Annotated in this window: 49 protein-coding genes and 1 pseudogene (1 of these 50 cut by a window edge); 27 read left to right on the top strand and 23 right to left on the bottom strand. The window is 71.3% G+C overall.

The window, feature by feature from the left end; all coding sequences use genetic code 11:
• Together G495_RS19925 and G495_RS0116435 are read left to right on the top strand one after the other, a co-directional pair.
• Positions 1-650 (top strand): annotated as a pseudogene (locus G495_RS19925) (YifB family Mg chelatase-like AAA ATPase) (its annotated part extends 250 nt beyond the left edge of the window); the annotation flags it as partial.
• Positions 651-741: 91 nt separating this feature from the next.
• Complete coding sequence (locus tag G495_RS0116435) at positions 742-1,227, top strand: chemotaxis protein CheW (RefSeq protein ID WP_028588652.1); 486 nt, start codon at positions 742-744, stop codon at positions 1,225-1,227.
• 251 nt (positions 1,228-1,478) lie between these two features.
• On the opposite strand, the gene G495_RS0116430 is transcribed toward G495_RS0116435, so the two are convergent.
• Entirely contained in the window at positions 1,479-1,649 is a 171-nt protein-coding gene (locus tag G495_RS0116430) for a helix-turn-helix domain-containing protein (protein WP_028588651.1), read from the bottom strand.
• 155 nt (positions 1,650-1,804) lie between these two features.
• On the opposite strand from G495_RS0116430, the gene G495_RS0116425 reads away from it, so the two are divergent.
• Positions 1,805-2,644 (top strand): mechanosensitive ion channel family protein, encoded by an 840-nt coding sequence (locus G495_RS0116425; protein ID WP_028588650.1) that lies wholly within the window; start codon positions 1,805-1,807, stop codon positions 2,642-2,644.
• An 89-nt stretch (positions 2,645-2,733) separates the two neighbouring features.
• Here the strand turns inward: G495_RS0116425 and G495_RS0116420 are convergent, their stop codons facing one another.
• The 6 genes from G495_RS0116420 to thrB form a co-directional block, all read right to left on the bottom strand.
• Complete coding sequence (locus tag G495_RS0116420) at positions 2,734-4,191, bottom strand: response regulator (protein WP_028588649.1); 1,458 nt, start codon at positions 4,189-4,191, stop codon at positions 2,734-2,736.
• Positions 4,188-5,552: a sensor histidine kinase gene (locus G495_RS0116415; RefSeq protein WP_028588648.1), complete on the bottom strand. Its 1,365-nt coding sequence runs from the start codon at positions 5,550-5,552 to the stop codon at positions 4,188-4,190. The genes G495_RS0116420 and G495_RS0116415 overlap by 4 nt, the downstream gene beginning before the upstream one ends.
• Before the next feature lie 77 nt (positions 5,553-5,629).
• A complete protein-coding gene (locus G495_RS20715; RefSeq protein ID WP_051445500.1) occupies positions 5,630-6,265 on the bottom strand; it encodes a Crp/Fnr family transcriptional regulator in 636 nt (211 codons plus the stop codon).
• Between the two features lie 159 nt (positions 6,266-6,424).
• Positions 6,425-6,949 (bottom strand): hypothetical protein, encoded by a 525-nt coding sequence (locus G495_RS19915; protein WP_051445499.1) that lies wholly within the window; start codon positions 6,947-6,949, stop codon positions 6,425-6,427.
• A 14-nt stretch (positions 6,950-6,963) separates the two neighbouring features.
• Positions 6,964-7,545 (bottom strand): hypothetical protein, encoded by a 582-nt coding sequence (locus tag G495_RS0116400; protein WP_028588647.1) that lies wholly within the window; start codon positions 7,543-7,545, stop codon positions 6,964-6,966.
• Position 7,546: 1 nt separating this feature from the next.
• Positions 7,547-8,083, bottom strand: a complete 537-nt coding sequence (gene thrB / locus G495_RS0116395) for a homoserine kinase (protein WP_035252794.1) — start codon at positions 8,081-8,083, stop codon at positions 7,547-7,549.
• Between the two features lie 151 nt (positions 8,084-8,234).
• Between thrB and G495_RS0116390 the strand changes: the two genes are divergently transcribed.
• On the top strand, positions 8,235-9,515 hold the full coding sequence (locus tag G495_RS0116390; RefSeq protein WP_245588475.1) for a type III PLP-dependent enzyme domain-containing protein: 1,281 nt from the start codon (positions 8,235-8,237) through the stop codon (positions 9,513-9,515).
• An 88-nt stretch (positions 9,516-9,603) separates the two neighbouring features.
• Here the strand turns inward: G495_RS0116390 and G495_RS0116385 are convergent, their stop codons facing one another.
• From G495_RS0116385 to G495_RS19910, 3 genes are read right to left on the bottom strand one after another with little or no spacing between them, the layout of a single operon-like run.
• The gene (locus tag G495_RS0116385) at positions 9,604-12,762 is read right to left on the bottom strand and encodes an efflux RND transporter permease subunit (RefSeq protein WP_028588644.1); all 3,159 of its coding nucleotides are present in this window, start codon (positions 12,760-12,762) and stop codon (positions 9,604-9,606) included.
• Positions 12,763-12,765: 3 nt separating this feature from the next.
• Complete coding sequence (locus G495_RS0116380) at positions 12,766-13,779, bottom strand: efflux RND transporter periplasmic adaptor subunit (protein ID WP_028588643.1); 1,014 nt, start codon at positions 13,777-13,779, stop codon at positions 12,766-12,768.
• A 10-nt stretch (positions 13,780-13,789) separates the two neighbouring features.
• Positions 13,790-14,497, bottom strand: a complete 708-nt coding sequence (locus tag G495_RS19910) for a TetR/AcrR family transcriptional regulator (protein ID WP_084458418.1) — start codon at positions 14,495-14,497, stop codon at positions 13,790-13,792.
• Positions 14,498-14,793: 296 nt separating this feature from the next.
• Between G495_RS19910 and G495_RS0116370 the strand changes: the two genes are divergently transcribed.
• The 3 genes from G495_RS0116370 to G495_RS0116360 all read left to right on the top strand — a co-directional run bounded on the left by G495_RS0116370 (position 14,794) and on the right by G495_RS0116360 (position 18,371).
• Positions 14,794-15,444 (top strand): Crp/Fnr family transcriptional regulator, encoded by a 651-nt coding sequence (locus G495_RS0116370; protein ID WP_028588642.1) that lies wholly within the window; start codon positions 14,794-14,796, stop codon positions 15,442-15,444.
• A 204-nt stretch (positions 15,445-15,648) separates the two neighbouring features.
• Positions 15,649-17,538, top strand: coding sequence for an anaerobic carbon-monoxide dehydrogenase catalytic subunit (gene cooS / locus G495_RS0116365; RefSeq protein WP_028588641.1), 1,890 nt, complete (start codon positions 15,649-15,651; stop codon positions 17,536-17,538).
• Between the two features lie 56 nt (positions 17,539-17,594).
• Positions 17,595-18,371: an ATP-binding protein gene (locus tag G495_RS0116360; protein WP_028588640.1), complete on the top strand. Its 777-nt coding sequence runs from the start codon at positions 17,595-17,597 to the stop codon at positions 18,369-18,371.
• Between the two features lie 153 nt (positions 18,372-18,524).
• On the opposite strand, the gene G495_RS0116355 is transcribed toward G495_RS0116360, so the two are convergent.
• The 5 genes from G495_RS0116355 to G495_RS0116335 form a co-directional block, all read right to left on the bottom strand.
• The gene (locus G495_RS0116355; protein WP_028588639.1) at positions 18,525-19,748 is read right to left on the bottom strand and encodes an ABC transporter permease; all 1,224 of its coding nucleotides are present in this window, start codon (positions 19,746-19,748) and stop codon (positions 18,525-18,527) included.
• 77 nt (positions 19,749-19,825) lie between these two features.
• On the bottom strand, positions 19,826-20,716 hold the full coding sequence (locus tag G495_RS0116350) for a DMT family transporter (protein ID WP_028588638.1): 891 nt from the start codon (positions 20,714-20,716) through the stop codon (positions 19,826-19,828).
• A gap of 84 nt (positions 20,717-20,800) precedes the next feature.
• Positions 20,801-20,983, bottom strand: a complete 183-nt coding sequence (locus G495_RS0116345; protein ID WP_028588637.1) for a hypothetical protein — start codon at positions 20,981-20,983, stop codon at positions 20,801-20,803.
• 308 nt (positions 20,984-21,291) lie between these two features.
• Entirely contained in the window at positions 21,292-21,675 is a 384-nt protein-coding gene (locus G495_RS0116340; RefSeq protein WP_028588636.1) for a hypothetical protein, read from the bottom strand.
• 18 nt (positions 21,676-21,693) lie between these two features.
• Complete coding sequence (locus G495_RS0116335; protein ID WP_028588635.1) at positions 21,694-21,876, bottom strand: hypothetical protein; 183 nt, start codon at positions 21,874-21,876, stop codon at positions 21,694-21,696.
• Between the two features lie 572 nt (positions 21,877-22,448).
• Between G495_RS0116335 and G495_RS20710 the strand changes: the two genes are divergently transcribed.
• From G495_RS20710 to gmd, 3 genes are read left to right on the top strand one after another with little or no spacing between them, the layout of a single operon-like run.
• Complete coding sequence (locus tag G495_RS20710; RefSeq protein WP_051445497.1) at positions 22,449-23,630, top strand: DUF3179 domain-containing protein; 1,182 nt, start codon at positions 22,449-22,451, stop codon at positions 23,628-23,630.
• Between the two features lie 8 nt (positions 23,631-23,638).
• Positions 23,639-24,418 carry an HAD family hydrolase gene (locus tag G495_RS19900; protein ID WP_245588474.1) on the top strand — a complete coding sequence of 260 codons (780 nt, stop codon included), beginning with the start codon at positions 23,639-23,641 and terminating at the stop codon, positions 24,416-24,418.
• Between the two features lie 51 nt (positions 24,419-24,469).
• On the top strand, positions 24,470-25,558 hold the full coding sequence (gmd, locus tag G495_RS0116320) for a GDP-mannose 4,6-dehydratase (protein ID WP_028588634.1): 1,089 nt from the start codon (positions 24,470-24,472) through the stop codon (positions 25,556-25,558).
• Positions 25,559-25,628: 70 nt separating this feature from the next.
• Here gmd and G495_RS19895 read toward each other — a convergent pair whose 3' ends face one another.
• Positions 25,629-26,273 carry a class I SAM-dependent methyltransferase gene (locus G495_RS19895; RefSeq protein WP_051445496.1) on the bottom strand — a complete coding sequence of 215 codons (645 nt, stop codon included), beginning with the start codon at positions 26,271-26,273 and terminating at the stop codon, positions 25,629-25,631.
• A 176-nt stretch (positions 26,274-26,449) separates the two neighbouring features.
• On the opposite strand from G495_RS19895, the gene G495_RS19890 reads away from it, so the two are divergent.
• The 8 genes from G495_RS19890 to G495_RS0116275 all read left to right on the top strand — a co-directional run bounded on the left by G495_RS19890 (position 26,450) and on the right by G495_RS0116275 (position 34,281).
• Positions 26,450-27,505, top strand: coding sequence for a M23 family metallopeptidase (locus G495_RS19890; RefSeq protein WP_051445495.1), 1,056 nt, complete (start codon positions 26,450-26,452; stop codon positions 27,503-27,505).
• 154 nt (positions 27,506-27,659) lie between these two features.
• Positions 27,660-28,226: a helix-turn-helix domain-containing protein gene (locus G495_RS0116305; RefSeq protein WP_028588633.1), complete on the top strand. Its 567-nt coding sequence runs from the start codon at positions 27,660-27,662 to the stop codon at positions 28,224-28,226.
• Between the two features lie 12 nt (positions 28,227-28,238).
• Complete coding sequence (locus G495_RS0116300; protein WP_028588632.1) at positions 28,239-29,888, top strand: AMP-binding protein; 1,650 nt, start codon at positions 28,239-28,241, stop codon at positions 29,886-29,888.
• Positions 29,889-30,098: 210 nt separating this feature from the next.
• Entirely contained in the window at positions 30,099-30,650 is a 552-nt protein-coding gene (locus G495_RS0116295; protein ID WP_035252789.1) for a helix-turn-helix domain-containing protein, read from the top strand.
• Positions 30,651-30,737: 87 nt separating this feature from the next.
• Positions 30,738-32,384, top strand: a complete 1,647-nt coding sequence (locus tag G495_RS0116290; RefSeq protein ID WP_028588630.1) for an AMP-binding protein — start codon at positions 30,738-30,740, stop codon at positions 32,382-32,384.
• A gap of 149 nt (positions 32,385-32,533) precedes the next feature.
• Complete coding sequence (locus tag G495_RS20705) at positions 32,534-33,577, top strand: GGDEF domain-containing protein (RefSeq protein ID WP_051445494.1); 1,044 nt, start codon at positions 32,534-32,536, stop codon at positions 33,575-33,577.
• Between the two features lie 104 nt (positions 33,578-33,681).
• Positions 33,682-33,846: a hypothetical protein gene (locus G495_RS22140; protein WP_169734410.1), complete on the top strand. Its 165-nt coding sequence runs from the start codon at positions 33,682-33,684 to the stop codon at positions 33,844-33,846.
• Positions 33,847-33,849: 3 nt separating this feature from the next.
• Positions 33,850-34,281: a VanZ family protein gene (locus G495_RS0116275; RefSeq protein WP_028588629.1), complete on the top strand. Its 432-nt coding sequence runs from the start codon at positions 33,850-33,852 to the stop codon at positions 34,279-34,281.
• Positions 34,282-34,998: 717 nt separating this feature from the next.
• Here the strand turns inward: G495_RS0116275 and G495_RS0116270 are convergent.
• The 6 genes from G495_RS0116270 to thiL all read right to left on the bottom strand — a co-directional run bounded on the left by G495_RS0116270 (position 34,999) and on the right by thiL (position 41,615).
• Positions 34,999-36,285 (bottom strand): EAL and HDOD domain-containing protein, encoded by a 1,287-nt coding sequence (locus G495_RS0116270; RefSeq protein WP_028588628.1) that lies wholly within the window; start codon positions 36,283-36,285, stop codon positions 34,999-35,001.
• Positions 36,286-36,406: 121 nt separating this feature from the next.
• A complete protein-coding gene (locus tag G495_RS0116265) occupies positions 36,407-37,201 on the bottom strand; it encodes an ABC transporter permease (protein ID WP_211234153.1) in 795 nt (264 codons plus the stop codon).
• Positions 37,202-37,299: 98 nt separating this feature from the next.
• On the bottom strand, positions 37,300-38,298 hold the full coding sequence (locus G495_RS0116260; protein ID WP_028588626.1) for an ABC transporter permease: 999 nt from the start codon (positions 38,296-38,298) through the stop codon (positions 37,300-37,302).
• 129 nt (positions 38,299-38,427) lie between these two features.
• Entirely contained in the window at positions 38,428-39,078 is a 651-nt protein-coding gene (locus G495_RS0116255) for a peroxiredoxin (RefSeq protein ID WP_028588625.1), read from the bottom strand.
• Between the two features lie 532 nt (positions 39,079-39,610).
• A complete protein-coding gene (tsaA, locus tag G495_RS0116250) occupies positions 39,611-40,603 on the bottom strand; it encodes a tRNA (N6-threonylcarbamoyladenosine(37)-N6)-methyltransferase TrmO (RefSeq protein WP_028588624.1) in 993 nt (330 codons plus the stop codon).
• Between the two features lie 19 nt (positions 40,604-40,622).
• The gene (thiL, locus tag G495_RS0116245; RefSeq protein WP_028588623.1) at positions 40,623-41,615 is read right to left on the bottom strand and encodes a thiamine-phosphate kinase; all 993 of its coding nucleotides are present in this window, start codon (positions 41,613-41,615) and stop codon (positions 40,623-40,625) included.
• Positions 41,616-41,893: 278 nt separating this feature from the next.
• Between thiL and G495_RS0116240 the strand changes: the two genes are divergently transcribed.
• From G495_RS0116240 to G495_RS0116225, 4 genes are all read left to right on the top strand, one after another.
• A complete protein-coding gene (locus G495_RS0116240) occupies positions 41,894-43,243 on the top strand; it encodes a tetratricopeptide repeat protein (protein ID WP_028588622.1) in 1,350 nt (449 codons plus the stop codon).
• Positions 43,244-43,324: 81 nt separating this feature from the next.
• Complete coding sequence (gene glgB / locus G495_RS0116235) at positions 43,325-45,250, top strand: 1,4-alpha-glucan branching protein GlgB (protein ID WP_028588621.1); 1,926 nt, start codon at positions 43,325-43,327, stop codon at positions 45,248-45,250.
• A 3-nt stretch (positions 45,251-45,253) separates the two neighbouring features.
• Positions 45,254-46,768, top strand: a complete 1,515-nt coding sequence (gene malQ, locus G495_RS0116230; RefSeq protein WP_028588620.1) for a 4-alpha-glucanotransferase — start codon at positions 45,254-45,256, stop codon at positions 46,766-46,768.
• A 134-nt stretch (positions 46,769-46,902) separates the two neighbouring features.
• Entirely contained in the window at positions 46,903-48,246 is a 1,344-nt protein-coding gene (locus tag G495_RS0116225; RefSeq protein WP_028588619.1) for a TolC family protein, read from the top strand.
• Positions 48,247-48,643: 397 nt separating this feature from the next.
• Here the strand turns inward: G495_RS0116225 and htpG are convergent, their stop codons facing one another.
• Positions 48,644-50,548, bottom strand: a complete 1,905-nt coding sequence (gene htpG / locus G495_RS0116220; RefSeq protein WP_028588618.1) for a molecular chaperone HtpG — start codon at positions 50,546-50,548, stop codon at positions 48,644-48,646.
• A gap of 124 nt (positions 50,549-50,672) precedes the next feature.
• Between htpG and G495_RS0116215 the strand changes: the two genes are divergently transcribed.
• From G495_RS0116215 to phoU, 5 genes are all read left to right on the top strand, one after another.
• A complete protein-coding gene (locus tag G495_RS0116215; protein ID WP_028588617.1) occupies positions 50,673-52,280 on the top strand; it encodes a DNA repair protein RecN in 1,608 nt (535 codons plus the stop codon).
• 231 nt (positions 52,281-52,511) lie between these two features.
• Positions 52,512-53,195, top strand: coding sequence for a response regulator (locus G495_RS0116210; RefSeq protein ID WP_028588616.1), 684 nt, complete (start codon positions 52,512-52,514; stop codon positions 53,193-53,195).
• A 6-nt stretch (positions 53,196-53,201) separates the two neighbouring features.
• Positions 53,202-55,019: a sensor histidine kinase gene (locus G495_RS0116205; protein ID WP_028588615.1), complete on the top strand. Its 1,818-nt coding sequence runs from the start codon at positions 53,202-53,204 to the stop codon at positions 55,017-55,019.
• A 50-nt stretch (positions 55,020-55,069) separates the two neighbouring features.
• Positions 55,070-55,831, top strand: a complete 762-nt coding sequence (pstB, locus tag G495_RS0116200; protein ID WP_028588614.1) for a phosphate ABC transporter ATP-binding protein PstB — start codon at positions 55,070-55,072, stop codon at positions 55,829-55,831.
• Positions 55,832-55,847: 16 nt separating this feature from the next.
• Positions 55,848-56,519, top strand: a complete 672-nt coding sequence (gene phoU / locus G495_RS0116195; RefSeq protein WP_028588613.1) for a phosphate signaling complex protein PhoU — start codon at positions 55,848-55,850, stop codon at positions 56,517-56,519.
• The last annotated feature ends 113 nt before the right edge of the window (positions 56,520-56,632 follow it).

The following is a 56,632-nucleotide window of genomic DNA, read 5'->3' as shown; positions in this document are numbered from 1 at the left end:
ATCGCGGGGTGCTCTTCCTGGACGAGCTGCCCGAGTTCAAGAAAAGCGTGCTCGAAGTGCTGCGCCAGCCCCTGGAGGCCGGGCGGGTGACCATCTCGCGCGCCGCCATGACCCTGACCTACCCGGCGGACCTGATGCTCGTGGCGGCCATGAACCCCTGCCCCTGCGGGCACTACGGCGACCCGCGCCACCAGTGCATCTGCCGCGCCGAAGACGTGCTACGCTACCGGGGCCGCGTGTCCGGCCCGCTCATGGACCGCATCGACCTGCACGTGGAGGTGCCCGCCGTGCCCTACGACGACCTGCGCCAGACCTCGGGCGGGGTGGACTCGGCGACCATGCGCGCGCGCATCGGGGCGGCCCGCGCCGTGCAGGCCGCACGCTACGCGGCCGCCCCGGGCGCCCCGGGCTCTGCGGGCATGACCAACGCGGCCCTTTCCGGCGCCCTGCTGGAGGAGCACTGCGCCCTGGGCGGCACGGAGCACGACTTTTTGCGCCGCGCCGTGCAGACCCTGGGCCTGTCCGCCCGGGCCTATGTGCGCATCCTGCGCATCGCCCGGACCATCGCCGACCTGGAAGGCGCGCAGGCCATCGGCGCCGCCCACCTGGCCGAGGCCGTCAACTGCCGGACCCTGGACCGCCGGATGTAGGGCCGTGCGGCCCCCTGTTGCGCGCGCCGGGGCAATGCGCTACCGTGGAGCCTGGAATACCGGGAGCACAACGCGAAATACGGGGGAGACCATGAGCAGGCCGACCCAGTTCGGCGACGGCGTGAGCGATCAGCTCCAGCTTGTCACCTTTTCCATCGGCGGCGAGGAATTCGGCGTGGAGATCCTGAAGGTCCAGGAGATCGTGCGCTCCATGGAGATGACCCGCGTGCCCAGCGCGCCGGACTTCGTGGAGGGCGTGGTCAACCTGCGCGGCAGGGTCATCCCCATCATCGACATGCGCAAGCGCTTCGGCCTGGAGCGCAAGGACCACGACAGCCGCACGCGGATCATCGTCATCGACATGAACGGCGTGGTCACCGGGTTCGTGGTGGACAGCGTGTCCGAGGTGCTGCGCCTGCCGCGCAACACCATCGAGCCGCCGCCGCCCGTGGTGGCGGGCATCGAGTCCGACTACATCAGCGGCGTGGGCAAGCTGGAGGACCGCCTGCTCATCCTGCTGGACATGGACAGCCTGCTTTCCACCAAGGAACAGCGCCTGCTGGGGCAGGCGGTCTAGGCGGGCGCCCGGCGACCGCCCGCGTCCCGCGCCCCGTGCAGGGCGCCCGCCGGGTGGCCCGGGCACCAGACAGGGCAAGGCCCGCACCCCAATGCATGGGGTGCGGGCCTTGGCGTTTTCGGGCTCGGGGCGTCAAGCCCCTCCCGGGGCCGTGGTGCGGGCTGGCATCGGGTGGGCGCCCAGCCTCCGCCCGGGGTCCGGCGTCGGCCCCTGGGCGGGCGCCACGCGCCGCTGCTGCCGTCGCGTCGCGCCTAGGCCGGGGCGTAGAAGCAGCGCTTGGGCGAGTTGATCTTTCCGGCCTTTTTCAGGGCGTCGATGGCCTTGGACACGTCCTTGGCATCCGCGCCCAGGGCCTTGGCGATGTCGCCGGGGCGCAGGGGCTTGCCCGCCTCTTCCAGAACTTTCAGTACCTGATCCTGCATGGGTTGCTCCTTTGGTGTGCTTTCTTATCAGGAATAATTCCTGACTAGGGCGGGCTTGTCAAGTCGTTCCATCGGAAAACGGGATTGCCCGGGCGGCGCGGCGGGTGTAGTCTGCCATGGGCTGGACAGCCCCAAACCAGACAGGAGGACATGGCATGGATGATCTCGCGCAAGGGGTGGCGGAACTCGGCCGCTACCAGGAAATGGCCCTGACCTGGATCGCGGCCTACGGCGCCCAGCTCGTGCTGGCTGTGCTCATCATCCTTATCGGCCTGTGGGTCGGGCGGCGGGTGCGCTCCCTGGCGCGGGCCGCCCTGGCTCACCGCAAGGTGGACCCGCTGCTGGTGGAGTTCCTGGGCAACCTGGTCTACTGGGCCATCGCCGTGGCCGTGCTGCTGGCGGCCATCAGCCGCATCGGCGTGGACACCACCTCGTTCCTGGCCGTGGTCGGCTCCCTGGGCCTGGCCATCGGCCTGGCCATGAAGGACAACCTCTCCAACGTTTCCTCGGGGGTCATGCTCATCCTGCTGCGGCCCTTCACCCTGGGCGACTACATCGAGGTGGCCGGGGTCCAGGGCACGGTGAAGTCCATCAGCCTGACGGCCACCGTGCTGGCCACCGCCGACAACCAGCGCATCCTGGTGCCCAACGCCAAGGTCACCGGCGAGATCATCCGCAACGCCACGGCCAACGACACCCGGCGCATCGACCTCATCGTGAGCATCGGCTACGGCGACGACATGGCCCGGGCCAAGGCCGTGGTGGCCGAGGTCCTGGCGCGCGAGCCCCGCGTGCTCACCGACCCGGCCCCGCAGATCGCCGTGGCCGAGCTGGCCGATTCCAGCGTGAATCTCGTGGTCCGGCCCTGGGTGCGCACGGCGGACTACTGGGGCACGCGCTTCGACCTGACCGAGGCGATCAAGGCCGCCCTGGACGAAGCGGGCATTTCCATCCCCTTCCCCCAGCGCGAGGTGCACGTCATCACCCGCAACTGAGGCGCCCGGCGGTCCGGGCCCGTGCGCCGCGCGGCCCCCGTCCCCTTTGCGGGGGCGGGGGCCGCGTGCTCTCCGGCGCCCGGCCCGGGCTAGGGGGCTTGGCGCTGCGCGTCGGCCAGGGGCAGGGACACCGTGACCGTCAGGCCCCTGGGGCGCGGGGTAAGGGCCAGGTGGCCGCCCAGGCTTTTCACGTTGCGGTGGGCCAGGGCCGGGCCCAGGGTGGCCCCGCCCTCCTCGAAGGGCATCAGCAGGCGCTCGCCCGAGGCGGCGGCCTCGGCGGCTTCGGCCAGGGCGGGGTCGTCGAGGTCCAGGTCCAGCCGGGCGTGCCCGGCCAGGGCGCGGGTGGAAACGGTCAGCGCGGCCTGGGCGCCCATGCCCTCGGCCAGGCGCGAGAGGACGGCGGCCAGGGTCTCGGTGAGCAGGTCGGGGTCGGTGTGCACGTCGGGCAGGGCGGGGTCCAGGCGCAGGCGCAGGGCCAGCCTGCGGCGCGCCAGGGCCGGGGAGAGGCGGTCCAGGCAGAAGGTCAACAGGGCCGTCAGGCTGGCGCGCTGCATGCGCACCGGCACCGGGGCCGCGTAGGCCGTGATGCGTTCCAGCAGGTGTTCCAGGCGCAGGGCCTGCTCCAGGATGATGCCCGCCTCCTTGAGGTCGGGGTGCGCCTCGGCCAGGCGGCGGGCGAAGCCGCCCAGGGAGGTCAGCGGATTGCGGATTTCGTGGGCCAGCTCCGCCGTCACGGCTCCCAGGGTGTTCAGCTTCTCGCGCTGCACGAGCATTTTTTCCAGGAAGACCGACTCGGTGAGGTCGGCGATGACCCCGGCCACGGCGCCGGGTGCGTCGGCCCCGCGCTCCAGGCCCCGGGCGCGCAGGTGCAGGGTGTAGCCCTGGCGGTGGGTGAAGCGGAAGTCCGTGTGCAGGGCCCCCGCCGGTCCGGCGCGCGCGGCCTCCAGGGCCTGGGCCAGGGCCGCCCGGTCGTCGGGGTGGGTGTGGGCCAGCAGCCAGCCGGGCTCGGCCAGGGCCTGCTGCGGGCTGTAGCCGGTGATGGCCTGGCAGGTGCCGTTGATGAATTCCAGGTCCGCGCCCGGGCCCAGGGTGAAGACGATGACCGGCACGCTTTGCAGCAGGGTCCGGTGGCGCTCCTGGACGCGGCGGACCTCCTCGCGCAGGGCCCGGCGCTCCAGGCAGTTGCGGATGGTCTGTTCCAGCACGTCGAAGTTCAGGACGGGCTTGGTCACGTAGTCCCAGGCTCCGGCCTTGAAGGCGCCGATGGCGTCGGTGATGGCCGCGTTGGCCGAAACAACGACCACCGGGGTCCGGGGCGATTCGGCGGCCATGGCCCGCAGCACCTCCATGCCCGGGAGCCCGGGCAGGCCCATGTCCAGCAGCACCAGGTCCGGCGCGTGGGCCCGGAAGGCCGCCAGGCCTGCGGGGCCGTCTGCGGCCTCCACGACCCGGTAGCCGCTGTCTTCGAGCCAGGTGACGATGGAGGCGCGCACCTGGGGGTCGTCCTCCACGGACAACAGCAGCGGCGCGGCGGGCCCGGCGGTCATGGCGGGGCCTCCTCCGGGGCCCGGGCCGGCAGCAGGACGTGGAAGACGTTGCCCCCGGGCACGGCCTCGTACAGGGCGCGGCCCCCGTGCAGCTCCACGATCTGGCGCACGAAGAACAGGCCGTGGCCCGTGCCGTCGGCCAGATTGTCCCCGGCGCGGAAGCCCGCCTCGAAGAGCCGGGCGCCGTCCGCAGGGGCCAGGGGCGTGCCGGTGGTGAAGATGCTGAAGTCCACGGCGTCGCGCCCGCGCCCCAGGCGGCCCGGGGCGTGGCTGGCGGAGCAGACCAGGGCCTTGGGCCCGCCGTCCGGCGGCGGGGCCGTGTATTTCAGGGCGTTGGAGAACAGGTTGGAGAAGACCTGGGCGATGAGCCCCACGTCCACGGACAGGGTCAGGCCCGGGTCGTCGGCGCAGTCGGGGCAGGGCGTCACGGCGATGCCCCGCTCCTGGAAGCGCGGCAGGAACTGGTGCAGCTGCGGGGCGATGATCTGGGTCGGCACGTGGCAGGCCCGGCGCTCCAGCACGTAGTGGCCCTTCTCGAAATGGCTCTGGCGCAGCAGGGTTTCCAGGTACAGGCTGGTCTGCTCGTAGTGGCGCGAGATCTCGTCGTACTGCTCGCGCAGGGCTTCGTGCAGGGCCAGGATCTCGCGGCGCGACTCCGACGAGGGCGCGGCGTGGCGCCCGGGCACCTCGCCCAGCTGGTCGATGGTCCGCTTCAGGCGGTTGAAGAACAGCTTGAAGTACATGTTGGGCACGATGACGTTGTGCCCGATGTCCTTGGCCAGGTTGCGGATGAAGCGCAGGTGGCGGCGGTTGGCGCCCTGCACGATGCGGTTGTGCATCTGGAAGCCGATGCGGTTGGCGTACTTCTCCCAGAACAGGCCGTCGCCCCCGGCCAGGCGTGCGGCGGGGAACAGCTCCAGGCAGCCGATGACGCCCCCGGGCGGGTCGAAGGGCAGCTGCTGCACGTGCTCCGCATTGGCCCGGATGGGCAGGTAGAGGTGGCCGTCGCCCTCGGCGGGCTGGGCCGGGGCCCCGCGCAGCCCGGCCAGGGCCCGCCGGGGGGCAACGGCCCCCGGCCCGCTGGCCTGGGCGCAGCGCAGGGAGAGGTCGCGCGTGACCAGGTACAGGGCGCTGCCCAGCCCGAACAGCTCGTGCGGGACCAGGACGCACACGGCGTGGAAGTCCTCCTCGGCGTCGAACTCCTGGACCAGGTCGAAGAAGATGTTCAGCGCGCCGCTCTGGGCCTCGCTGAAATCGTAGCGGGCGTAGGCGCCCGCCTTGTCGCGGATGCGCCGGGCGATGGCCTGGGCCCCCGAGGCCACGGGGTCCTGGGCGCAGTCGTTTTTCGGGGTGCGGGTCATGCAGGCTCACCGCTCCATGCTTGCTGGTTCCGCGCGGGACGCGGGCGGGGGCAAGGCGGGGCCCCGCGCCCGCGCGCCTACTCCTGGGCGGCCTTGCGCCGCTCGGCGGCGATGGCCGGGAGGTCTTCCGTCTGTTTGACCAGGATCATCCGCTCGTGCTGCTCGTTGACCTCGAAGGCCAGCAGGCCGTCCTCGGCCAGGGTGCCCAGCACGGCCTCGATGTGCTCCTTGCCGACGTTGAAGGCCGCAGCCAGGGACGACAGGGTGTCCAGGTAGTTCAGGGCCGTCACGCCGTGCCCGGCCATGAGCGCCAGGGTGTGGCAGACGCCGAAGAACAGGTTGGGCACGCGCAGGGCCTTGGCCGTGGCGGTCTTGAGGCGGTGCACCAGCACCGTGACCAGGGTGCCGATCATCGGCGGCGACTGGCGCACGAACTCCTCGAAATCGTGGCGCTTGATCTCCACGACCTTGGCGTCCTCCAGGGCCACGGCGGTGGCGGTGCGCTTTTCGTCGCCGAGCAGGATGGCCATTTCGCCGAACATGGAGATGGGCGAGAGGATGGCGAAGACCTTCTTCTTGCCGTCGATCATCTTGGAGATTTCCACCCGGCCTTCCTTGAGCAGGTAGGCGGTGTCCCCCTTGGAACCTTCTCCGAATATCACGGAATATTTGAGAAAGTTCCTGACCAGGAAGGTCGTCTTCTTCTGGGCCATGCCTGCCTCCCTTGGCGGGGCCGCGCGGCGGGCGCGCGGGCCGGGCCTGGTATACTCGGGAATGTAGCCCTTTTCCGGCGGGGCGACAACAGGGTCGCGCGGCTTGGGCGGGGCGGCGCGGGCGGCGTTGGGCGGTGGGGCGGGCGGGGCGGGTGGCGTTCAGAAACGCGTGATGGCGCCCTCGCTGGCGAAGAAGACCTCCGCAGGGGAGAACTGGCGGGCGGGCTTGTCCTCTTCGGGGCCCTCGGGCACGAGCTTCATGCGGTAGCCGAAGGTGATGTACAGCTCGCCTGCGGGGGGCAGGGCGTCGGGGTGCAGGGTGAAGGCGAAGGGCAGGCCCACGCCCGGGGCCAGGGGCCCGGGGTCGGCCACGCGCAGGTCCTGGGCCAGGACGGCGCCGCTCGCGTCGCACAGGTAGGCCGCCAGCCACAGGTCCTCGATCCAGCGGGCCGTGGGCGGCAGGGCCGCAGTTTCGGGCCGGGCGGTGCCGCGCACGGCGAACTGGTTGCCCTGGGCCTTGATGCGGTAGTCGAAGCGCCAGAACTGCATGGTCAGGGAGAGGTCGGTGTCCGTGGCCCAGGCGTTGCGGTTCAGGTGCTTCACGCTGGTCTGCGCGCAGGCCGCGAGCAGCAGGGCGGCGGCGAGGGCGGCCAGCAGGGCCGGGGCGTGCTTGGGGCGGTGCATGAAGCGGTCCTGGGTTAGGGGGTCAACCTTGGTGGACCTTGCACCATCATCTCGGCCAGCGTCAAGTTCACCCGGGGCAGGCTGCGCAGGCGGGCGCCCAGCAGGTCCATTTCGATGCGCGCCAGGTCGCGGTACAGGGGCGTGCGGTCCAGGGGCGCGGCGGTGCTGCCCGCCGGGAAGCGGTGGCAGCCGGGGTAGGCCTGGGGCTGCCCGTCGCGCCCGGCCAGCAGGTGCGGCACCCCGTGCAGGCGGCAGATCATCAGCCGGTGCGCGTACATGCCGCACAGCCCGTCGTCGTTGACCGGGCACATCACGGCGGGGCGCTCGCCGCGCGCCAGGGCCTCGTGCGTTTCGCGCACGCAGGCCCGGGCGCGGTCCATGTACTGCTCGCGCCGGGGGGCGGGCAGGGCGTCCAGGCCCTTGAAGAAATACAGCCATTCCGCATAAGTGTGGTGCTGGAAATGGCTCGTGCAGCAGTTCTGTGCGCAGCCCGCGCAGGTGAAGCCCGTGCCCTGGGCTGCGGCTTCGTAGTCCTGGGCCATGCGCGTGTACAGGGCTTCCAGGCGGCGCAGAATGGCGGTGCGGGTACTTTTCATGTCAGGGCTCCCGGCGGGCCAGCCAGTCGGCGATGGCCCCGGCGCAGTCGTCCGGGGCCAGGGCGCCGGAGTCCACCGTGAGGTCGGCGGCGGCCTCGTAGAGCGCCCGGCGTTCGTTGTAGAGGTCGGCGATGGTCTGGCCCGGGGCGATGGCCAGGCCCCGGCCCTGGCCCGCGCCCACGCGCCGGGCCACCACGTCCAGGGCGGCGTGCAGGTGGACCACCGGGCCCAGCGCGCGCAGCCGGGCCACCGCCGCCGGGCCGTAGACCACGCTGCCGCCCGTGGAGATCACGCAGCGCTTGAGCCGCAGGCCGGAGACGATGCGCTCCTCGGTGCGGATGAAGGCCTCGCGGCCCAGGCCGTCGAACACGTCCTGCAGCGGGCGGCCCAGGTCGGCCTCGATGACGTGGTCCGTGTCCAGGTGCGCCCAGCCCAGGCGCAGCGCCAGGGCGCGGCCCACGGTGGACTTGCCCGCTCCGGCCATGCCGATGAGGGTCACGCAGGGAAGGTCGGTGCTTTGTGTCGTCAGGTCGGCCATGCTTCGTCCCGGTTGGGCGGGCGCCAGCGCCCGCCCCGGCGTTGTACGCTTTTGGCCCGCCCGGGTAAAGCCGCTTTCGCGCCGCGCGCCTGCCGGGCGGACCGTCCGGGGCGGGGTTCCCAGGCCCGGGCCCCTGGGCTATGCTCGGGGCATGCACACGCGCATCACCCCCCCCGAGGCGGCGGCCATGCTGGCCCTGGCGCTGCAAGGCGGCCACGTCGGCCCCGAGGACACCGCCCTGGTCATCCACGACCTGGACCGCCTGGACGCCCGCGCCCGCGAGGCCGTGGCGGCCTTCCCGCCCGGTACCCTGCACGCCGTGGCCGTCAAGGCCAACCCCCTGCCGCCGCTCTTGCGCCGCCTGGCGGGGCTGGACCCGGCCCTGGGCGCCGAGGTGGCCTCGCTGCCCGAGCTGGAGCTGGCCCTGGAGGCCGGGCTGCCCCCCGGGCGTATCGTCTTCGACTCGCCCGCCAAGACCGTGGCCGAGATCCGCCACGCCCTGGCCCTGGGCGTGCACCTCAACGCGGACAACTTCCAGGAGCTGGAGCGCATCGACGCCGCCGTGGCCGAGGCGGGAGCGCCGCGCGGCACCGTGGGCCTGCGCGTCAACCCCCAGGTGGGCGCCGGGGCCATCGCCGCCACCTCCGTGGCCGGGGCCTTCTCCAAGTTCGGCCTGCCCCTGGACCAGTGCCGCGGGCAGATCGTGGCCGCCTTCGCCGCCCGGCCCTGGCTCACCGGGCTGCACTGCCACGTGGGCTCCCAGGGCTGCACCCTGGAGCAGCTCGTGGCTGCCGCCCGGGCCATGGTCGCCCTGGCCGGGGCCGTGCGCGCCGCCGGGGGCCGGGTGCAGGCCATGGACATCGGCGGCGGCCTGCCCGCCACCTGCCGCGACGACGACCCCAAACCGACCCTGGCCGACTACGCCGCGGCCCTGCGCCGGGGCTGCCCCGGGCTCTTCGCGGGGCCGCACCGCCTGGTTACGGAATTCGGGCGCGCCATCCACGCCGGGGCGGCCTTCGCCGCCGCGCGGGTGGAGTACGTCAAGGAGTACGGGGGGGTGCGCTGCGTCGTGACCCACCTGGGCGCGGACATGTTCCTGCGGCCCTGCTACAACCCCGCCGACTGGCACCACGACGTGGCCGCCGCCACCCCGGACGGCGTCCTCAAGCCCGGCCCGGCCACGGCCCAGGCCATCGCCGGGCCGCTGTGCTTCCAGGGCGACTTTCCCTCGCGCCGGGCCGCCGCAGCCGCCCTGGAGCCCGGCGACTGGGCGCTGCTGCTCGACGCGGGCGCCTACACCATGGCCATGTGGTCGCGCTACAACTCCCGGCCCATGCCCGCCGTGCTCGGCCTTTCCCGGGGCCGCCTGGAGGTGCTCCGGCCCCGCGAGTCCGTGGCCGACGTGCTGCGCTTTTGGCGCGGCCAGGGCTGAGAGCCCCTGCCCCCCATCCAGACAAAGGCCCCCGGGCGGCGCGCGCCGCCCGGGGGCCTTTGTCTGGATGCGCGCGCCTCGGGCGCCGCTAGCGCCGCCCGGCCCGCTCCCTGCGCCGGGCGCGCCATTCCTGGAGCTGGGTCAAGAGGTCCCATTCCACGGGCACGATGAACAGGGTCAGGAAGGTGGCCGTGGCCAGGCCGGTGACGAAGGTCGAGGCCATGGTGCCCCAGACCAGCGAGTAGCTGGGGATGCCCAGGGCCATGGGCAGCAGGCCCAGGGTGGTGGTCAGGGTGGTCAGCAGGATGGGCCGCAGGCGGACGCGGATGCCCTCCTCGATGGCCTCGCGGCGCGAGCGGCCCGCGCGGTAGGCGCGGTTGATGAAGTCGATGAGCACCAGCGAGTCGTTGACCACCACGCCGGTGACGCCGACCACGGCGATGAAGCTGTTGATGGTGAACAGCGACTGGGTCAGCAGCTTGCCGAAGATGACTCCGGTCAGGGCGAAGACCACGGCGGAGAGGATGATCAGCGGCTGGAGGTACGAGCGGAACTGCGTGGCCAGGATCAGGTAGATGAGCAGCATGGCGATGGCGAAGGCGTAGGTCAGCGAGGTGTAGGAGCGCCGGGTGTCCTCGAACTCGCCGCCGAAGTCCAGGGTCGCGCCGGGAAACTCGGTGCGCCGCGCGTCGTACAGCGCGGTGACCGCGTTGACCACCCCGGCGGCGGACAGGGGCGCCCCGGGGCGGATATTGGCGGTGATGGTCCGGGTGCGCTGGAGCTTGTAGCGCTTGAGCTCGCGCGGTTCGGACCCGGCCTGGGGCGAAACGATGTCGCCCAGGCGCACGGGCCCGGCGGGGTGCTCCAGCACGGGCACGGCCAGGGCGTCCTCGGGGCGGGCCAGGGCGGCGGGGTCCAGGCGCAGCTTGAGGTCCACCTCCTCGTCGTGCAGGCGGAACTTGCCCGCATAGCGTCCGTCGAGCACCGAGGCGGCCATGAGCGCGGCCTGGCTGGCGTCCACGCCGTGCTCGCTGGCCCGGGCGTGGTCCACGGCCAGGCGGTAGACGCGGACGTGGCGGCCCTGGCCGTCGTCGATCTGGTCCAGGTGCGGGCCGAGCTGCGGCCCGCGCAGGGCCTCGGTCACGGCCCCGGCCAGGGCGGCGATGGAGGCCTCGTTGGTGCCGACCACGCGTACGGTCACGTCCTTGCCCGAGGGCGGGCCGTCCTTTTCCGGGCGCACGGTGATGGTGAAGCCGTCCTTCTGGAAGCCCTGGGCGAGCATGGCCTTGACGCGCTCCAGGTGGGCCACGGGGTCGGCGAAGGTGCGCGCCTCCTTGCCGGGCAGGGTGACCATCACCGTGCCCAGGTTGGCGCCGTAGACCTGCTCGTAGTCCTCGGTGACGGTGAACCCGGCGTATCCGGCGGCGGAGCGGGCCATGCCCGGGCCCTCGGCCATGAGCGCCGCGCTGATCTCCTTGACCTTGGCCGAGGTGGTTTCGATGCTCGTGGTGCCCGGGCCCTCGATGAAGGCGTAGTAGAGGCTGTAGTCGTCGGGGAAAAACTGGATGGGGATGAGCGGCACCGCGCCCGACACCGACAGCACGAACACGGTCATGGCCGTGACGAAGGCGGCCAGCACGGCCCCCAGGCTGGCCACGCGCCAGCGCATGGTCACGCGGACCAGGCGGCCCGTGGCCCGGCGCAGGACGCGCAGCAGGGCGGTGTCGTCGTCCTGCGCGCCGGGCCCGGCGCTGGCTTCGGGGCGCGGCCTGGGCCCCCAGTCCTTGTAGTGCAGGGGCAGGATGAAGATGCACTCGAACAGCGAGGCCGCCAGGGCGAAGCTCACGGCCTTGGGGATGAGCGCGAAAAACTCGCCCGTGGAGCCGCTCATGATGAGCATGGGCAGGAACGCGGCCAGGGTGGTGGCCGTGGCCGAGACCACGGGGATCATGACCTCGCTGGTGCCGTCCACGATGGCCTCGCGCAGGGGGCGGCCCTCCTGGATGTGGCGGTAGATGTTCTCCGTGACCACGATGGCGTCGTCCACGATGATGCCCGAGACGAGCACGAAGGAGAACAGGGTGATCTCGTTGAGCGAGTTGCCCGTGAGATACATGAGGATCATGGTCGTCAGGAACGAGAAGGGGATGCCCACGGTGGTCAGGGCCGCGTTGCGCAGGCCCATGAAATGCCAGATGATGGCCGCCACCAGGACGATGCCCAGGGCCATGTTCCAGCCCAGGGTGCTCATGGAGTCGGCGATGTAGGTGGTGGAGTCCTGGGTGGCCACGGCCAGCACGCCCTCGCGCTCCAGGGCGGGGCGGAAGTCGCCCAGCACGGCCTGGACCTGGGCCATGATGTCCAGGGCGTTGCCGGCCTCGGTCTTCTTGATCTTGAGGGTCACGGCGTCCTGGCCGTTGACCGAGGAGATGACGCGCGGGTCGCGGTAGTCCAGGCGCGCGTCGGACACCAGGTCGCCCACGGTCACCACCGAGCCGTCCTTGTCGCGGCGCACCACCGTGGCCGTGACCTGGTCGCGGGTGCGGAAGCGCTCGTCCACGCGCACGACGAACTCGCCGGACTCGTTGGTGTAGTCCCCGGCGGCCAGGGAGAGGTTGGCGCCTTCCAGGGCCCGGGCCACCTGGTCGAAGGCCACGCCCAGGGCGGCCATGCGCGCGGGGTCCAGCAGGACGTGGAACTCGCGCTGGTACTCGCCCTCGATCTCCACCTCCTGCACCCCGGGGATGCGCGCCAGGGGCACCTTCATCTCCTCGGCCATGAGCGTCAGGGCGCGGTTGGTGCGCGGGCCCACGAGGTTCACGGCCACCACGGGCAGCCAGTCCGAGGTCTTGATGAGCGTGAAGGCGGGCGGGTCGGCGTCGTCTGGCAGCTCGCCGATCCTGGACAGCACGCGGAAGCGCAGCTCGTCGTACAGGGCCTGGTAGTCCGTGTCGTCGTTGAACTTGACCACCAGCACGGCCACCTGCTGCGAGGACGAGGACTGGATGAACTCCACCTCCTCCAGGTCCTCCAGGGCGTCCTCGATCTTGCGCGTGACCAGGGCCTCCACGTCCTGGGCTCCGGCCCCGGGCCAGAAGCAGGACACGATGACCTTGCCGAAATCTATCTGCGGGTAGCGCTCCACGGGCACGCGCATGACCGAGAAGGCCCCGGCCACGATGAGCAGCACGAAGAGGAGGTTGAACAGGACCGTCTGGGCCAGGGTGAAGCGGACCACCGGGCGCACGGGCTACTCCCTGCCCGCCAGGGCGAAGCGCTGCCCCGGGGCGATCTCGGGCGAGGCCACGCGCAGCAGGTCGCCCCCCGGCCCGCCGTGGTTGCCCAGCAGCACCACCTGGACCTCGGTGCCGTCGTCGCGGCGCACCCAGTGCTGCTCGTAGCGCTCGGTGACGGCGGCGCGCGGCAGCAGCACGCCCCCGGAGGGGTCGGGCACTTCCAGGGCCAGCACCGCGCGCAGCCCGCCGCGCGCCCCGGGCAGGCCGGTGACGGCCAGGTCCACGACGGTCTTGCGCGTTTCGGGGTCGAAGCCGGGGTAGACGCGGTGCACCGTGGCCGGAACCTCGCGGCCCAGGTCGGGCAGGGCCAGGGTCAGGGTGCCCCCGGCGCCTTGCAGGGCCGTGAGCTGCTCGGGGGCCAGGGCGAAGGGTACCAGCAGGGTGTCGAAATCCCCGGCCTGGCCCAGGGTCTGGCCCTGGGTGACCCACTGCCCGGGCTCGACCTCGCGGGTCATGACCAGCCAGCCCGCCGGGGCCGTGACCCGGGTGCGCGCCAGGCGCTCGGCCAGCACGTCGTGGGCGACTTCCAGGGCGGCCAGGTCGTGGCGGCTCTGGCTCAGGGCCTGCTCCAGCTCGTCCAGCCGGGCCTGGGCTGCGCTGCCCTGGTCCACCAGCCGCCGGTAGCGCGCGGCCTCGGTGTCGTCGTAGGCGATGCGCGCGCGCAGCCGGTCCTGCTGCACGGCGTTGTCGCGCAGCTCCAGCTGGATGAAGGTCGGGTCCACCAGGGCGAAGACCCCGCCCTGGCCCACGGGCTGGCCCACGTCGGCGAGCACCCGCAGCACCTTGCCCGCGGCCTCGGCCACCAGCGGCACTACGGCCCGGGCGCGGGTGAAGCCCGACAGCTGGATGCGGCTGGTGGCGGGCAGGGCCGTGGCCAGCTCCTGGGCCGGGGCGGGGCGGGGGCAGGCTGCGGCCAGGGCCACGGCCAGCAGGGCCGCCAGAAGGCGGAGGGGGGGCGTCGCGCGCATGGGGCGTCCTTCAGGAGTGGGGGTTGGGGGGCTGGGGCTGGCCCAGGCGGGCCAGGCCGCCCAGGGTGAACTCGGCGGCCAGCCCGGCCAGGGCGTCGAGCTGGTCGGACACGGGCAGGGAATCGGGCGCCAGGCGGGCGATGATCGGGCCGATGTTGCAGAAGTGCAGCACCTGGGCCACCACGGCGCCCGTGGCGTAGCGCACCAGCTGCGGCGCCGCGTCCGGGCCCAGCAGCTCGGCCACGATCTCCGCAAGGCGCTGGGAGTCGGGCTGGATGTACTTGTCGATGATGTCGCCCAGGGCCGGGGAGGGGTGGGCCATCTCCATGATGAAGATGGAGGCCAGGTCCCCGCACTGGCTGCGGTCGTCCACGCAGTCGTAGACCTCGTGGAAGAAGTTGTGGATGAACTCGCGCAGGCGTTCGGCGGGCGGGGCGCCCGCCATGTCGGGGCGCAGGCCCGCCCTGGCCTCGCGCGGGGTGCGGAAGATATGCTCCAGCACCCGGGCGTAGAGCTGCTCCTTGCCGCCGAAATGGTAGTTCACGGCGGCCACGTTGGCCCCGGCGCGCTGGCAGATGCCGCGCACCGTGGCCCCCTGGTAGCCGTGGCGGGCGAACTCGGCAATGGCGGCGTCGAACAGCCGCTCCGGAGTGGCTCGGCGCGCGGCAGCCCCGGGGGGGGCGTCGGGAGAAGAGGGAGTGGAATCAGTAGGTTCCATGCCAGGTCGCCCCTGCAAAACATAAATTGAAACAACGTTTAGTGGCTGTGTTTAAAAAGAGTGTTTCGTGCTGTCAAGTGACAGTACAGTGACGTGCCTCGAGAGGCTTGATGATTCTTGCGCTTCTGGCGGCCCTTCCTTGAGGCACCCCCTGGCAGGGAGCCCGGGCGGTGCCCCGGCAGCACGCCAAAAGGTGCCGTGGCGTGGACAGCCCCCCCCGGGCTTTGCTAGCGTGGTCGGGCGTATCCCCCGAAAGTCCCTTCCACCAGCCGTTTGCGCCGAGGTGCCCCGTGGGCATGAAGTTCCTGGACCATGATCTGCTCGATTCCCTGGAGCGTCCCGAGTTCGCGGAGCTGCGCAAGGTGTTGCGGCGGCGGGCGTACGCCCCGGGGGCGCTGATCTTCGGCCCCTGCGAGGCGGAAAACCTTGTCTTCGTGGTGGCCTCGGGTCGGGTGCGGGTCTACCTGTCCTATGAGGAGAAGGAGTTCACTCTGGCGGTGCTGGGCCGGGGCGACATCTACAGCAACCATTCGGGCACGTTCATCGAGGCCCTGGACGAGGCGGAACTGCTGGTAACCGACGTGCGCACGGTGCGCGCGCGGATGCTGGGCATCCCCGAGGTGACACTGACCATGATCCGCGTGCTGGGCAACCTGTTGCGCAACACGTTTTCCATCATCGACGGGCTGGTGTTCCACGACGCGGGCAGGCGCCTGGCTGCGTTTCTGGCAGGCGAGGCGCGCAAGTCGGGTGTTGCCGAGGGCGGGGGCGTGCTGCTGCATCTGGATCTGCCCGTGGAGCAGCTCGCCTGCCTGGTGGGCGCCACGCGCCAGACCGTCTCGGCCCTGCTGGGCGACATGGCCCGCCAGGGGCTGCTGGAAAAGCGCGCCCGGGGCCTGTATTTCATCCCCGACCTGGACGCCCTGGAGCGTACAGCCAGCGCCTGAACCCTGCCCGCCCGGCCCTGCGCCGGGCCCCGGTCACACGAAAATCCGCATCTGGTGCCGCGTTTTGTCGGTTGGCCGACAAACACGCGCGGTCAAGCCTGCTATCCCTAGCGCGAGACCAGGAGACTCCGGCGCACCGGGGGGTGGCGCCGGCCCCTTGCGCGGCCCTGGGCCGCGCGCACCGCAAACCAGGGAGATGTGGGTATGACCAAGCAACCGAGACCGGTCGAGGAACTGTCCATCTGGGCCGACGCCCAGGCCATGCTGACCAAGGCCCGCAAGGATGGCGTGCAGACCGCGTGGGACCGCCTGGAGGCCCAGACCCCGCACTGCACCTTCTGTGACCAGGGCCTGACGTGCAAGAACTGCGTCATGGGCCCCTGCCGCATCAGCACCAAGGAAGGCAGCAAACGCAAACGCGGCGTGTGCGGCGCCGACGCCGACGTGGTCGTGGCGCGCAACTTCGGGCGCTTCGTGGCCGGGGGCAGCGCCGGGCATTCCGACCATGGCCGCGACCTCATCGAGGTGCTCGAAGCCATTGTCGAGGGCCACACCGATGCCTACCGCATCACCGACGAGGCCAAGCTGCGCCGCCTGGCCGCCGAGGTGGGCATCGCCGTGGATGGCCGCCCGGAGATGGATGTGGCCCGCGACTTCGTGGACGCCTGCTACGCCGACTTCGGCAGCCGTCGCAAGGCCATCATGTTCACCGCGCGCGTGCCCGAGAAGCGCCGCGCCCTGTGGGCGGGCCTGGGCATCACCCCGCGCGGGGTGGACCGCGAGATTGCCGAGATGATGCACCGCACGCACATGGGCTGCGACAACGACGCGCCCAACACCCTGCTGCACGCCGCGCGCACGGCCCTGTCCGACGGCTGGGGCGGCTCCATGATCGGCACGGAGCTGTCCGACGTGATCTTCGGCACGCCCACCCCGCGTTTTTCGCGCGTGAACCTTGGCGTGCTGCGCAAGGACCAGGTGAACATCCTGGTCCACGGCCATAACCCCGTGGTCTCCGAGATGGTCCTGGCCGCCGCGCGCGAGCCGGAAATGATCGCCCGGGCCAAGGCCCTGGGCGCCACGGGCATCAACGTCGCCGGGCTGTGCTGCACGGGCAACGAACTGCTGGCGCGCCAGGGCGTGCCCATGGCCGGCAACCACCTGATGACCGAGCTGGCCATCGTCACCGGCGCGGTGGAGGCCGTGGTGGTGGACTACCAGTGCATCATGCCCAGCATGGTCCAGGCCGCCGGATGCTACCACACCCGCTTCATCGACACGGCGGCCAAGGCCCGCTTCACCGGGGCCATCCACTTCGACATCCACCCGCACAACGCCCTGGAGCAGGCCCGCCAGATCGTGGGCATCGCCGTGGACGCCTTTGCCGAGCGCGACCCGCACCGCGTGGACATTCCCGGCCAGCCCGTGGACATCATGACCGGCTTTTGCAACGAAAGCGTGCTCGCCGCCCTGGGCGGCAGCCTGGACCCGCTGCTGGAGCAGGTCAAATCCGGCAATATCCGGGGCTTCGCGGCCATCGTCGGCTGCAACAACCCCAAGTTCCAGCAGGATAGCTGCAACGTCGGCCTGGCCCGTGAGCTGATCAAGCGCGACATCATGGTCCTGGTCACGGGCTGCGTGACCACCGCCGTGGGCAAGGCCGGGCTGCTGATGCCCGAGGCTGCGGCCCAGGCTGGGCCGGGGCTGGAGGCCGTGTGCAAGGCCCTGGGCGTGCCGCCGGTGCTGCACTTCGGGAGCTGCGTGGACAACTCGCGCATCATCCACCTGTGCGCGCTCATCGCCAACACCCTGGGCGTGGACATCGCCGACCTGCCCGTGGCCGCCTCGGCCCCCGAGTGGTACTCCGAGAAGGCCGCCGCCATCGGCATGTACGCCGTGGCCAGCGGCATCAGCACCCACCTGGGCCTGCCGCCGCACATCACCGGCTCCAAGACCGTCACCGACCTGGCGCTCAACGGCCTGGAGGGCATCGTCGGCGCCACCTTCATGGTCGAGCCCGACCCCGTGAAGGCCGCCGGGCTCATCGACGCGCGCATTGCCGCCAAACGCAAGGCCCTGGGCCTGCCCCGCTAACCCCCGCGCGGGCCGCCGGGGCGCGAACCTGGCGGCCCGCCTTCCCGGAGGCCGTGATGAAGATTGCATTCGCGGGCAAGGGCGGCGTGGGCAAGACCACCCTGTGCGCCTGGACCGCCGACTTTCTCGCCCGCCAGGGCCGCAGCGTGTGGATGGTGGACGCGGACACCGCCCTGTCCCTGGGCCAGGCCAGTGGCGTGGCCTCCCGGGCCCTGCCCGAGCCCCTGGTGGCCCGCGAGGACCTGATCCGCCAGCGCATCGGCGCGGGCGGCATGATTGCGCTGTCCCCCGCCGTGGACGACCTGCCCGAGCTGCTGGGCGTGGACGTGCCCGGGCCGGGGCCGGGCCGCAGGCGGCTGCTGGTCATGGGCACCGTGGCCGGAGCGGGTGGCGGCTGCGCCTGCGAGGCCAACGCCCTGCTCAAGTCCCTGCTGGCCCACCTCGTGCTGGAGCGCGACGACTGGGTGCTGGTGGATCTCGAAGCCGGGGTGGAGCACCTGGGCCGGGGCACCGTGGCCCATGTGGACGGGCTGGTGGTGGTCAGCGAGGCCTCGCACCGGGGCCTGGAAACCGCCGCGCGCATCGCCGCCATGGGCGCGGACCTGGGCCTGGGCAACCAGGTTCTGGCCCTGAACCGCGACCCTGGCGGGCCCTTGCCGCCCTTGCCCGGGCTGCCGCCGCGCGTCCTGCGTCTGCCGCCCCTGCCCGGCCTGGCCGCGCGCCAGCTCAACGACTCCTGTGTGCTGGGCCTGCCTGAGGCCGGGACCGTGGACGCCCTGGTGGCCGGGCTGCTGGAGACCCTGGAACAGGGCCGGGGCGGCGCGGGCGACTGAGGCCGCATGGCCTGCGGTGCCGGGGCGCGCTCGGGCTGCGCTCCGGGGATACGGCGGGGCGTCTTTACCCGGCACGGCCCCCGGGCGGTGGAATGCCGCCCGGGGGTCGTGCCATGCTGGGGCCAGGGGGAACCGTTGCCCCCTCGGAAGGGGTCAGCCCCGGCTGCGCAGGATGTCCAGGATTTCGTATTGCGCGGCCTGCCAGGCGGGGTAGGCCCCGGCGGCCAGGCCCAGGGCCACGGAGCCCAGGGGCACGGCAATGAGCAGCAGCGGATCGAAGACGGCAGGGAAGGGCCCCAGGGCGTAGAGCACGCCCAGCAGGGCCAGGGCCGTGAGCACGCCCAGGGCCCCGCCTACCCCCGACAGCAGGCCCGACTCGAACAGGAACTGGGCCACGATGTCGCCGCGCCGGGCGCCCACGGCGCGGCGCACGCCGATTTCCAGGCGCCGGGTGCGCACCAGCAGGATCATGATGGACAAGATGCCCAGCCCGCCCACGGCGAAGGACACCGACGAGCTGATCAGCCCCAGCACGGCCACCAGGTCCAGGGCCTGCTGCTGGAGTTCGATGGTGTCGCGCGCGGTGAGCAGGGTGAAATCGTCGCGCTGGCCGGGCTGGATGCCGTGGCGCTGGCGCAGGATGCCCGCGGCGGCCTCGCGGGCCTGCTCGGGGTCGGCCCCGGGGGCCAGCTCCAGGTAGACCCCGGTGATGAAGTCGGTGTTGGACATGCGGCGCATGGAGGTGGACAGGGGCACGAAGACCTGCTCGTCCTGGTCGGTGCCCACGATGTCCGCGCCCTTGGGCAGGCACACGCCCACCACCCGCAGCCGGGCGCGGTAGAAGTACACCTCGCGGCCCACGGCGGCGTCGGGCCCGCCGAAAAGGCGCTGGGCGATGTTTGCACCCAGCACGCAGACCATGGCCCGGTCGTGGAGCTCCTGCTCGGAGAAGAAGCGGCCCTGGGCCAGCTCCAGGCTGCGCACGCGCAGGTATTCGGGGGTGGAGCCCACCAGGGTGGCGGGGATCTTGAGGCCGCCCGAGCGCACCTGCATGGGCATCTGGACGAAGGGCGCGCCGGTGACGGCGGCGGGCAGGCCCTGGATCACGGCGTAGGCGTCGGCGACCTTGAAGGAGCGCACGTCGCCGCCGCTGCCGCCGCCGCCCGAGCGGCGGAACTGGATGTTGCCCGCCCGGGCCATGAACAGGTTGGGGCCGAGCTTCTCGATGTCCACCTCGGCCTTGCGGACCATGGCCTGGGACACGTGCTGCACCCCGGTCAGCGCCAGGGCGCCGAGAAAGACGCCGAGCATGGCCAGCACGGTGCGCAGCTTGTGGGTGGACAGGGAGGCCAGGGCGATTCTCAGGCCGAAGTGCATGGCGTCTCCATGCCCCAAGGCTTACGGCAAAACCGGGCGCAGGGGAAGGCGGGGGGCGCCGGGGCTGCGGCGGTCCGCTAGGCCCTGCGGGCGGGCCACAGCTGGGTCAGCAGCATGCCCGCGAGCATCAGCGCGCAGCCCAGGACCGTGCGCAGGCCCATGATTTCGCCCAGCACGGCCCAGCCGCACAGGGCGGCGAACACGGCCTCCAGGCTGAGGATGACCGCGGCGTGGGTCGGCGGGGCGTCCTTCTGGGCCACCACCTGCAGGGTGTAGGCCACGCCCACGGGCATGATGCCGCCGTAGACGATGGGGAACCACCCGGCGGAGAGCGCGGCCCAGGTGATCTCCTCGGTGAGCAGGGCGGCGGCGAAGTGGATGGCCGAGCAGACGGCGAACTGGCCGAAGGCCAGGCGCACGCAGTCCACCCGGGGCGAGAGCCAGCCCAGCACGTGCACGTGCACGGCCCAGAACACGGCGCAGACCATGACCCACAGGTCGCCCGGGGCCAGGGTGAAGCCCTCGGTGACGCTCAGGTAGTACAGCCCGGCGGCGGCCAGGGCGGCGCCCAGGACCCCGCCCGTGCCCGGGCGCTGGCCCACGACCATGCCGAAGAACGGCACCAGCACCACGTACAGCCCGGTGATGAATCCGGCCTTGCCCGCCGTGGTCTGCACCAGGCCGATCTGCTGCAGGGCCACGCCGAAGAAGAGCACCACTCCGGCGATGAGGGCGCCGCGCCGGGCCAGGGCGCGCCCGGCGGGCGTGGGCGCCGGGGCCGAGGCGCCGCGCCGGGTCAGGAACCAGATCAGCGGCACGAGCGACAGGGCGCCGATGGCGAAGCGCACGGCGTTGTAGGTCATGGGCCCGACGTAGTCCATGCCCGAGCGCTGGGCCACGAAGCCCGAGCCCCAGACCGCCGCCGTGATGAGCAGGAAGATATTGGCTTTGATGACGCGGCTTTGCATAAGCGCCAGGGAGTACTCCAAAGCCCCCGCGCTGGCAACGGGAAAATGGACCCGCAGGGGGGCGGCGCAGGCCGGGCGGGCGGGTCAGTCCACCACGGCCATGCCGCTGGGGAACAGGCGCACGGAGAACAGGGCGCTGCACCCGGGGCAGACCTCGCCCACGGAGGTGCCCGGGGCGATGCGCACGTCCTGCGGGGCCTTGCACACCGGGCAGTTGACCCGCAGGACGGTCTCGTCCGCCGGGTCGTCGATGAACAGGATGGTCATGGGGCGCCTCCTCGGTTCCGGTTGCGGATGGCGGGAGGATACGCGGGGCGCGTTTCCGGCCCGGGGCGGGGCGGTGACGGCGGGGTGAAATCGCGGGCGGGGGCGGAGAAATGGCGCCCGGGGTGGCCCGGGTACGCTTTTTTGCGTGCGGGCGCATTCGGCTGCGCCCGGGTCTGTCCGGGTCGTTTGGGGCGTGGCCAGCCGGATGGGCGCGGGCCGGGGCGCGGGCCGCGCGGCGGCGGGCGCCGGAGGGCGAGGCTGCGAACGGCCCCGGCGGGTGCGCGGGCGGCGGGCCCGGCGGGCCGGGGTCAGCCGCCCAGGGCGGCGTCGGAATGCATGTCCATGCCGCAGCGCCTGCGCTGGGCCTCCAGGTCGATGTCCCACAGGGCCTGGGTGAACATCATCAGCCAGTCGTAGGGCAGGGTCATGCTGCGTTCGCCGTTGTCCATGACGCACATGTCGCCCTGGCGGTGGACGAGGTAGGCGCTTTTACGCTTCACGTCCCCGTCGGTGGACACCAGGGCGAAGGCCTGGTGACCGTCCTCGGTGGAGTAGAGCTCCTGTTTGGTGAGCACCCCCGTGTCCTCCTCGAAGAAGGAGGTCTGGGCGTAGAGGGCGCCCTTGAAGGTGATGGTGCCGCCCTGGCCGTTGTCCAGGGTGATGGTCGTGAACGGCATGGTGCTCGCGCGCATACCCCCTCCTTCTCGCCTTCAGGTCGGCAGCTTGAGCTGCACGGGGCCCGTGTCCTTGGCGTGTTTGTCGTATTCCTTCTCGACCAGGGCGACGAAGAGTTCGGTCATGGTCTGGTCGTGCAGGGCGGCCAGCAGGCGGACCTTGCGGTGCACGTCCTGGGGGATGCGCAGGGTGAGCTGCTTCTTGTCGTCGTCGGCCATGGTCCCTTGCCCCTGCCCGGCGCGGGCTGGGCTCCCGGCGCGGGCTGCGCGGGGGCGCGGCGTGGCAGGAAGCCGCGCGCGGGCCGCACCCCGTGCATTCCCGGTGCTGATAGCACACTTGGCATCATAATGTAAATAGACGGCCAAGCTGTCTGCGCTGTCTTGGCTGGATTGCGGTCTTGCCAGGAAAGACGGCCCCTGCGGGCGGAGCAGGGCCAAACCGAGGCGGCGGGCGCGGGCGCCCCAGCCTGCGGCGGAAGCGCGAAATGCGGCGCGGGGCGCAGGCGCAGGGGCGCGCGCGGGGGCGGGAAAATGCGGCGGGGCGCAGGGCATAATGCGGCAGGGCCCCGCCCGGGCGCCGGGTGCGGCGTGGCGCCCCGGGGGCTTTTCACGGCGCGGGGCCGCGTGGTATGGCGGGGGCTGGCCGCAGGGCCGGGGACCGGCGCGGTGGGCGTGCCGGGGTGCCCCGGGGCCGCCCGCCCGCGCGGGGGGCGGCGGAGAGCTGGACCATGACCGCGACCACCACCACGGGGCTCCGTCCGCGCGCGGGGTGGCGTGTGCCAGGGGGAAGAATGGCCGTTTTTGCCATGTTGCGCGCCGGGGCGCTTGGGCTGGCGCTGTTGGCCCTGGCCCTGCCCGGGGCCGCCCGGGCCCAGGAGCAGGCTGCGGAGCGCGACGCCTACGCGCACCTGCGCGAATTCCTGGTGGGTGATGCCCGGGTGCGCGAGAATCCCCGCGCGGTGGACGCGCCGTTCTTCATCCCCGTGTCCGACGCCGCGCTGTACATGGACCCCGACGCCGAGGTGCTGGTGGAGGAGCCTGCCCGCGAGGGCGGGCCGGTGTTCATCTATCCGCGCGACATCCTGGTGCGCCACGAGGTGCTGAACCTCCAGGACGAGGCCGGGGCGCGGCGCAGCGTGACCTACAGCCCGCTCACGGGCAGCGTGGCCGGATACCTGGGCGCCGTGGGCCTGCACCGCCCGGCCCTGGGCACCACCGGGCAGTTCCTGAACATGAACCGCGTGCTCTATGACCGCTCCACCAACAGCCTGTGGCCGCAGATTCTTGGCGAGTGCATCTCCGGGCCCCTGCGCGGGCAGGCCCTGGGGCGCTTCCCCCTGCTGTGGACGCGCTGGCGCCTGGCCCGGGCGCGCTGGCCCGAGGCGCAGGTCCTGTCGCGCCAGACGGGCTTTCGCGTGAGCTACGACCGCGACCCCTACGGCTCCTACCGCCGCGACGGCACCTGGTACACCAGCGGCGACCCGCGCCCGCCCATCTCGCACATCGACCGGCGGCTGGGGCCCAAGGAGCGCGTGCTGGGGCTGGCCGTGGGCGAGGCGGCGGTGGCCTTCGTGGAGGCCGCCGTGCGCGAGCACGGGGTGGCCTCGGCCACGGCGGGGCTGGCCCCGCTGGTGGCCATCCACGACCCCGGGCTGGACGCGGTGCGCGTGTTCCACGCCGAGGCCGATGGCCGGGTGCTGACGTTCATGCGCGTGGGCGGCGAGATCCTCGACGAGCAGACCCGCTCGCGCTGGTCGGCCACGGGCCGGGCCGTGGAGGGCCGCCTGCGGGGCATGGCCCTGGAGCGCGCGGCGGCCATGGACTGCATGTGGTTCGCCTGGGCCGCGTTCCACCCCGGCACCCTGGCCTGGACCGGGCCCGGCGCCCTGCTGGACACGCCGCCCCAGGGCCAGGCGGACCCGGGCCTGGGCACCCTGCCGAGCATGATGCCCAGCACGGCGCCGGAACTTTGAGCGCGCCCGTGAGCCACGGCCCGGGCGCGGCGTCGGACCCGGGGGGCGCGGCCCTGCGCGGGCCGCTACGCGCCGTGGTTTTCGATTTCGACGGCACCCTGGCCGAGCCGGTGCTGGATTTCGCGCGCATGCGCCGCGAGCTGGCGGCGCTGGCGCGGCCCTTCGCCCCCTGGGCCCGCCCGGCGCCGGAGCTGCCGGTGCTGGAATGGCTCGAAGCCCTGGCGGGCGAGCTGGACGCCCGCGAGCCCGGGGCGGGCCCGGTCCTGCTGGCGGCGGCCCACGCGCGCATCCGGGCCCTGGAGGTGGAGGCCGCCGGGCGCACGCGGCTGTTCCCCTTTGCCCGTGCGGTGCTGGCCGGGCTGGCTGCGCGCGGGGTGGGCACGGCGGTCATCACCCGCAACTGCGCCTGGGCGCTGGACACGGTGTTCCCCGACGCCCGCGCGGTGGTCGGCGCGGTGCTCACGCGCGACGACGTGGCGCGCGTCAAGCCCGACCCCGGGCACCTGGGCGCGGCCCTGGCGGCCCTGGGCGCGGCCCCGGCCAGCGCGCTCATGGTCGGCGACCATCCCCTGGACGTGGAGACGGGCCGCCGCCTGGGCGCGCTGACCGCCGGGGTGCTCACGGGCGCCGGGGGCCGCGCGGCGCTGCTGGCCGCCGGGGCGGATTTCGTGCTGCCCGACTGCGCCGGGCTGCCGGGGGCGCTGGCCCTGGCCGGGCTGCTGCCGCCCGCCCCCGGCGGCGCCCCGGCGCCGCGCCCGGGCGTGGACAGCGCCGCCGCCCGGGGGTAGACTCGCCCCCCGGCCCGGGCCGCTGCAACCCTCAACCCCACACGGCAGACCATGAAGAAAAAAGCCCTGATCACTGGAATCACCGGGCAGGACGGCGCCTACCTCGCCGAATTCCTGCTGGGCAAGGGATACGAGGTCCACGGCATCAAGCGCCGTTCGTCGCTGTTCAACACCCACCGCGTGGACCACCTCTACCAGGACCCCCACGAGTCGGACCGCCGCTTCATCCTGCACTACGGCGACATGACCGACTCCACCAACCTGATCCGCATCGTGCAGACGGTGCAGCCCGACGAGATCTACAACCTCGCCGCGCAGAGCCACGTGGCGGTGTCCTTCGAGACCCCCGAGTACACGGCGGACACCTGCGCCCTGGGCCCGCTGCGCATCCTCGAAGCCGTGCGCATCCTCGGCCTGGAGCGCAGGACGCGCTTCTACCAGGCCTCCACCTCCGAGCTGTACGGCAAGGTGCTGGAGGTGCCCCAGCGCGAAACCACGCCCTTCTACCCGCGCTCGCCCTACGCCGCGGCCAAGCTCTACGCCTACTGGATCTGCGTGAACTACCGCGAGGCCTACGGCATGTATGCCTGCAACGGCATCCTGTTCAACCACGAGTCGCCCCTGCGCGGCGAGACCTTCGTCACCCGCAAGATCACCCGCGCCCTGGCGCGCATCAGCCTCGGGTTGCAGGACTGCCTCTACCTGGGCAACCTCGACGCCCGGCGCGACTGGGGCCACGCCCGCGACTACGTGGAGATGCAGTGGCTCATGCTCCAGCAGGACGAGCCCGACGACTACGTCATCGCCACGGGCGTGCAACATTCGGTGGCCGAGTTCGTGGAGTGCGCCGGGCGCGAGCTGGGCATGGACATCCGCTGGAGCGGCCAGGGGCAGGACAAGACCGGCACCGACGCCGCCACGGGGCGGACCGTGGTGCGCGTGGACCCGCGCTACTTCCGGCCCACGGAGGTGGAAACCCTGCTGGGCGACCCGAGCAAGGCCCGCGAGAAGCTGGGCTGGACCCCGCGCATCGGGTTCGCGGAAATGGTCCGCGAGATGGTCCTGGCCGACCTGGAGGAGGCCCGGCGCGACGAGCTGTGCCGCCGCGAGGGCTTCAGGACCTTCAACCACCACGAATAGGCGCGCCGTCGCCGCCCGCCTTCCCGGACCGCCGCCCGGGGCGCAGCCCGCGCCCCGGGCGGCGGCGCGTTCAGGGCCCGGGCAGCGGAGCCAGGGAGTACAGGCCCGCCGTGCCCAGCAGCAGCGAGTCCAGCAGCTCGCAGCCCAGCCCGGCCTCGCGGGCCAGGGGCCGCAGGCCGCCCGAGGCCAGCCAGTGGCGGTAATGCGCGTGGTGCTCGGCCCCGGCGGCGCGCTCGAAGACCTGCGCCCCCAGGTGCCCCAGGCGCTGGAGCGCGCCGCGCGGGGGGCGGTAGTCCAGCACCAGCAGCGTCCCGCCCGGGGCCAGCAGGCGCCGGGCCTCGGTCAGCAGGCCCAGGCGCACGGCCCGGGGCCGCTCGTGCAGGGCGAAGGCCACCATGCACAGCGCGAAGGCGCCGCCGGGCCAGGGCGTGGCCGTGGCGTCGCACAGCAGCAGTTCCACCTCGGGCGGGCACTGGCGCCGGGCCCGGGCCAGCATGGCCGGGGAGAGGTCCGCCCCGGCCACGCGCAGCCCGGCGGCGTGCAGCAGGGTGAGCTGGCGGCCCGTGCCGCAGCACAGGTCCACCGCGCTGGCGGCGCCCAGCTCCACGGCCCGGGCGGCCAGGCGGCGGCGCAAGGGGTCCAGCAAGGGCGCGGTGAGCGGGTCGTAGAGCCGGGCGGCGCGGGCGTAGGCGTCGGCGTGCTGCGGGTGGGTCATGGCTGCTCCCCGGGGCGCGGGCGGGTCTTGCCCGCCGGGGCCCCTTCTGCGAGGATAGGCCCGCGTTTTCCTTCTGGCAACCACGGGGCGGGGAGCGGCGCGTTCCTGACCCGCCCGGCCTTGGCGTCTTCTTCTGGGCAACGACGGGGCGGGGGCCGCCCCGGGAGGGTGGTTCCATGGGCATGGCGGTGCGGTGTGCGGCGGCGGCCCGGCTGGGGGCGCTGGTCCTGGCCCTTTGCGCGGCGGCGCTGGCGGGGCCCGCGCGGCCCTGCGCGGCCCAGGCCCTGGTCCTCGAGCTGCCCCTGGCCTGCGCCATGGGGCCGGACTGCACGGTCTTCCAGTATTTCGACCAGGACCCCGGGCTGGGGCGGCTCGACTACGCCTGCGGCACGCGCACCTACGACGGGCACACCGGCACGGACCTGCGCGCGCGCGACCTGGCGCACATGCGCGCGGGGGTGCCCGTGCTGGCGGCGGCGCCCGGGGTGGTGCGCGCCGTGCGCGACCACGAGCCCGACGTGGACGCGCGGACCCTGCCCCCCGGCGCCCTGGACGGGCGCGAGGCGGGCAACGCCGTGGTCCTGGACCATCCCGGCGGCTGGCAGACCCAGTACTCGCACCTGCGCGAGGGCAGCGTGGCCGTGGCCCCGGGTCAGGCCGTGCGCGCCGGGCAGGCCCTGGGGCTGGTGGGCATGTCCGGCGCGGCGGCCTTTCCGCACCTGGAACTCATCGTGCGCCGGGACGGGGCGCCCGTGGACCCCTTCACGGGCGCGGGGCCGGGCCGGGAGCCCGGGCAGTGCGCCCCCGGGCCGGGGGCCCTGTGGAGCCCGCAGGCCCTGGCCGCCCTGGCCTACCGCGAGACCGACCTGCTCTCCGCCGGGTTCGCCACGGCCCCGCCGGACAAGGCCGCCCTGGACGCCGGTCCGCCGCCCCTGGGACACCTGGGCCCCGAGGCCCCGGCCCTGGTCTTCTGGGCCCGGCTGGCCGGGGTGCGCACCGGGGACGAGCTGGCCTGCGAGGTGCGCGTGCCCGGGGGGCGGACCCTGGCCCGCAAGACCCAGACCCTTGAGCGCGACCAGAACGCCTACTCCGTGGTCATCGGTGGGCGCCTGGCCCGGGGCGCGCGCTGGCCCGCCGGGGAATACCGCGCGCGGCTGACCCTGCGCCGCAAGGCGCCCGGCGGCGGCTGGCGCGAGGTCCTGGCCGTGGAACGCAGCCTGGCTTCGCCCTGAGCGCCCCGGGAATCGCCTGGGAAACCGGGGGGTTCCGCCGGTTGCCTCGCGCAGGAAAGTGCCGTAAGGTGTCGCGCCGCGGGGGCGTGCTTCGCACGGGCCGCCGTCCGCGCAACCCTTTCCGACAACCAGACAGTGCCAGCGGAGGTAGCCCATGGAACGCGGCAGGATCGGCGCGCGCATCAAGATGTGGCGCGAGCGCAAGAATTTGACCGTCGAGCAGTTGGCCGCGAAGACGGCCCTCGACCCCGGCTTCATCCGGTCCATGGAGGACGACGGGGCGTCCCCGGCGCTGGGGCCGCTGGTCAAGCTGGCCCGGGCCCTGGGCACACGCCTTGGCACCTTCACCGACGACGAGCTGTCCGACGACCCCTGCATCACCCGCGCCACCGAGCGCACCCCCGACCGCGCCGTGCAGGCCAGCGGCGGCAAGTGCCTGGCCATGACCTACCACCACCTGGGCCGGGGCAAGGCCGACCGGCACATGGAGCCCTTCTTCATCCGCCTGGAGCCCGAGGCCTGCGAGCCCGCCCTGTCGTCCCACGAGGGCGAGGAGTTCATCGTCGTGGTCTCCGGGCAGGTCGTGCTGCGCTACGGCCAGGAGGTGCACACCCTGGCCGCTGGCGACAGCATGTACTACAACTCCGTGGTGCCCCACCACGTGGGTGCCGGGGGCGGCCAGGCCGCCGAAATCTATGCAGTGATCCACGTTCCGTTCTAGCGGGAGGCCGAAGTGACCGACAGACCCGCAGTGCTCGACGTGACCCTGGGCCAGATTCTCGACGAGACCGTGGCCAGATGGCCGCACCGCGACGCGGTGATCTACGTGGACCGCGATTTCCGCCTCACCTGGAGCGAGTTCGGCGACCTGGTGGACCGCTTCGCCAAGGGCCTCATGGCCCTGGGCGTGGCGCGCGGCGAGAAGGTCGCCGTGTGGTCCACCAACGTGCCCTACTGGGTGGCCCTGCAATTCGCCACGGCCAAGATCGGCGCCGTGCTGCTCACCGTGAACACCAGCTACAAGAGCCACGAGTTGGAATACCTGCTGCGCCAGTCCGAGTGCGAGAACCTCTTCGTCATGGACGGGTTCTACGACACCGACTACGTGCTGACCCTCTATGACCTGGTGCCCGAGCTGAAGACCCAGCCGCGCGGCGAGCTGGAGAGCGAGCACTTCCCGCACCTGCGCCGGGTGGCCTTCCTGGGCCCGCAGAAGCACCGGGGCATGTACTCCGTGCCCGAGATCCTGGCCCTGGGCAGGACCGTTGCCGACGCCGACTACGCCGCGCGCCAGGCCAGCCTGCACCCCGACGACGTGGTCAACATGCAGTACACCTCGGGCACCACCGGCTTCCCCAAGGGCGTGATGCTGACCCACAAGTCCATCGGCAACAACGGCTTCTGGATCGGCGAGAACCAGGGCTTCACCGAGCGCGACCGGCTGTGCCTGCCGGTGCCGCTGTTCCACTGCTTCGGCTGCGTGCTGGGCGTGCTGGCCTGCGTGACCCACGGCACGGCCATGGTCATCCTGGAGAAGTTCGACCCCGTGCTGGTCATGCAGAGCGTGGAGCGCGAGCGCTGCACGGCGCTGTACGGCGTGCCGACCATGTTCATCGCCATCCTCCAGCACGACCTGTTCGAGCGCTTCGACTTCTCCAGCCTGCGCACGGGCATCATGGCCGGGTCGCCGTGCCCGGTGGCCGTCATGCGCCAGGTCATGGAGAAGATGTACATGGAGGACATCACCATCTGCTACGGGCTCACCGAGTCCAGCCCGGTGATGACCCAGACGCGCATGGACGACGACATCACCCGCCGCACGGCCTCCGTGGGCCGGGCCATGCCCGCCGTGGAGGTGGTCATCCGCGACCCCGAGACCAACGAGGAGAGCCCGCGCGGCACCCAGGGCGAGGTCTGCTGCCGGGGCTATCTGGTGATGAAGGGCTACTACAACAACCCCCAGGCCACGGCCCAGGCCATCGACGCCGACGGCTGGCTGCATTCGGGCGACCTGGGCGTCATGGACGAGGACGGCTACGTGTCCATCACCGGGCGGCTGAAGGACATGATCATCCGCGGCGGCGAGAACATCTACCCCCGCGAGATCGAGGAGTTCCTCTACCACCTGGAGGGCGTCAAGGACGTGCAGGTGGCCGGGGTGCCCAGCCGCAAGTACGGCGAGGAGGTCGGGGCCTTCGTGATCCTCAAGGAGGGCGCGAACCTGACCCCCGAGGACGTGCAGGACTACTGCCGGGGCAAGATCGCCTTCCACAAGATCCCGCGCTACGTGACCTTCGTGGACGGCTACCCCATGACCGCCAGCGGCAAGATCCAGAAGTACAAGCTGCGCGAGATGGCCGCCGGGCTGTGGCCCGAGGCCTGACAGGGCGTCCCAAAATGATGGTCTGCGGCGTTGCTCGAAAAATCCAGGCCCGCGCGTCTGTCGTGATGCGCGCGGGTCTTGGATTTTTTGCGCGCCCGGCAGCGCGTCATTTCTGAACAGCCCGGGACAAAGGGTTTTTTGCAGCCAGCCAAGCGCGCAACGGGCCGGGCGGGCGAGTTCCCCGCCCGGTTCAAGCCAGGAGGAGAGGTGATGGAAAAGGCCTACAAGGAGATAGCGCCCCGGCTGGCCGGGCTGCGCGACGCCCTCGGGCTCTCGGTGGGGCGGATGGCCGAGCGCCTGGGCGTGGAGCCCGAGAAGGTCGCGGCCTACGAGTCCGGCGACGTGGAGATTCCCGTCAGCTACCTGTTCACCGTGGCCCAGCAGTGCGGCGTGGACCTGACCGTGCTGGTTTCCGGCGGCGAGGCCCACCTGCGCCAGTATTCCCTGGTGCGCAAGGGCGAGGGCCTGGCCGTGGAGCGCCGCAAGGACTACGACTACAAGAGCCTGGCCTACCGCTTCACCGGGCGGCGCATGGAGCCCTTCCTCATCCGCGTGCCGCCCAAGGCGCCCGAAGAGGTGCACACCGCCAGCCACGCCGGGCAGGAGTTCATCCACATGCTCGAAGGCCGTCTGGAGATCACCCTGGACGGGCGGCCCGAGGTGCTTGAGCCCGGCGACAGCCTGTATTTCAACTCCGAGACCCCGCACGGCCTGCGCGCCCTGGATGGCGCCGACGCCCTGTTCATCGACGTGATTCTCTAGGCGTCCGGCACCAGCCCCACCGGACGCCCGCCATGGGCACGACCCAGCGTCCCCCAACGAGAACACGCAGACCGAACGAGGCAGACCATGCAGAAAATCACCCCCGCGAGCTACGAGCAGTTCCTCGAACAGTTCGCCCTGGACATCCCCGAGAAATACAACTTCGTCTACGACTTCCTGGACGAGGTGGCGGCCCGCGAGCCCGGGCGCAAGGCCATCGTCCACGTCGGCCCCGACGGCTACCGCCGCGAGTACACCTTCGGCTGGCTGGCCGAGGCCTCGGCCCGGCTGGCGGGCGCCCTGGCTGCGCGCGGCGTGGCCAAGGGCGACCGGCTGATGCTCATCCTCTACCGGCGCATCGAGTTCTGGGTGGCCATGCTGGCCCTGCACCGCCTGGGCGCCGTGGCCGTGCCCTCGCCCAACCTGCTCACGGTCAAGGACATCGTCTACCGCGTGCAGGCCGGGAACATCGTCGGCGCCATCGCCGAGGACTCGGTGGCCCCCGCCGTGGACGCCGCGCGGGCCCACTGCCCGGGCCTGCGCACCCTGGTCCAGTGCGGCCCGGGCATGCTGCCCGAGGGCTGGGCCCACTACGAGCACATCTGCGCCGGGGCGGCCCCGGCCTTCCCCCGGCCCGCCGACGCCGCCGGGGGCGCCGACCCGCTCTTGATCTTCTTCTCCTCGGGCACCACGGGCCAGCCCAAAATGGTCCTGCACGCCCACACCTACCCCCTGGGGCATTACGTCACCGGCGCCCATTGGCACGACCTGCGCCCCGGCGACCTGCACCTGACCGTGGCCGACACGGGCTGGGGCAAGGCCGTGTGGGGCAAGATGTACGGCCAGTGGATGGCCGGGGCCACGGTGTTCGTCTACGACTTCCGGGGCAAGTTCCACCCCGGCGAGCTCTTGGGCGTCGTGGCCCGCGAGGGCGTGACCACCTTCTGCGCCCCGCCCACGGTCTACCGCTTCCTGGTGCGCGAGGACCTCTCGAAGTTCGACCTCTCGCGCCTGCGCCACTGCACCACGGCGGGCGAACTGCTCAACACCAGCGTGTTCGAGGACTGGAAGCGCCTGACCGGGCTGCCCATCTACGAGGGCTACGGCCAGACCGAGACCACCTTGCAGATCGCCACCTTCCCCTTCATGGAGCCCAAGCCCGGGTCCATCGGCAAGCCCACCCCCGGCTGGGACGTGGTGCTGCTGGACGCCGACGGGCGGCCCTGCGGCCCTGGCGAGGAGGGCGAAATCTGCATCCGCCTGAACGGCGCGCCGGTCACGGGCCTGTTCCACGAATACGTGGACGAGGCCGAGAAGACCGCCCAGGCCATGGCGGGCGGCGTGTACCACACCGGCGACAAGGCCTGGCGCGACGAGGACGGCTACTACTGGTTCCTGGGCCGGGTGGACGACCTGATCAAGAGCTCGGGCTACCGCATCGGGCCCTTCGAGGTGGAAAGCGCCCTGGTGTCGCACCCTGCCGTGGTGGAGGCCGCCGTCACCGGCGTGCCCGACGAGGTGCGCGGCCAGGCGGTCAAGGCCACGGTGGTGCTGGCCCCGGGCCTGTCGGGCACGGACGAGCTGCGCCGCGAGTTGCAGGACCACGTGAAGAAGGTCACCGCGCCCTACAAGTACCCGCGGATCATCGAGTTCGTGGCCGAGCTGCCCAAGACCATCTCGGGCAAGATCAAGCGCGCCGAGATCCGCCAGCGCGACCTGGAAAAAGGCTGCTAGGCCGGGCTTTTCCGGCAATCTGCACCCGGGGCGGCATGGGCGACCATGCCGCCTTGCCTTTTTTGTGGACATGAGCGAGAATCCAGAAAATCTCTAGAACCCGGTGGACGAGAGGGGGGGCCGGGCTCTGCCCGGGCCCGGGAAGAGCGATGCACGACAAGGCCAGGATCCTCGAAGTCCTGCGGCGCAACGAAGCCATTCGCGCCAAGTTCTTCGAGGTCGAAAGCGAGATACTGACGATCCTGCGCTTCGAGGATCTCTTCGCGCGTCTGGTCTGCCTGATCCGCGACAAGTTCGATATCCCCCACGTCTGGATCACGCTGTTTGCCGACGGCGAACTGGCGCGACTGCTGGACGGCATGGACGCCGCCCCCGGGTGCTGCCCCATGGTCCTGGCCGAGCGCGGGGCGGTGCTGCCGCTGCTGCCGCCCCGGGGCCTGCCCGTGCTGGACAACCGCGACCTGGAGCGCTTCGCGCCGCTGCTGCCCCGGCCCGCGCCCGGCGGGCTGCGCTCCCTGGCCGTGGCCCCGCTGACCCTGGACGGGCGGCTGGTGGGCACCCTGAACCAGGCCGACACCTCCCCCGCGCGCTTCCGGCCCGACATGGACGCCACCCTGCTGGCCCAGCTGGCGGTGAAGGTCTCGCTGTGCCTGTCCAACGTCACGGCCCATGAGAAGCTGGCCCGGCTGGCCCTGTGCGACCCGCTCACGGGCCTGCTCAACCGCCGGGCCATGGAGGAGCGCCTGCACGCCGAGTTCCTGCGCGCCCAGCGCTACGGCGCGGTGCTCTCCGTGGCCTTCATCGACATGGACGACTTCAAGGGCGTCAACGACACCCTGGGCCACGACGCGGGCGACGCCATGCTGGCCTTCTTCGCCACCCGGCTGCAGAAGCTGGCCCGCAAGGTCGATTCCTGCGCGCGCTACGCGGGCGACGAGTTCGTGGTCATCCTGCCCAGCACCGAGGCCGACCAGGCCCGGGCCTTCATGGACCGCGTGGAGCAGTTCTTCCGCTACGCCCCGGTGCCGGACATCGACCGCCTGGTGCGCTTCAGCGCCGGGGTGGCCAGCAGCGCCGACCCTCGGGCCACGTCCCCGGCTGCGTTGCTCAAATGCGCCGACGAGGACCTCTTCGCGCGCAAGGCCGCCCGCCCGGAGCGCGCCCGGCGCGCCGTGGGCCAGGGCGGGGCCTGAGCCCGCCGGGGCCCCCGGCGCCCCTTCCCTCCCGGGCCCCGACCTGCTAGGGTCTGCGGGCCAGCAACAGCACAACCATACGGCGCCCGGCGCCGGGAGCGATCATGCAAGAAGCCGTCTTCAGGGGCGTCCTCATCGGCGGGGCGCTGGGCATCATGGCCACCTACGTCCTGGGCATGGAGCCCGTGCGGGCGTTTTTCCTGGGCGTGGCCTGCGGCATCCTGGCCGGGGCCACGCGCTACGCCATCGCGCGCCGGCGGAAGAAATAGCCCATGGGTCCGGGGCGATTCCCCGCCGGGGCCTGGGCCCGGCTTTGGACCCGGCTTTGGGCCTGGCGCTGGCTGGCGCTGCTCGCCGCCGGGGTGGCCCTGCTGGTCCACCTGTCGCTGTTCTCGGACTTCATGCCGCCCTACAAGCGGCTGTGGGGCCGCGTGACCCTGGACAACGTGCTGCATTTCGCGGCCTTCGCCGCCCTGGGGCTGGTGGCGCCCCTGGCCCTGCGCGACCGCAGGCGGGCGCTGCTGGCGCTGCTGGGGCTCTTGCTGCTGGGGGGTGCCCTGGAGCTCATGCAACTGGCCATCCCCAACCGCCGCTGCCAGCTCTACGACGCCCTGGGCAACACCCTGGGGCTGCTGCTGGGCGGGGGCGCCGGGTTCGCCCTGCGGGCCCGGCTGCGCCCTGGTCCGCCTGACTCCGGCGCCTAGCCGCCGCCCCGGGGCGGCGAGCCGCTGCGGCAGCGGAAAAATCCAGGCCGCTTGTGTCTGTTGGGCACACCGCGCGACCCGGATTTTTCCGTGTCCTGCCGCGCACCCTTCCTGAATCCCTGTGGATTTTGGTTTCCCCACGGCGAGCCAGCCGCCCCGCGCACCCCGGCTCCGGCAGCCCCGGCAGCCCCCGGCAGCCCCCGGCGGCACTTGACATCGCCCCCGGAATGGCTATCGTGTAATCACAAAGATGGCCATGACGAGGCCAGCGCGGCCTCGATGGTATAGGATCAGGAACCCCGGCAGGAGGGACGCCGAAATAGCCCCCCCCCCCCATACGTGGCGCGCCGGAGCGCCCCTGGGACCCCTCCCCGCCGCAGGCCCGCGGAGCACAGACTCCAGGCCCGGCCGCACGCACCGGAAAATGCGGAAACCAGGACGGGTCCCTTCTTTTTGACCTGACCAGGCCTTTCGACCCGCCTCGCCATGAACGGGGCCCGGCTTCCCCGCCCCGAGGCGGGTTTTTTTGTGCCCGCAGTGTTCGCGCTGCTGCGCGGCGCCCCCGGCGCGGCCTGGGGAAACGCCGCCCGGGGCCTGTGCCGGGCCTGCGCCGGACGGGCGCGGCGTGCGGCCCCGCCGCCTGCCCTGCCTGCAAACAAACGGGGCCGTCCTCGCTGGCGAGGGCGGCCCCGTTTGCACAGGGAGCGGCGAGCGGTTCTAGGCCCCGGTGTCGGCCTCGGCCTGGGCCGCGCCGTGCTTGAAGAAGGTGTTGGCCCACAGCACGGACTTGTAATAGGAGACCGCCACCACCAGCCGGTTCAGGGCCAGCTCGTCGGTCAGGGTGTCGAGCTGCTCCCAGTGGCCTTTCTCGTGGGCCAGCACCAGGTCCAGCCATTTGCCATGGTAGCAGGGGCGGCCCAGCAGGGCGTCCTTGAGGGCGCCGTCCAGGGGCAGGTTGCCCACGATGTCGGCCATGGGCGTGTCGAGCATGGGTTCGAGCAGCGAGAACAGGCCGAGCAGGAACATGCTGTCCGGCTGGGCCTCGGCGAACTCGTGGCTGCGGGCGATGAGCTCCAGGAACTTGGCCCGCTGCACGGCGGTGAAGAACAGCTCGGAGTGTTTCTCCTGGGGCATGAGGTCCGAGAGGATGACCACCCGCAGCCAGCTCTGGAGCTGCTTCCAGCCCAGCAGCACGATGGCCTGGCGGATGGAGCGGATGGGCTGGGAAAAAGCGAAGGCCGCCGAGTTCAGGTAGAACAGCAGGCGGTAGCTGATGGACACGTCGGTCTGGATTTCCCGGGCCAGGGCCTCGAAGTCCGGGTCCTTGACCTCCACGGCCTTGAGCAGGGTGAAGCGCGAGTGCTGGTGCGAGGTCAGCTTGCGCCCCGCCACCAGCTCCGGGCGCTTGAAGAAATAGCCCTGGAACAGCGCAAACCCCAGGTGCCGGGCCTGGGCGTAGGCCTCCATGGTCTCCACCTTCTTGGCCAGGGCCAGGGCGTCGATGCCCCGGGCTGTGGCCAGCAGGGCCGCGACGCGCTCGGGCCCCTGGGCCAGCACGTCGATGATCAGCAGGCTGGCGATGCCCAGGTGCGCGGCGCAGTCCTTGCGGCCGGAGAAGTCGTCCACGGCCACGGAGTATCCGGCGTGCACCAGGGCTTCCAGGGCCTGAAGCACCGCGTGGTCCAGCAGTGCCTCCTCGGGCACCTGGACCACCGTCTGCGCCGGGGGCAGGGCGTAGGGCACCTCGTCGAGGATGGAGCGCTGCCCGAAGTTGATGAGGATCTTGGCGTTGCCGCCGAAAAAGTCCTCGGGCCCGAAGGTGGAGTCCGCCGCCACGCTCAGGGTGGCCTGGTCCTGGTCGGCCATGACGGCCCGGTCGGCCTCGGGCCCGCAGCGGAACAGCAGCTCGTAGCCCCAGACCTTGCCGCGCGCGTCGAACACGGGCTGGCGGGCCAGGAAGGTCGGCAGGAAGCAGCTTGCGGCGGGGGCCGTTTCGTCGGTCATGGGCTCCTCGGGGGGGCAGGGGTTCGCCGCGCCGTGGAGGCGCCGCGCCATGGTGTGCAAATATAGCCGCGCGGCGCGCCGAGGGCAAGGGGCCCTGGCGTTTTTGGGGCGCCACGGGGGTCTAGCGGCGCAGGCGGGGGTCGAACAGGTCGCGCAGGGCCTCGCCCAGCAGGTTGTAGCCCAGCACGGTGACCAGGATGGCCAGCCCCGGGAAGAACGAGAGCCAGGGCGCCACGGTCAGCACGTCCTTGCCTTCCATGAGCACGTTGCCCCAGCTGGGCATGGGCGGCTGCACCCCCAGCCCCAGGAACGACAGCGACGATTCCACCAGGATGGCCCCGGCCACGCCCAGGGTCGCCGACACCAGCACCGGGGCCAGGGCGTTGGGCAGGATGTGCAACAGCAGGATGCGCACCGGCCCGGCCCCGGCCACCCGCGCGGCCAGCACGAAGTCGCGCCCGCGCAGGGTGAGCGTCTCGGCGCGCACCAGCCGCGCCACGCCCATCCACGACGTGAGGCCGATGACGATCATGATGTTGGTCAGCGATGGCTCCAGGAAGGCGATGACCGCCAGGATCAGGAAGAACGAGGGGAAGCAGAGCATCACGTCCACCCCGCGCATGATGGTCTCGTCCACCAGCCCGCCGAAATAGCCCGCCGCCAGCCCCAGGGCCAGCCCGATGGACACCGACAGGCCCACGGCCACGAAGCCGACCCACAGCGACACCCGCCCGCCCCACAGCAGCCGCGAGAGCACGTCGCGGCCCAGGGCGTCGGTGCCCAGGGGGTGGGTCAGGCTCGGGGCCTGGAGGATGGCGTCCACGTTGAGGGCCGTGGGGTCCGCCGGGGCCAGCCAGGGCGCGCCCAGGGCCGCAACGCTCATGACCAGCACGATGGTTCCGCCCACGGCGAGCATGCCGTAGCGCCCCAGCCAGCGGCGCAACCGCTGGCCCCGGGACAGGCTCGCCAGGGCCGGGCGCTCCGGCTCCGGGCGCGGGGTGGCCCGCCCGGCGCTCATTGCCCGCCCCCGCGCGCCGCGCGGATGCGCGGGTCCGCCAGCCCGTAGGCCACGTCGGCCAGCAGGTTGCCCGCCAGGGTCAGCAGCGCCCCCAGCACCAGGTTGCCCATGATCAGCGGGTAGTCCCGGGCCATGACCCCCTGGTAGAACAGCTGGCCCAGCCCCGGCAGGGCGAAGATGGACTCGATGATCACGCTGCCGCCGATGAGCCCGGGCACGGACAGGCCCAGGATGGTGATCACCGGCAACAGCGCGTTGCGCAGGGCGTGCTTGAAGATCACCGTGTGCAGCGGCAGGCCCTTGGCCCGCGCGGTGAGGATGTAGTCCTGGCGCAGGACCTCGAGCATGCTGGAGCGCATGAAGCGCGACATGCCCGCCAGGCTGCCGAAGGTGTAGACGAACAGCGGCAGGGTCAGATGCCGCGCGAGATCGAGCATCCGCTCCCAGAAGCCCATCTGCTCGAAGCCGAAGGAGGTCAGCCCCGAAATGGGCAGCAGCGGCCAGTGGATGCACAGGGCGTACATGAGCAGCAGGGCCAGCCAGAAGCCGGGCATGGCGAAGCCGATGAACACGAAGACCGTGGCCGCGCGGTCGAAGGCCCGGCCCTGCCACCAGGCCGAGGCGATGCCGATGGGCACGGCGATCATCAGCGTGAGCACCAGCGAGGCCACGTTCATGCCGAAGGTCAGCGGCAGGCGCTCCACGATCTTGTCCCACACCGGGCGGTTGTCGCTGCTCATGGAGCGCCCGAAATCCAGGCGCACCAGCCGCGACAGCCAGCCCAGGTACTGCTCGTGCAGCGGGCGGTCCAGCCCGTAGAGCGCCTCCAGCCGCGCCCGGGCCTCCACCGAGGCCTCGGGGTTGAGGGTGGTCTGCATGTCCGTGGGCGAGCCCGGGGCCAGGTGGATCACCGCGAAGCTGATCACCGTGATCCCCAGGAAGATGACCACGATCCAGACCAGCTTGGCCGCGAGGCGTTTGACGAGTTCCGGCATGCAGCCCGTTGTAGGGAACTTCGGCCCCGAGCGCAACGGTTGCGGCCGCGCGGGCGCAACGCGCAAGGCCCCGCCCGCGCGGGGTGGCGCGGGCGGGGCCGGGGGGGCCTGTCTGTCAGGGGCGCGGGGCTAGCCCAGGGACTTGTGGCAGAACCACCAGTCGAAGCCGTCGTACTCGGCGCTGCGCTTCTTGGCGGTCGCGTGGTCCTGCGCCGGGGGCACGATGACGCGGTCGCCGATGAGCTCGTTGTTGGGCCAGCCGGCGGGCATGGCCACGCCGTTGGCGTCGGAAACCTGCAGGGCCTTCACGGCGCGCAGGATTTCGTCCATGTTCCGCCCGACCTCCTGGGGGTAGTAGAGCATCAGGCGCAGGTTGCCCTTGGGGTCGATGACGAACACGGCGCGCACGGTGTTGGAGCCCTTGCCGGGGTGCAGCATGCCCAGGGACTCGGCAACATGGCCGCGATCGTCGGCGACCACGGGGAACTCGATGTCCACGTCCAGGTTGTCCTTGATCCAATCGACCCATTTGATGTGGGAGAAGATCTGGTCGATGGACAGACCGATGAGCTCGCAGTTGATCTTGCGGAACTCGTCGAAGCGCTTCTGGAAGGCCACGAACTCGGTGGTGCACACGGGGGTGTAGTCCGCCGGGTGGCTGAAGAGCACGACCCACTTGCCTTCGTAGTCGCCGGGCAGCTTCTTCATGCCGTGGGTGGTCTTGACTTCCATGGCCGGGAACTTGTCGCCGAGCAGGGGCAGGGAGAGGGGAGTGGTCATGATGGTATTCCTCCAGGGTTGTATCGGTTTGGTTGGCTGTCTGCCAACACGTCTTTGTTAGGAATGATTCCTAGTATCAATTTGCCAAGGGGTCAAGGGGATTTTTGAAAATTTGTGGAAGGTGCCGGGATTCATCTGTAATTCAGCGTAATATAAGAAATATTTTCGCGGACGACGGAGGGGCGGCCTGCCCAGACCCTGGACGGGCGCGGACCGCAGCGCAATGCGCGGCAATGCGCGGACAAGGCCCCGCAGGTGGCGCCTCGCAGGCGCGCTGGTTTTTGGCGGTGATTGATCCGGGGGGCATGGGGCGGGCGCAGGCCCTGGAGGAGGTCGAGGCGCAGCCGGGGCAGCCTGCCGGGCGGACGCGGGGCGCGCCTGGCCGTGCGCTGCGGGTATGCCGGGGGCATGGCTGCCCGGGCATGTTCGGCGTGCGGGGTCCAGGGGGCCTTGCCCCCTGGCAGGGTCCAGGGGCGGCGCCCCTGGCGGGGTCTGGGGCGGAGCCCCAGCAGCGCGCAGCGCCCTGGCCGTGCTAGGCCTTGAGCAGTATCCCGGCCAGGGCGTCGAGTTCCTCGGACAGGGCCAGGGCTTCCAGGGGCGTGGCGGCGTGGACGACCAGGCCGTGGTGGCCCATGAACACGGCCTGGCGGGTGGTTGCGGCCTGGCCCACGGCCTGGCCCACGGCCTGGCCGAGCTCGGGGGTGCCGGGCTGCATGGGCGGCAGGGCGGCCAGTTTCTGCTTGTAGAAGTCGGCCTCGAAGAGGGGCAGGGTCAGGTCCACGCCGCCGGTGCGCACGTCCAGGGCCAGGAGGTTCGGCGGGTGGGTGTGCAGCACGGCCCGGGCTGCGGGCAGGCGGCGGTAGATTTCCAGGTGCACGGCGGCCTCGGTGGATGGCTGGCCCGGGCCGGTGGTGGTGCCGGAGGCGATGTCCATGGTGGTCAGGCTGCCGGGGGCGAGGAAGCCCTTGGGCGCGCCGGAGCGGGTGATGACCATGGCGTCGCCCAGGCGGGCGCTGGCGTTGCCGTTGAAGCCGGAGAACAGGCCGCGCTGCCAGCCAGCGGCGCAGGCGTCGCGCAGCTCGCGGGCCAGGGCGGCGGGGATGCCCGAGCCCCAGTTCTCGGCGCCCCGGGTTTCCCCGGCGATGGGTTTGAGGTCCACCACGGGGGTGCCGTCGAGGGTTTCGAGGTGGTCCACGGTGATGCGCGTGCCGTCCAGGGCCAGGATGCGGCAGTGGTGCAGGCCGATGGGGTTGGGCCGGTCGGGGGAGCGGGTGTTGAAGACGCCGCGCTGGGGCTGGGCCGTGTCGCCGCGCGGGTGGACCTTGAGGTGCGTGCGGCTGGAGAGGTGCAGCCAGGAGAAGACGAGGATGTCCTGCCCGACGCTGAGGGAGTCCAGGGCCGGGGCGAAGGCGGGGTCGATGTCGATGACGGCCTGGGGCGCGCCTTCGCTGTACTGCTTGGGGCAGTCCTTGATGTCCTTGAGGGGGGAGCGGACGTGGCCGAGGATGGTCAGGGTGGTGTCCATGGTGGCTCCTGGGGTCGGGTCAGGTTGCGGAAAAGTGGTCGAAGCCGCGGGCGGGCGCGGGCTGGCCGTTGAGGGTCACGCCCGGGGCGGCGGTGACGGTGCCGATGGCGCGGGCGCCGGGGATGGCGGCGATGACCTCGGGTGCGGCGCCGGGATCGCAGGCGGCGAGCAGGGCGTAGTCCTCGCCGCCGAGGCAGGCGAAGGTGGCGGGGTCTTGCCCGGTGTGCTGGCACCAGGCGAGGGTTTCGGGGTGCAGGGCTGCGGGGGTCAGGGCCAGGGCGGCGCCGGGGGCCGGGCCGCGGTCGGCGCCCAGCAGGCGCGGCAGGTCCTGGGCCAGGCCGTCGGACACGTCCATGGCGGCGCGCACGCCGGGCTGCCCGGCCAGGGCCAGGCCAGCGGCCACCTGGGGCCGGGGCCGCAGGTGGGCGGCGGTGGCGGCGGGCCAGGAGGCGGTGGCGGCGGGGCCCTGGGCCTCCAGGGCCTGGAGCCCGGCGCGCACCAGGCCCAGCTCGCCGCAGGCCAGCAGCACGTCGCCCGGGCGGCAGGCGGCGCGCGTGAGCAGGCGGCCCGAGGGCCCGGGCTGGCCCCAGATGGTGATGCACAGGCCGAGCAGGGGCGCGCGGGAGAGGTCGCCGCCGGTGAGGGCGAGGCCGTGCTCGCGGGCCAGGGCGGCCATGCCGGCCAGCAGCTCATCCCAGAATCCGGGGGCGGGCGGCGGCCCGGCGGGGAGCATCAGCCCCAGGCTGAAGCCCAGGGGCCGGGCGCCCATGGCCGCGATGTCGCTGACGTTGACGGCCAGGGCCTTCCAGCCGATGTCGCCGGGGCCGAAGTAGGCGCGGCGGAAGTGTACGTCTTCCAGGAACAGGTCGGTGGACAGGGCCATGGTCGGCGGGCAGGCCAGCACGGCGCAGTCGTCGCCGCGCGGCAGGGGCGCGTGGTCGCAGGCGCCGGGGAAGTGGCGGTCGATGAGGGCCAGGAAGTCCTGTTCGGAGGCGGGGCCGGGGTGGTCCATGGGGGCGGCTCGGGGCTGCGGGTTGGGCGGGCTTGACGCGGGGTTCAGGGTAGCCGAAAATCGCGCGGAAAGGAACCTCGCCGCGCGGCCCCCGGGGCCCGTCCAGCAACGGCCTGTGTGACAGGCCTGTGCCATGCGGTTTTTTCATTGTCCAGTTTCCAAGTATGAGATAGGACACCCTGTGCGCCGCAGACGGCGGACAGGGGTGGCTCCCCGTCCGGAGCGGGCGGTGTCGCGGATAATGGGGTGCGCACCCCACAAGCAGGAGCACACGACCAGTGGCAACAGAGCAGAACAGGGCGCGGTTTCGGCAGTACGAGAAGACCATCGTAGATTTCGTGGCCAAGGAGAACGGCTGCTTCTTTGCTATCAGCCACGACCAGGTGTTCCTCAAGATGTACCGCCAGACCTTGAACAAGGAACTGGTCATCGGCACGGACCGCATCCGCGCCCTGCCCGAGGAACACAAGTTCATCTCCGAGATCAAGACGCCGTATTTCAAGGATAAGAAGATCCTGCTGCTCATCGAGCGCGTGCTGGACAACCGCAACACACTGTCCTTCGTGCGTACCCTGAAGGCGATGTACGAGGACATGTACATCGTGGTGCTGACCTCGGAGGTGGAGCGCCAGGTGCTCATCCTGCTGCACGAGATCGGGGTGGGCAACTTCATCACCAAGCCCGTGTCCATGGACACGCTCATCGAGAAGATCGCCTTCACCATCAAGCCCCAGGGCAAGATCGGGCAATTCATCGACACGGCCAAGGGCTACCTGGCCAAGGGCATGTACGACGAGGCCGTGGCCCTGTCGGACAAGATCCTGAAGCTCAAGCCCGGCAGCGCGGCGGCGCTGATGCTGCGCGGCGACGCCCACAAGGGCAAGGGCGAGGTGGCCGCCGCCGAGCGCTCCTACGCCGAGGCGCACAAGGGCGCGGCGCTGTACCTGGAGCCGCTCAAGAAGCTGGCCGACCTGTACAAGGACGAGGGCGACCTGGAGAAGCAGCTCATCTACCTGCAAAAGCTCGATCGCCTCTCGCCGCTCAACGTGGAGCGCAAGATCAGCATGGGCGAGATCCACCTGGAGTTCGGCAACGCCGAGGCCGCCGAGGAGTTCTTCGAGCAGGCCGTGGCCAACGCCAAGAAGGAAGCCCAGGCCATGATCGAGGAGGTCAAGCGCAGCATCGCCGAGAAGTGCCTGGACAAGGCCCCGGCCACCGCCGAGCGCTTCTTCCGCTCCATCATCGACGCCAAGGGCGGGCAGCTGCGCAAGTCCGACATCGAGACCTTCAACCGCCTGGGCATCGCCCTGCGCCGCCAGGGCCGCTGGCAGGACGCCGTGTCCGAGTATGGCCAGGCCCTGAAGATCTCCCCCGACGACGAGAACCTGTATTTCAACACCGCCGTGGCCTACACCGAGGGCGGGCGCCACACCGAGGCCATGCGCGCCCTGGAGCGCGTGCTCAAGCTCGCGCCGGACTTCGGGGCCGATTCGCCAACCCTGTCCTTCAACATGGGCGTGATGTGCGCCAACGGCCGCAACCCCCAGGACGCCGCGCGCTTCATGCGCCGCACCCTGGAGCTGGACCCCGGCCACGAAGGCGCGCGCAAGCTGCTGGCCACCCTGTAGCCTCCCGGGCCTGCTGGACTTCGCGCCCGCGCCGGGGTAGCGTTGCATCCTGGCGCTTTTGGCGCCGAGGAGGCCGTGACCGTGAGCGCGCACCAGGTGGTCCATGGGGTCAGCACCCTGACGGACCACGACATCTATCTTTTCCGCCAGGGGCGGCATTTCCGGCTCTACGAGAAGCTCGGCGCGCACCTGCGCGAGGTCGGCGGGCAGGCCGGGACGCATTTCGCCGTCTGGGCGCCCAGCGCGCGGGCCGTGGGCGTTGCGGGCGACTTCAACGCCTGGGGCCCGACCCTGCCCCTGGCCGCGCGCCTGGACGGCTCGGGCATCTGGGAGGGCTTCGTGCCCGGGGTGGGCCGGGGCGCGCAGTACAAATACCGCATCGAGGGCGCCTCGGGCGACGTGTGCCTGGAAAAGGGCGACCCCTTCGCGCTGCTCTGGGAGTCGCCGCCCGCCACGGCCTCGGTGGTCTGGGACCTGGACTACGGCTGGAGCGACGGGGAGTGGATGGCCACCCGGGGCCGGGCCAACGCCCTGGACGCGCCCATGAGCGTGTACGAGATGCACCTGGGCTCCTGGCGGCGCGAGCACGGCGACGGCTGGCGCTCGCTGCACTACGACCAGCTGGCCGGGCAGCTGCCCGGCTACCTCAAGGCCCTGGGCTTCACCCACGTGGAATTCCTGCCGGTGATGGAGCACCCCTTCTTCGGCTCCTGGGGCTACCAGACCACGGGCTACTTCGCGCCCTCCAGCCGCTACGGCTCGCCCCAGCAGTTCATGAATCTGGTCAACGCCCTGCACCGCGAGGGCATCGGCGTGATCCTGGACTGGGTGCCCTCGCATTTCCCGGCCGACCCGCACGGCCTGTGGCGCTTCGACGGCACGCACCTGTTCGAGCACGCCGACCCGCGCCAGGGCTGGCACCCCGACTGGAACTCCTCCATCTTCAACTACGGGCGCCACGAGGTGCGCTCGTTCCTGGTCTCCAGCGCGCTGTTCTGGCTGGACCGCTATCACGCCGACGGCCTGCGCGTGGACGCCGTGGCCTCCATGCTCTACCTGGACTACTCGCGCGAGCCCGGCCAGTGGGTGCCCAACGAGTTCGGCGGGCGCGAAAACCTTGAGGCCATCGGCTTTTTGCGCGACCTGAACGAGGCCGTGTACCGCGAGTACCCCGACGTGCAGACCGTGGCCGAGGAGTCCACGGCCTGGCCCATGGTCTCGCGGCCCACCTGGCTCGGCGGCCTGGGCTTCGGGCTGAAGTGGAACATGGGCTGGATGCACGACACCCTGGCCTACTTCGGGCAGGACCCGGTGTTCCGCAAGTACCACCACAACAAGCTGACCTTCGGCATCTGGTACGCCTTCCACGAGAATTTCACCCTGCCCCTGTCCCACGACGAGGTGGTCCACGGCAAGGGCTCGCTCTACGGGCGCATGCCCGGGGACCAGTGGGCCAAATGCGCGGGCCTGCGCCTGCTCCTGGCCTTCATGTACGCCCACCCGGGCAAGAAACTGCTGTTCATGGGCGCGGAGCTGGCCCAGGTGCCGGAGTGGAACCACGACGCCGAGCTGGAATGGCACCTCATGGACGTGCCCGCCCACAGGGGCGTGTGGGACTTCGTGCGCGCCCTGAACCACGTCTACCGCGCCGAGCGCGCCCTGCACGCCGTGGACTTCGAGCCCCAGGGCTTCGAGTGGATGGATTGCAGCGACGCCGAGGCCGGGGTGGTGGGCTTCGTGCGCCGCGCCGCCCCGGGCGAAGGCGCGGCGCAGGTGCTGTGCGTGTTCAACTGCACGCCCGTGGCGCGCGAGGGCTATCGCCTGGGCGTGCCCGCCCCGGGCTTCTGGCGCGAGGTGCTCAACTCCGACGCCGGGGAATACGGCGGCACGGGCCGGGGCAACCTCGGCGGGCTGGTGGCCGAGCCCGTGACGGCCCATGGCCGCGCGCACAGCCTGGCCATCCACCTGCCGCCCCTGGGCGCGCTGTATTTCCGGCACGAGGGCTAGGCCGTGGCGCCCGCACCCCGCCCCCGCGCCTCGGGCGTGCTGCTGCACGTCACCAGCCTGCCCTCGGCCTACGGCATCGGCGATATGGGCTCGGCGGCCCGCGAGTTCGTGGACTTCCTGCACGCCAGCGGGCAGCGCTGGTGGCAGATCCTGCCGCTGAACCCCACCGAGGCGGTCATGGGCAGCTCGCCCTACAGCAGCCCGTCGCTGTTCGCAGGCAACCCGCTGCTCATCAGCCCCGAGGCCCTGGCCGCCGAGGGCTGGCTGCGCCTGGCCGACCTGGGCGGCCCCGCGCCAGACGGCGGCGACCGCGTGGACTTCGAGGCCGTGCAGGCCCACCGCGAGGCCCTGCTGGCCCTGGCTTTCGAGCGGGCCCGGCCCCGCCTGGGCGCCCACCAGGGCTTCGCCCGCTTCGTGGCCACCCACGGCCCCGCCTGGCTGGACGACTACGCCTGCTTCACCGTGCTCAAGGCGCGCCAGGGCGGCGCGCCCTGGACCGCCTGGCCCGAAGCCCTGCGGCGGCGCGAGCCTGGCGCCCTGGCCGCCCTGCGCCGCGACGAGGCCCCGGCCCTGGACGCCGTGCGCTTCACCCAGTACCTGTTCTTCAGCCAATGGGCCGCCCTGCGGCGCCACTGCGCCGCGCGCGGGGTGGGCATCATCGGCGACCTGCCCTTCTACCCCTGCCTGGACAGCGCCGATGTCTGGGCCCACCCGCACTGCTTCCAGCTCGACCCGGAGTTGCGGCCCACGGTGGTCGCCGGGGTGCCGCCGGACTACTTCAGCGCCACCGGGCAGCTGTGGGGCAACCCGGTCTACGACTGGGAGGCCCAGGCCAAGGACGGCTACTCCTGGTGGCTCTCGCGCCTGGGCCACAACCTGGCCTGGGCCGACCTGGTGCGCCTGGACCACTTCCGGGCCCTGGCCGCCTACTGGGTGGTGCCGCCCCACGAGGCCACGGCCCAGGGCGGCTGGTGGGTGCCGGGGCCGGGGGCGGAGTTCCTGCGCGCGGCCCGGGCCCGCTTCCCGGAGCTGCCCCTGCTGGCCGAGGACCTGGGGCTCATCACCGACGACGTGATCGCCCTGCGCGAGGACTTCGGCCTGCCCGGGATGCGCGTGCTCCAGTTCGGCCTGGGGCCCGACGCCGGGGAAAGTACCAACGCCCTGCACAACCACTGCCGCGCCAGCGTGGCCTACACCGGCACCCACGACAACAACACCAGCCTGGGCTGGTTCCTGGACGAGCTGGGCGACGCCGGGCGTGCGGCCCTGGCCGACTACCTCGGCCACATGCCCGCCCGCGACGACGCGGCCTGGGCCATGGTCCGCCTGGCGCTCATGTCCCCCGCGCGCCTGGCCGTGCTGCCCGCGCAGGACCTGCTCGGCCTGGATTCGCGCGCGCGCATGAACACGCCTGCGGTGCCTTCGGGAAACTGGGCCTGGCGCCTGGGGCCCCGCGACCTGACCCCGGCCCTGGCCCAAAGGCTGCGGCATCTTTGCCGACTTTATGGCCGGGCCTGAGGAAACCGGGCCCCGCTGGCGGGGGGTGTTGACACGGCGGCCCGGCCAGGGCATTGTATCCGGATACTTCATCAGTGTGTTCAAACACTTACGTTTGAAACACAAGCAAGCGGAAATCGACAAGGAAGACAAGGATGTATAGCAGCAAGCATGTTCACGCGGCCCTGGCCGCGGTCCTGGCCGTGGCGGCCCTGGCGGTGGTCGCCCTGGCCCCTGCCGACGCGGCGGCCCAGACGGTGCTGACCATGAAGCAGACCGTGGAGCGCGCCCTGGCCGACAATCCCGGGATGCGCGCCGCCCGGCACGACCTGCTGGGCGCCGAGGAGGGCCGCAAGTCCGCCCGGGGCGCGTTCCTGCCCTCGGCCACGGCGACCTACGGCTACACCGTCAAGGACCACACCAAGCCCACCAGGGACACGGACACCACCGACGCCAAGTATTTCACCACGACCCTGAACCTGCACCAGGACCTGTTCACCGGGTTCGCCACGCTTTCGACCTACCAGCGCGCCGAGCTGGCCCGCCAGAGCACCGAGCTGGCCCTGGCCCAGAGTGAGCTGACCGTCATCGGCACCGTGCAGCAGAACTTCCTGGCCCTGCTCAAGGCCCGTGAGGATGTGCGCAGCGCCGAGGACTCCGTGGCGCGCCTGACAGAGCAGCTCAAGGTCACCACCGCCTTCTACGAGGTCGGCCTCAAGCCCCGGCTGGACGTGCTCCAGGCCGAGGTGGACCTGGCCACGGCCCAGGAATCGCTGCTCCAGGCCCAGAACAACGTGGCCACCCAGGTCGCGCGGCTGAACACCCTGCTGGACATGGACCTGCACGCCGAGGTGGACTACCAGGGCGCCCTGGAATACGCGCCCTGCTCCCTGACCCTGGACGAGGCCGTGGAGTCGGCCCTGGTCGCGCGGCCCGACCTGCAGATCGCCCGCAAGAGCGTGGAGATCGCCGCCAAGGACAAGAAGATCGTGGACAGCGCCTTCTACCCCAAGCTCGGGGCCGACGTGGACTGGTCGTCCATGGGCACCGACCCCATGGCCGCCGGGTCCGACCGCACGCGCACCGAGTACAGCGCCTGGTCGGCCTCCGTGGCCGCCTCGTGGACCTTCTTCGAATGGGGCAAGACCTATTACGCCAGCAGGCAGGCCGACCAGCAGATCAAGAGCCTGCTGGAGACCGAAATGAGCACCCGCCAGGAGGCCCTGTACGAGGTCAAGGCCAACCATCTGGCCGTGGGAAAGGCCACGGAGAGCATCAAGGTCAACCGCAAGGCCCTGGAGGCCGCCAGCGAAAGCTACCGCATGGCCGTGGCGCGCTATCAGGCCCAGGTCGGCACCAACACCGACGTGCTCGACGCCCAGGAGCGCCTGACCAAGGCCGAAGCCGGGCTGACCGCCGCCCTGGCCGACTACCAGATCGCCCTGTCCAAGCTCTATGTGTCCATCGGCCGCAAGAACGAGGCGTTGCTGATCAATTAGGCAGCGCGCCCGGAAGGCGCCGATTCCTGCGTTGCTTCGGGCGGGTCGGCCTCGCGTGTCTCTCTTGATGCACGTCGAGTCCGGCCCGCCCTTGCGCCTTGGGCGCGAGACCTTCCGGACGCGCTGCCGCCGCGTCTGATTCTGAACCCACGGCGCTACCCCCTGCGGCTCCAACCCCAAAAAACCCGGGCCGGATTCCCCTTAGGGAATCCGGCCCGTTTTTTCGCCCCTGCCCCCGCCCCGGCAGGCTGCGGCGCTTCGCCGCAGCCTGCCGGGGCGGCGTGCGGGGTCCAGGGGCCCCCGGCCCCTGGCAGGGGGTGCAGGGGGGCAGCGCCCCCCTGCCGGGGTCCGGGGCAGCGCCCCGGCGCGGCGCCCCGCCAGCACGCCCCTTCGGGCTCTACAGGCGTTTGATCTCGGCGTACCAGCCGCTGGCCTGTTCCAGGAGCTTGTTGACGCGGGCGACCAGGGCGTGGGGGTCGGCGAGGTAGCCGTCCAGGAGCAGGGCGGATTCGTAGAGCTGTTCCACGCTGGTGCGGAAGAAGGCGTCGGCGCCGTCATTCTTGTGGATGCGCAGCAGGTTGCGGACCAGGGGATGGTCGCGGTTGAGTTCCATGACCTTGAGGGGCGGGGTGGTGTCCTTGGTCATGATGCGCAGGTATTTTTCCATCTGCGAGGACATGGCGCCGTCGGGGCTGACGAGGCAGGCCGGGCTGTCCTTGAGGCGGCGCGAGGCGCGCACGTCCTTGACGCGCTCGCCCAGGGTGTCCTTGGCGGCGGCGAGCATGGCTTCGAAGGCTTCGGGGTCGGCGGGGTCGGCCTCGGGGCTGTCCTTGGGGGCGTCGGCGTCCTGGGCGGGGAAGCGCTCCAGGTCGGCGGGGTCGGCCTTTTCGGCGGGGGTCAGGGTCATGCCGTCGAAGGTGCCCAGGGAGTCGAGGATGAACTCGTCGGCGGGCTCGAAGCAGTAGAGCACCTCGATGCCGCGCTGGGTGAAGATTTCCAGGTGCGGGTTGAGGCGCACGGCCTCGCGGCTGGGGCCGGAGATGTAGTAGATGGCGGTCTGGCCGTCCTTGGCGCGGGCCTTGTAGTCGGCCAGGGAGGTCAGTCCGGAAGCGTCGTCGTGGGTGGAGGCGTTGAAGCGCAGCAGGGCGGCGAACTGGTCGCGGTGGGCGTAGTCGGAGTAGCCGAGCTTGAGGACCTTGCCGTGGTGGCGCCAGAAGGTGGCGTAGCGTTCCTGGTCTTCGGCGAGCTTGGCGAGCATGGCCAGGGCCTGCTTGGTCAGGGTCTGGCGGATCTTGCCCACCAGCAGGTTTTCCTGGAGGGTTTCGCGCGAGAGGTTGAGCGGCAGGTCTTCGGTGTCCACCAGGCCGCGCAGGAAGCCGAGGTACTGGGGGATGAGCTCCTTGTGGCGGCGGTCGATGAGCACGCGGCGGACGTAGAGGTCCAGGCCGTAGTTGTCGGGGTCCTCGAAGAAGGAGCCCGAGGGTGCGTCGGGGATGAAGAGCAGCCCGGTGAACTGCACGGGGGCGTCCACGGCGACGTGCAGGTGTTCCAGGGGCGGTTTGGAGTCGTAGGTCAGAAAGGAGTAGAACTCGTCGTACTGCTCCTTCTTGATCTGGAACTTGGGCTCGCGCCACAGGGCGGGGGTGGTGTTGACGCGCTCGCCGGCCAGCAGGATGGGGAAGCCGATGAAGTTGGAGTGGGCGCGGATGATCTCGCGCAGGCGGTCGGGGTCGGCGAAGTCGGCGGTGTCTTCCTTGAGGCTGATTTCGATGCTCGTGCCGCGCGGGGCGTCGGCGTCGAGGTCCTCGATGGTGTAGCTGCCGGTGCCGGAGCTGGTCCAGCGCACGGGGGCCGCGGCGGGGTCGGCGCTGCGGGTGGTGATGCGCACCTCGTCGGCGACCATGAACACGGAGTAGAAGCCCACGCCGAAGCGGCCGATGATGGAGTCGGCCCCGGCCCCGCCCTGCTCGGCGGCGCGGCGCATGAACTCGGCGGACCCGGAGTGGGCGATGGTGCCGATGTTCTCCACGAGTTCCTCGCGGGTCATGCCGATGCCGGTGTCGGTGATGGTCAGGGTCCGGGCGTCCTTGTCGGGGCTGAGGCGGATTTCCAGGGGCGCGTCCGGGTCGGCCAGGGCGGCGCCGCTGGATTGCAGGAAGCGCAGCTTGTCCAGGGCGTCGGAGGCGTTGGACACCAGTTCGCGCAGGAAGATTTCGCGGTTGGTGTAGATGGAGTGGGTGATGATTTCCAGCAGTTGCGAGATTTCCGCCTTGAACTGGCGGGTGCTCTTTTTCGCGGTCATGGATGGTCCTCCCGATTGATATTGCTGGACAGATAGGTTCTCGGTCCGTCCAGTCAAGGGGGTCGGCGGGGGCGGGCCCTTGCCCTCGGGCAGGGGGTCGGATAGTGTGCGGGCCGGGTGGACCATGCTGGAATTTCTTCGCATACAGAACCTTGCGCTCATCGAAGACCTGGAGCTGGAGTTCGCTGCCGGGCTGAACGTGCTTACGGGCGAGACGGGCGCGGGCAAGAGCTTCGTCATGCGGGCGCTGGGCTTTCTGCTGGGCGACCGGCTGGAGGCGGACATGGTCCGCCCCGGCAGGGACCGCGCGGTGGTCGAGGCCCTGTTCCACGAGGCGGGCCCGGACGGCGGCGAGCTGGTCATCCGCCGCGAGCTGGCCGGGGGCACGGGGCGCAGCCGCCTGTTCGTCAACGACGCCCTGAGCTCGCAGGAGGCCGTGCGCGACCTGCGCGCGCGCCTGGTGTGGCACACCAGCCAGCACGGGCAGCAGCGGCTGCTCTCCCCGGCGTACCAGGGCCGGATGCTCGACGCGTTTTTGCCCGACCGGGGGCTTGTGGAGCGGCGCGACGCGCTGCTGGCGGAGCTGCGCGAGGTGGCGGCGCGGCGCGGGGAGCTGGCGGCGCGGGTCCAGTCGTTGCAGGAGCGGCGCGAGTTCCTGGAGTACCAGGGCCGGGAGATTGAGAAGGTGGACCCCCAGCCCGGCGAGGAAGCGGAGCTGCTGGAACGCAGGCGGGCCGTCAAGGACGAGGAGCGCCTGCGCCAGAGCGTGGACGGGGCCCTGGACGCCCTGCACGGCGGGGAAGGCAGCCTGCTGGAGCGCGTGGCGGCCCTGGCGCGCGAGGTGGAGGCCCTGGCGGGCATCGACCCCGGCTACGCCGAGGAGGCCGAGGCCCTGGAGGGCATGCGCCAGCGGCTGCTGGAGCTGGACGCCCGGCTGCGACGCGAGGAGCGCGAGGCGGGCGGTGGCTTCGACGCCGAGGCCGTGGAGGCGCGGCTGTTCGAGCTGTCGCGCCTGCGGCGCAAGCTGGGCCGCAGCCTGGAGGAGATCATCGACTTCCGGGCCGAGATTGCCGAGAATTTGTCCTTCCTGGATTCCTGCGCCCTGGACATGAAGCGCCTGGACCGGCGCGAGGCCGAACTGGCCCGGGCCCTGGGCGAGGCGCTCGCGGCCCTGGGCGCGGCGCGGCGCGAGGCCGGGCAGGGGCTGGCCACGGCCCTGGCGGCGGAGCTGCGCGGGCTGGGCTTTGCCCAGGAGGTGGGCGTGGCCTTCGAGTTCACGCCCGTGGAGATCCACCCCGGGCTGGCCGAGGACCGGGCGCGCATGCTCTGGACGCCCAACCCCGGGCAGGCGCCGCAGCCCCTGGACCGCATCGCCTCGGGCGGCGAGCTGTCGCGCTTTCTGCTGGCCCTGGTGGGTCTGTTGACCCGCGAGGCCATGCCCACGCTGCTCTTCGACGAGGTGGACGCGGGCATCGGCGGGCTGACGCTGACCAGCGTGGGCGCGCGCATCGCGGCCCTGGCCCAGCGCCAGCAGGTCATCCTCATCACCCACTGGCCGCAGCTGGCGGCCCTGGCCGGGCGGCATTTCATGGTCCGCAAGGAGGTGGCCGACGGGGCCACGTCGGTGCGCTGCGTGCCCCTTGCGGGCCAGGACGTGTTCGACGAGCTGGCGCGCATGGCGGGCGGCGGGGCCCAGGGCCAGGCCCTGGCCCGCGAGCTGCTGGCGGGCTGAGCCCGCCCCCTGGCCGACGGGCGCCCTGCCCCGTGTCGCCGCCCGGACGCCCTTGCGCCCGGGCGGCTTTCTTTACGATTGGATGAACTTTCTTTCTTCAAAAAGTCCGGTATATTGTCTTTGCACGTGAGAAATGTCACGCATTTGTCACAGGCCGACAATACTCTTGTCACCACCGGGGGGTGTAACGACGCAGGCCACAGAGCAGGCGCCAGCCATGGAGTCCACGCAATGACCAGGGAAACCGTTCTGATCGTCGAGGACGAGGAGGACATCCTGAACCTCCTGCAGTTCAATTTCGAGTCCGCCGGGTTCGACGTGCATGCCACGGGTGACGGGCGCGAGGGCCTGGCCATGGCCAGGCGCCTGAAGCCGGACATCGTGCTGCTGGACCTGATGCTTCCGGGGATGGACGGCTTCGACATCTGCAAATCCCTCAAGCGCGACCAGGAGACGGCCCAGATTCCGGTGGTCATGCTCACGGCGCGCGGCGAGGAGGTGGATCGCATCGTCGGCCTGGAGCTTGGCGCCGACGACTACGTGGTCAAGCCCTTCAGCTTCCGCGAGCTGCTGTTGCGGGTGCGCGCCGTGCTGCGGCGCAGCACGGGCCAGCCCACCGAGCGCGCCACCATGGAGCGCGACGGCCTGTCCATCGACCTGGAAGCGCACAAGGTGTTCATCGAGGGCAAGGAGGTCGGGCTGACGGCCACGGAGTTCAAGCTGCTCTCCGAGCTGATCCGCACCAGCCCCCGGGTGCGCACCCGCGACCAGCTCTTGACCTCGGTCTGGGGCTACGAGTTCGAGGGCTACGCCCGCACGGTGGACACCCATGTGCGCCGCCTGCGCCAGAAGCTGGGCGACCACGCCGCGCTCATCGAAACCGTGCGCGGGGTGGGCTACCGCTTCAAGGAATAGGGTCCCATGCACAGCTCCATGCCCTTCAGGACGCGCCTGCTCCTGTCTTTCGTCATCGTCATCATGCTGGCGCTGATGCTGCCCGCGTACTACGCGCGCCAGCTCTTCCGCGGCGAGATCCTCGACGACGCCCAGGCCGGGGCCATCCGCGAACTGCGTCTGGCGGCGCTGCTCATCGAGCAGCGCGGGGGCTTTGACGGCGAGCAGGACCTGCACGACTGGCTGGCGGACCTGGGCGCGCGCCTGGACGCGCGGGTGACCTACATCACCGAGGGCGGGCGCGTCATTGCCGATTCGCATCTGGTCTACCCCCACGTGGCCGACCTGGACAACCACGGCCTGCGCCCCGAGATCCTCGACGCCGAGCGCGACGAATACGGCCTGAGCCAGCGCTTCAGCGCCACCCTGGACAAGGACATGCTCTACGCGGCCAAGCGAGTGCAGGCCATCGCCGGGCTGCCTGCGGGCTTTTTGCGTCTGGCCGTGCCCTACGCGGGCATCCGCTCGCGCCTGGAGCGCCTGCAACAGAATTTCTTCGTGGTCTTCGGGCTGGCCCTGGGCATGGCCTTCGTGCTCTCGGTGATCCTGACCCGGACCATGGGCCGCTCCATCAAGGAAATGATCGACGTGGCCGAGGCCATCGGCAAGGGCGACTACAAGAAGCGCATCCGCTTCTTCCCCGGCAGCGAGTTCGAGCCCCTGGCCCGGGCCATCAACACCATGGCCGGGAACATCAATTCCCAGGTCTCGACCATCACCGAACAGGCCCTGGAACTGGAAGCCATCCTGGACGGCATGCGCGAGGGGCTGATGGTGCTGGACGGCAGCGGGCGCATCCTCAAGGTCAACCGGGCCTTGGTGCGCATCTTCCCCGACGCCACGCTGTTCGTGGAGCGCAGGCCGCTGGAGATCGTGCTCTCGCCCGAGCTGCAGGCCGCGTGCGACCGGGCCGTGGCCGGGGGCGTGGACGCCCAGGGCCCGCAGACCATCCAGATCGAGCCCGAGAAGGACCGCATCTACGACGTGACCATCATGCCCCTGAACCCCGGGGAGCGCGGGCTGGGGGCGATCATCGTCTTCCACGACATCTCCGAGCTCAAGCGCCTGGAGCGCGTGCGCCGCGACTTCGTGGCCAACGTCTCCCACGAGCTGCGCACCCCGCTGACGACCATCAAGGGCTACTCCGAGACCCTGTTGACCAACCGCAAGGCCGACGGCAAGACGGCCCAGAAGTTCCTGGAGATCATCCTCAAGAACGCCGACCACATGGCCAAGATGGTCGAGGACCTGCTGCACCTGTCGCGCCTGGAAAGCGGCAAACAGCAGTTCAGCCCCGAGCGGGTCAGCGCCGCCGACGCCCTGGCCGAGGCCCTGCGCACCTGCGAGCCCCTGGCCCAGGCCAAGAACATCCGCCTGGCCAGCAGCCTGCCCGAGGCCGGGGCCTTCGTGCGCGCGGACTTCGACCGGCTGGTGCAGGTGTTCCGCAACCTGGTGGAGAACGCCATCAAGTACGGCCCGGAGGACTCGGTGGTCAGCGTGGATTTTGCGCAGGCCGAGGGCGAGACGGTGTTCGGGGTCAGCGATTTCGGGCCCGGCATCCCCAAGGAGGAGGCCTCGCGCATCTTCGAGCGCTTCTACCGCGTGGAGAAGCACCGCACCAAGCATGCCGGGGGCTCCAGCGGGCTTGGGCTGGCCATCTGCAAGCATATCGTCGAACGCCTGGGCGGGCGGATCTGGGTGGCCCCCCGCCAGGACGCCGACACCGGCTCGGTGTTCCATTTCACCATGCCCGCCGACACCTCCGGCGAGGGCGACCCCGCGTAGCGTATCCATGACCGGGGCCGCGGCCCCGTACCCAAGGCAGGAAAGAGCACATGGCAGAACACGTCAAGATGACCGCCGAGAACCTCGATTTCTTCTACGGCGAATTCAAGGCCCTCAAGGGCATCGACCTCACCTTCGGGCAGAACCGGGTCACGGCGCTCATCGGCCCCTCGGGCTGCGGCAAGAGCACGTTCTTGCGCTGCCTGAACCGCATGAACGACCTGATTGCCGGCACGCGGGTCGAAGGCCGCGTGGCCCTGGACGGCAAGGACATCTACGACCCCAAGCTCGACGTGGTGGACCTGCGCCGCCAGGTGGGCATGGTCTTCCAGAAGCCCAACCCCTTCCCCAAGACCATCTTCGAGAACGTGGCCTACGGGCTGCGGGTCAACGGTTGGAAGAACAAGGGCGACATCGCCGAGCGCGTGGAGGAGAGCCTGCACCAGGCCGCCCTGTGGGAGGAGGTCAAGGACCGGCTGCACGAGTCGGCCCTGGGGCTGTCCGGCGGGCAGCAGCAGCGGCTGTGCATCGCCCGGGCCCTGGCCGTGCGCCCCGAGGTGCTGCTCATGGACGAGCCCGCCAGCGCCCTGGACCCCATCGCCACCCAGAAGATCGAGGAACTGATCCACGATCTCAAGGTGAACCTGACCATCATCATCGTGACGCACAACATGCAGCAGGCGGCCCGCGTGTCCGACGTGACGGCCTTCTTCTACATGGGCACCCTGGTGGAGGTCGATGCCACGGAGACCCTGTTCACCCGCCCCAAGAACAAGCAGACCGAAGACTACATCACCGGCCGCTTCGGCTAGGCCCCAAGGAGCCCGTATGCCCAGGAAGGAAACCCATTTCCATCAGCAGATAGACGAACTCAAGATCATGATCCTGCAGATGGCGGCCTATGTGGAGCGCGCCGTGGACAGCGCGACCCGCGCGCTGCTGGACCGCAACGCCGAGCTGGCCGAGCGCGTCATCGAGGGCGACGCGAAGATCAACCAGATGGAGAACGACATCGACGAGTTCTCGCTGGAGCTTCTGGTGCGCGAGCAGCCCATGGCCCGCGACCTGCGCTTCATCACCGGCTGCCGCCGGGCGGTGATCGACCTGGAGCGCGCGGGGGACGAGGCCGTGAACATCGCCGAGAAGACCATCTACCTCTCCAAGCTCTCGGAGACGCCCCACAGCCCGATGCTCGAAGAGCTGGTGGCCACGGCCAAGGACATGCTGCGCCTGTCCATCGAGGCCCTGCAGGAGGAGAACGTGGAGAAGGCCTCGGACGTGTGCCGCATGGACTACAAGGCCGACGACCTCAACGTGCGCATCCTCAAGAAAACCATGGATGACATGGTTACCGAGGTCACGGGCGTGCGCCGCGCCGTGAACACCATCCTGGCCGCCCGCAGCCTGGAGCGCATCGGCGACCTGTCCACCAACCTGGCCGAGACGACGATCTTCGTGGTCAAGGGCGTGAGCGTGAAGCACAACTGCCAGCGGTTCTAGCCGCCGGAGGGCTACAGGAAAGGCGACCGCCCGATTCCGGGCGGTCGCCTCTGTTTTGGTCTGATGCGTTGTTATGGCTTGCGACTTGACCCCGTTTTCCCTTCTGCTACGCT

It is taken from the genome of Desulfocurvus vexinensis DSM 17965 (assembly GCF_000519125.1).
GTDB classification, from domain to species: domain Bacteria; phylum Desulfobacterota; class Desulfovibrionia; order Desulfovibrionales; family Desulfovibrionaceae; genus Desulfocurvus; species Desulfocurvus vexinensis.
This window is presented reverse-complemented; position numbering and strand designations above follow the sequence as displayed.

Coding starts and splice junctions, on each gene's coding strand:
- G495_RS0116340 (WP_028588636.1), bottom strand. CDS start 21,675: ATGCGCGCGAGCACCATGCCGTTCACGACCATCACCCTGGACAACGGC.
- G495_RS0116350 (WP_028588638.1), bottom strand. CDS start 20,716: ATGCAAAGCCGCGTCATCAAAGCCAATATCTTCCTGCTCATCACGGCG.
- G495_RS0116265 (WP_211234153.1), bottom strand. CDS start 37,201: ATGCTCGCCGTGGGCGGAACCATCGTGCTGGTCATGAGCGTTGCGGCC.
- G495_RS0116390 (WP_245588475.1), top strand. CDS start 8,235: ATGCACACGCGCATCACCCCCCCCGAGGCGGCGGCCATGCTGGCCCTG.
- G495_RS0116355 (WP_028588639.1), bottom strand. CDS start 19,748: ATGCACTTCGGCCTGAGAATCGCCCTGGCCTCCCTGTCCACCCACAAG.
- G495_RS0116210 (WP_028588616.1), top strand. CDS start 52,512: ATGACCAGGGAAACCGTTCTGATCGTCGAGGACGAGGAGGACATCCTG.
- pstB (WP_028588614.1), top strand. CDS start 55,070: ATGGCAGAACACGTCAAGATGACCGCCGAGAACCTCGATTTCTTCTAC.
- G495_RS0116370 (WP_028588642.1), top strand. CDS start 14,794: ATGAAGTTCCTGGACCATGATCTGCTCGATTCCCTGGAGCGTCCCGAG.
- G495_RS0116360 (WP_028588640.1), top strand. CDS start 17,595: ATGAAGATTGCATTCGCGGGCAAGGGCGGCGTGGGCAAGACCACCCTG.
- G495_RS0116260 (WP_028588626.1), bottom strand. CDS start 38,298: ATGCCGGAACTCGTCAAACGCCTCGCGGCCAAGCTGGTCTGGATCGTG.
- G495_RS0116205 (WP_028588615.1), top strand. CDS start 53,202: ATGCACAGCTCCATGCCCTTCAGGACGCGCCTGCTCCTGTCTTTCGTC.
- G495_RS0116380 (WP_028588643.1), bottom strand. CDS start 13,779: ATGCGCGCGACGCCCCCCCTCCGCCTTCTGGCGGCCCTGCTGGCCGTG.
- G495_RS20710 (WP_051445497.1), top strand. CDS start 22,449: ATGGCCGTTTTTGCCATGTTGCGCGCCGGGGCGCTTGGGCTGGCGCTG.
- G495_RS0116420 (WP_028588649.1), bottom strand. CDS start 4,191: ATGACCGCCGGGCCCGCCGCGCCGCTGCTGTTGTCCGTGGAGGACGAC.
- G495_RS0116290 (WP_028588630.1), top strand. CDS start 30,738: ATGCAGAAAATCACCCCCGCGAGCTACGAGCAGTTCCTCGAACAGTTC.
- thrB (WP_035252794.1), bottom strand. CDS start 8,083: ATGGCCGACCTGACGACACAAAGCACCGACCTTCCCTGCGTGACCCTC.
- thiL (WP_028588623.1), bottom strand. CDS start 41,615: ATGGACCACCCCGGCCCCGCCTCCGAACAGGACTTCCTGGCCCTCATC.
- G495_RS0116225 (WP_028588619.1), top strand. CDS start 46,903: ATGTATAGCAGCAAGCATGTTCACGCGGCCCTGGCCGCGGTCCTGGCC.
- G495_RS0116345 (WP_028588637.1), bottom strand. CDS start 20,983: ATGACCATCCTGTTCATCGACGACCCGGCGGACGAGACCGTCCTGCGG.
- G495_RS19915 (WP_051445499.1), bottom strand. CDS start 6,949: ATGCACCGCCCCAAGCACGCCCCGGCCCTGCTGGCCGCCCTCGCCGCC.
- G495_RS19895 (WP_051445496.1), bottom strand. CDS start 26,273: ATGACCCACCCGCAGCACGCCGACGCCTACGCCCGCGCCGCCCGGCTC.
- G495_RS0116215 (WP_028588617.1), top strand. CDS start 50,673: ATGCTGGAATTTCTTCGCATACAGAACCTTGCGCTCATCGAAGACCTG.
- tsaA (WP_028588624.1), bottom strand. CDS start 40,603: ATGGACACCACCCTGACCATCCTCGGCCACGTCCGCTCCCCCCTCAAG.
- G495_RS19890 (WP_051445495.1), top strand. CDS start 26,450: ATGGGCATGGCGGTGCGGTGTGCGGCGGCGGCCCGGCTGGGGGCGCTG.
- cooS (WP_028588641.1), top strand. CDS start 15,649: ATGACCAAGCAACCGAGACCGGTCGAGGAACTGTCCATCTGGGCCGAC.
- G495_RS0116295 (WP_035252789.1), top strand. CDS start 30,099: ATGGAAAAGGCCTACAAGGAGATAGCGCCCCGGCTGGCCGGGCTGCGC.
- G495_RS0116335 (WP_028588635.1), bottom strand. CDS start 21,876: ATGGCCGACGACGACAAGAAGCAGCTCACCCTGCGCATCCCCCAGGAC.
- G495_RS0116400 (WP_028588647.1), bottom strand. CDS start 7,545: ATGAAAAGTACCCGCACCGCCATTCTGCGCCGCCTGGAAGCCCTGTAC.
- G495_RS0116270 (WP_028588628.1), bottom strand. CDS start 36,285: ATGACCGACGAAACGGCCCCCGCCGCAAGCTGCTTCCTGCCGACCTTC.
- phoU (WP_028588613.1), top strand. CDS start 55,848: ATGCCCAGGAAGGAAACCCATTTCCATCAGCAGATAGACGAACTCAAG.
- G495_RS0116415 (WP_028588648.1), bottom strand. CDS start 5,552: ATGACCCGCACCCCGAAAAACGACTGCGCCCAGGACCCCGTGGCCTCG.
- G495_RS0116425 (WP_028588650.1), top strand. CDS start 1,805: ATGGATGATCTCGCGCAAGGGGTGGCGGAACTCGGCCGCTACCAGGAA.
- gmd (WP_028588634.1), top strand. CDS start 24,470: ATGAAGAAAAAAGCCCTGATCACTGGAATCACCGGGCAGGACGGCGCC.
- G495_RS0116305 (WP_028588633.1), top strand. CDS start 27,660: ATGGAACGCGGCAGGATCGGCGCGCGCATCAAGATGTGGCGCGAGCGC.
- G495_RS20715 (WP_051445500.1), bottom strand. CDS start 6,265: ATGGCCCAGAAGAAGACGACCTTCCTGGTCAGGAACTTTCTCAAATAT.
- G495_RS20705 (WP_051445494.1), top strand. CDS start 32,534: ATGCACGACAAGGCCAGGATCCTCGAAGTCCTGCGGCGCAACGAAGCC.
- G495_RS0116435 (WP_028588652.1), top strand. CDS start 742: ATGAGCAGGCCGACCCAGTTCGGCGACGGCGTGAGCGATCAGCTCCAG.
- G495_RS0116430 (WP_028588651.1), bottom strand. CDS start 1,649: ATGCAGGATCAGGTACTGAAAGTTCTGGAAGAGGCGGGCAAGCCCCTG.
- htpG (WP_028588618.1), bottom strand. CDS start 50,548: ATGACCGCGAAAAAGAGCACCCGCCAGTTCAAGGCGGAAATCTCGCAA.
- G495_RS19910 (WP_084458418.1), bottom strand. CDS start 14,497: ATGGAACCTACTGATTCCACTCCCTCTTCTCCCGACGCCCCCCCCGGG.
- G495_RS0116255 (WP_028588625.1), bottom strand. CDS start 39,078: ATGACCACTCCCCTCTCCCTGCCCCTGCTCGGCGACAAGTTCCCGGCC.
- G495_RS22140 (WP_169734410.1), top strand. CDS start 33,682: ATGCAAGAAGCCGTCTTCAGGGGCGTCCTCATCGGCGGGGCGCTGGGC.
- G495_RS0116275 (WP_028588629.1), top strand. CDS start 33,850: ATGGGTCCGGGGCGATTCCCCGCCGGGGCCTGGGCCCGGCTTTGGACC.